Here is a 57,671-nt window from a genome sequence, read left to right as displayed (position 1 = left end):
GACGCGACCGCCCTCGTGCTGCTCCGCTCGACGGTGGCCGCCGCCGCGCTCGGCTTCTCGTTCTGGGGCACCGTCGGACAGTTCGTCTGGGGCGTGATCGTCGCGATCGCGATCGGCGCGGTGGTCGGCCTGCTCCTGCTGCGCCTGCGACGGTGGATCACCGATCCGGCGGCGAACACCGCGGTGAGCTTCATCGTCCCGTTCGTGGCGTATCTGCCGACGGAGCACCTGGGCGGATCGGGCCTCGTCGCAGCTGTCGCGGCGGGCATCGTGACCTCGCAGGGCGCAACCCGGTGGCTCACGCCCGAACAGCGCCTGTCCGATCAGGTGAACTGGCGGACGGTCGAGCTCCTCCTGGAGGGCGCCGTCTTCCTCATCATGGGGCTCGAACTGCGCGACATCGTCAGCACGAACGCGACCGATCACTTCGGCCTGGGCCGTCCCCTCGCCCTCGCGCTCGCGGCGATCGGCATCGTCCTCGCCGTGCGCACCCTGTACGTGAGCGGCCTCGTCGCCCTCCTCTCGCGGCGCGCCCGCAACCAGCAGCGCGAGCGGCTCGAGGCGATCAGTGAACGCATCGACGAGATCGAGGCGACCGGCACGCTGCGCGTGCGCGAGCACGAGGGCGGCGCCCGCGCCCAGCGCCGCGCGCGGCGCGCGACGATGGCCGACACCCCCCTCGATTCCGAGCGGCGCGAGCGGCGCATGGCGGGGTTCCGCCGACGGGTCGCGCGCGGCATGAACGACCTGGACTACTACCAGGCATCCCCCATCGGCTGGAAGCACGGCGCGATCATCGTGTGGGCCGGCATGCGCGGTGTCGTCACCCTCGCGGCCGCCCAGACGATCACCGTGGAAGACACCCCGCAGCGCGACCTGCTCGTGCTCATCGCCTTCCTCGTGGCACTCATCAGCCTGCTCGTCCAGGGGCTGACGCTTCCCGTCCTCATCCGGTGGCTGAAGATCCCGGCATCCGTCGACGACAGCGCCGCCGCCGCGGCCGAGCGGGCACGCCTGGAGGACGAGCTCCACGAGGCGGCGCGGGCACGGCTCGAGGCCGGCGACATCGCGAAGGCCGACGGCACTCCCTTCGATCCCGACCTGCTCCGCGCGATCGGCGAGCGGCTGACGGCGCCACCGCCCGAGAGTCGCGAGCTGACGATGGCCGACATGCGGACCCTCCGCATCCGGATGATCGAGGTGCAGCGGCAGAGGCTCGTCGAGCTGACGCGGACGGGGTCGTACTCGACCGAGGCGCTCCGCGAGGAGCTGGCGCAGCTGGACGCCGAGCAGATCAGCCTACAGCTGCGCAACGACGAGGAGTGAGAGGCCCCGATCGTCGAGATGCCCGCCGATCGTCCACAATGGACGTGAGCACGCGAGAGGGCGGAACGAGATGAGTGACCAGACGGATGCCGAGGGCCGCGCCCCGGCCGACTACGCCGAATCGGTTGCGTTGCCCGCCGTCACCGAGGCGGTTCCGGTCATCGTGTCGGGGACGGACTGGTGGGCCGCCCGCCCCGCGGGATCGCGCCTGGTCGGACTCGTCGTCGCGCGCGACGACCTGCCGTCTGTGATCGCGCAGCGCGACGCGCTTGCCGCGTTCGGCGTGCCGATCGAGGGGTTCCGCCACCCCGCACCCGAGACGGGTGAGAGCTGGTCCGAGCGCCTCACGCGCCTGTTCGGGCGCCTCGTGAGCGGAGACGTCGTGGTCGTCGCCGACAAGCACGCCCTCGGGCGCACGGTCGACGAAGAGACGCACGCGATCGCGGAGCTGCGCCGCCGCGGCGTCATCGTCAAGGTGCTCGGCACCCGCCCCTGACCCGCTCGAGTCTCGGGCCGGCCGCGCGGGCCGCAGGCCGGCCTCCGGTCAGGGCGTGCAGACCTTCGTCTCGGGCCCGATCCGCGCGTCGTCGCGCATGAGCGTCACCGCGATGCACGTCGTCCCGCTCGGGTCCACCGGAACCGTCACCGACTCGGTCATCACCCGCGCCGTGTCGGCCTGCTCGGCGAGCGTGTAGGTGTACCAGAGGTAGCCGTCCCCCTCGCGGGGGTCGGGGTTGGTCCAGGTGAAGACGACCTCGCCGCCCTGCACGGTGCCGGCCAGGTCGGAAACCGCCGGCACGATGTCGTCGAGGGGGTCTTGCGGGGCGACGGATGTCGTGGGCGCGGGCGTCTTCTCGGCATCCGGCCCGCCGAAGACACCGGAAACCGCCGTCGCGACGGCGGCGGCGACGGCGAGGATGGCGACGGTCGCGGCGATCCCGATCCACAGCCCGCGCCGTGAACGCCGCGGCGCAGGCTCTTCGCCCGGCCCGAGCGCGGGCGGGTACGGCGGGGCTGCGGCACCGGGCGCGGTCAGGGGCTGGGCGGCGGGGCCCGGCGTGTTCGGTGCGCTCGGCGCGATCGAGACGGGCGGACGGGCGACGGTGCGGTCGTCGGCCTCCGGAGTCGTGGCAGGCGATCCCACCGGAGAAGACGACGGCGGCGCGAACGTCGGCGGCACGACGACGGGGGGCACGTCGCGCGGGCGCGTGGGACCTGCCGCGGGAGCGGTCTGCGGGTCGATGCTGACGATGCCGCGCACGCGGGTCAGCTCGCCGTCGGCATCCTCGGGCTCTGCCCCCGCCGGCGCGTCGTCGAGGATGTCGATCGGGGTGACGGAGTGGGCCGCCTCGATCTGCACGCGCTGCAGGGCGCGCGCGAACGCGACCGCCGACTCGTACCGGTCGCCCGGGCGCTTGGCCATGGCGCGCTCGAGAGCGAGCTGCAGCGACGGCGGCACATCCGCCCGCCGCAGCGGCGGCACGGGCTGCGTCTCGATCCGCTCGATGAGGTCGGCGCCGCCGTTGCGCCCGCCCGGCTGCTCGAACGGCGAGTGGCCGGCGAGCAGGGTGTACACCGTCGCCCCGAGCGCGTAGACGTCGGTGCCGACGCCGGACGCGCCGTCGTCGCTGAACGCCTCGGGGGGCGACCACGGGATCGACATGCCGCCCGAGGCCTCGTCGACCCCGCCGCTGGTCGCGATGCCGAAGTCGGTGAGCGCGGGGCGGTTGTACTCCGTGACGAGGATGTTCGCCGGCTTGATGTCGCGGTGCAGGATGCCGGCGCGGTGCGCGGTCTCCACTGCCGCCGCGACCTGCACCCCGACGCGGAGCGCTTCGGCGACCGAGAACGCCTGCGCCCGGGAGCGGATCTGCAGGTTCGGCCGCGGGCAGTACTCCATGACGAGGTAGGGGCGCCCGTCGTCGGCGACACCCGCCTGATAGATCGTGACGATCGCGGGGTGCGTCGACAGCATCGCCATCGCGTTCGCCTCGGCGGCGAACCGGTCGGCGGCGCCGTCGCTCATGCGACCGTCGAGCATGACCTTGACGGCGACCCGCCGGCGTGGAAGCTGCTGCTCGTAGAGGTAGACGTCGGCGAAGCCGCCGGAGCCGAGCACCTCGACGAACGAGAATCCGGCCAGTGCCGGAGGCGGCGCGGGCGGGCGCTTCGAGCTCACGGAAGATCCTCGAAGGTGACCACGACGCCGTCGCCGAGGTCGAGGGCGTCGCCAGTGACGACGAGCGTCGGTTCGCCTGGATGCAGCCGCACGGGGTCGCCGCCGACCCGCAGCAGCACCGTGCCGTTGGTCGTGTCGAGGTCGGTCACGAGGACGTGCTCGCCTTCGGCGCGGATCTCAACATGGCTGCGCGAGATGTCCTGCCGCGGGCTCTCGACCGCGACGAGGAGGGGAAGCTCGGATGCCGACGTGCGGGTCGCCTTCGGGCGACGCCCGATCACGACGGTGCGTTCGAGCTCGATGACCGGGCCGGTGGAGAGCGTGATGCGCCCGCGCACGGGGCGGCGCGGGGGCACACCGTCGGTCGATTCGTACTGCTCGCGCTCGGCGGCGCGGAGCGCACGCGCCTCGGCCACCGAGACCGTCGCACCGTCGTGGTCGCCCTGGCTACTCAGGCTAGCCTGGGGAACCTTCTTCGCGCGCGGTCGCGCGATCGTGTCGGCCCACGCCGAATCGTCGTCGTCGGTCGCCGCCAGCGAGGCGGCACGCGCCGCGTCGGCGGGCGGTGTCGTCGGCACGGGCGGCACCGCGGCCTGCGCGGGTGACGCGGCGGGAATGCTCTCGGGGAGGGCCGGCGCGGGCGCTGTCGTGGGCTCCGCGACGGGAATCGATACGGGCTCCGGCTCCGGCTCAGGCTCCGGGTCCGGCGCGGAGGCCGCGACGGGCTCCGGCGCGGACCCGACGAGGTCGGCGCTGTCCGCGGCGACCGCGCCGGCGGTGAGCACCGCGACCGCCAGGTCGGCGAGGGCGACGCCCGACCGCAGCGGGACGGCGGCATCCTGCGCCGCGGCACCGGACCCTGCGGCATCCGAGGGCGAGAGGATGACGCGGCGGGCGTCGGTGACGAGTCGCTCCGTCCACGTCGCGGCGCCCTCGCCCGAGACCTCCTCGACCCCCGACGCGGACTCGACCGAGAGGGTGAGCGGCCCGCGCACGGCCACGCGGACGCCGCCCGGCTCCGCCACGGCGAGCGCGAACGGCGGGATCGCGGCGAGCGAGGTGCCGAACGCACTCGCGAGGGCGTCGAGCACGGCGGCGACGCCCTCTCCCAGGCGTCGCCACACGGCCTCCGCCGTGTGAGCGTCGACCGAGGAGGGAAAGACGGCGAAGGCCGCGCCGGCGGCGGCGATCCACGAGGCATCCTCACCGTACGCGGGGCGGTACTGGACGACCGCGCGCGCTCCGACAGGGGTGTCGGCGGCGGTAGGCGGCGTCTGCGGTGTGGTCATGAGGGGGCTCACAGGTGTCTCAAGCGGTGTTTCAGTGGTCTCGTCGAGGTCTCGACCGCGGGCGCGTGTCTTCGTCAGGCTCCGAGCGTCGAGAACCGGCCGGAGCCGTGTCGTAGAGGTCGGCGTCGCCCGCGACGGCGAGCGCATCGACGACGAGGGCGGTGACGTTGTCGCGCCCGCCGTGCAGGAGCGCCTCGTGGATCAGCCGCGCCGCGGCGGCCTGGGGGTCGGGCTCGTCCTGGAGGATGTCGCGCAGCTGCAGCGCGGTGAGCTCGCCGGAGAGACCGTCGGAGCACACGAGGATGCGGTCGCCCGGCTCGGCCGGCACCATCCAGTAGTCGGCGCGCCCGGCGCTGCCAGCGCCGATCGCCCGCGTGATCTCATTGCGGCGCGCGGCGCTTCCGGCCTCTTCGACCGACAGCACCCCGGCGTCGATGAGCTCCTGCACGACGGAGTGGTCAACGCTGATCTGCTCGAGCATCCCCCGCGCGAAACGGTAGGTGCGCGAATCGCCGACGTTGATCGCGAGCCAGTACCCCACACCCCCGACGTCGGCGATGACCACACCGGTCAGCGTGGTCCCCGCTGCGCGACTGTCGCTCGCGATCGCCTCGACCTGCTCACGGGCGCGACGCAGTGCCGCGCGCACCTGATCGATCGAGAGGCTCGGCGCACCGGCGAGGCGTGCGAACTCCGCGACGACGGCCGCGCTCGCACGGTCGCCGGCCTCATGACCGCCCATTCCGTCGGCCACGAGGAACAGCGGCGCGTCGGCGAGAAACGCGTCCTCGTTGATGCGGCGGCGGTGCCCCGTATGGGTCGCGGCGCCCACCCGCACGGTGATCGGCGCTTCGTTCACGGCGCAACCTCGATTCGGACGTGACGGTCGCCGAACTCGAGGACATCTCCCGGGTGCACGCGCACACGCTCGCCCGGAGGCACGGTCTGGCGCTGCGTGCCGCGCAGCACGACGACGCCGTTGGTCGAGTGGCGGTCGACGACCCACAGCGAGCGGTCGGCGTCGGGCGCCAGCTCGAAGTGCGTCTTCGATAGCGAGAGGGTCTCGTCGCGGACGGGTGTCACCAGCGCATCGCGTTCGGGCGCGGGATTGCGACCGAAGACGGTCCGGCCGTAGAGGCCCTGCTGGGAGCCGTCGTCCCACACCAGTCGTGCGAGCGCACGGTCGCCGCCCGAAGGCGTCTTCTCGCCGCCGACGATCACCGTGTCGTCGTTGCGGATGACGGTCTCATCGATCGGATCGTCGAACCCGCCGAAGCCACCGCCCATCCGACCGCCGAGTCCACCGCCGACGGCGGTCTGGGGGATCATCGGAGGCGCCGCCGCCGCGGTCGCGCGCTCGGGAGAAGTGACGCCCGGCACGAAGGAGATCAGCCCGCCCGGCGCCGCGCCGCGGGCGGGCACAGCGGGCGTGGGCACGGCGGGCGTGGGAAGGGCAGGCGCCCGACCGGCGGGCGCTGCGGCCGGAGCAGGGACATGCGGCAGCGCAGCCGAGGGCACCGGCGCCACAGCCGAGGGCACCGGCACCGCGGGCACGGGAAAGGCGGTGGCGGGGGATGCCGCGGCGAACGGCCCGGCGACGACGGGGCTCGCGACCGGCGGCGGCGCGGTCGCGGAGGCTCCGGCATCCTGCGCCTGCGTCGCACGTGTCGGCGCATCGGCCATCACCGCGCCCGCGACCTTGTCGTGCCAGCCGCGGCGCCAGGGCGAGGGGTCGAACAGCGGCGAGAAGTATCCGATGACGACCGCGCCTCCGAGCCCCCAGACGATCGCCCGGAGCAGAGCACGTCCGAAGCCGAGCGGGCGGTCGGTCGCGGCGCCGTCCTCCCACCGCAGGAGGCGCAGGCGCAACGCGCGCATGCCGAACGACCCCGCGCCGCCCTGCATCCACGTCTGGACGAGCAGCCAGGCCGCGAGGATGACGTCAGCGACGACGCCGGCCACGATCGGGGGGAAGCCGCCGCCCGTCGCGACGGAGATGCCGCCGAACACGACGACGGCGACGATGAGCACGGCGGTCGCGACGGCCCCGTCGATGACGACGGCGCCCACACGTCGACCGATGGTGGCCGGGCGGATCATGCGGCGCCGCCCTGGTCTGCGTCGCCGCCCCTGCCGCGGCGACCGGGCAGCACACGCGCGAACACGGCCGCGCCGGTCGGGAACGTGCCCTGCAGCGAGCGGACGCTCAGACGCGCGCGCAGTCGCTGCCACGTCGTCGCGCTGCCCTTCATTCCTCCGACGATATCGTCCACTTCGCGCCAGAACGCATCGACGTCCTCCGGGGACGGATCTCCCGGACCGTAGACCTCGAGATCGGCGCGCGTCGCGAGGGCCGTCACGCGGGGTTCGGTGAAGCGCTCCTCGACGACGAGCGCACTCTCCGAGCGGGTCGCGCCCCGCTCGACGGGCGCGCGCAGGTCGACCGCGGAGTCGACGAGCTCGTCCCATCCCCCCGAGATGCGGTCGGCGGTGCGCGCCGCCGACCTCCGGCGCGCGCGGCGGGCGCCCTTGACGGCGCCCATCACGAGGAAGGGTGCGGCCACGAGCAGCAGAACACCCAGGGTGATGCCGCCGTATAGCAGCACGACACCGATCCAGGCCGGGCCGGGCGGCTCGTCCTCCTTCTGCTCGCGGTCCTCCGCGATCGCCGGCGGAAGATCGGCCGGCTCCTGCGCGGGCGGCGGGGGCTGCAGCACCTGCGGCTTCGGGTTCGCGCGCGGCTTCGTCTGCTGGTCGTTGGGTTCGTTGTCCTCGTCGGGCGCGGGGTCGAACGGGACCCAGCCGTACCCCTGGAAGGCGATCTCGACCCAGGCGTGCAGGTTGTCGCCCGTCGCCTCGAAGGTCGCGCCGCCTTCGTCGTCTTTCCCCGGGTACCACCCCATGACGACGCGGGCGGGCATGCCGAGCTGCGTCGCCATCATCGCCATCGCTGCGGCGTACTGCTCGTCGTCGCCGATCATCTGTTCGCCGGCGAACAGTGCCGTGATGCGGCTCGCGCCGTGCCCCGAGAGCGACACCACGTCGTCGGCGAGACCGTGGCTGAAGAAGCCGTCGGTGTGCAGCCAGCTCTCCAGGGCGCGTGCCCGCTCGATCGGCGTCTCCGCGTCCTCGGCGGCACGCGAGGCGAGCTCGGTGACCTTCTCGGGGATGCCTGACTGCTTCGGCATCTTGATCGCCGCGAACGGCACGTCGGCGAGCGCGGTGTCGCTCGGTGCCGTCGGGATCACGGTCTCGATCGTGTACGCATCGCCGGACCGGAGGCCCGCGGGAACCACGGCCGTGCCGGTGGCGTCGTTGAAGTGGGCCGAGCGCGCGAGCTCCTGCGCACGGGCGCCCTCGAAGGTGAACTCGCGCGTCGCACCGACGTCGGGCAGCCACACGCCCTCCAGGGAGCGGATGTCGAACTCGACCGTCGCGGGCGTGCCCTTCGCCTCCGGCGACATGTTCGAGCGCACCGGCGTGAACGCGCTCGACGAACCCGCGCCGTCATCGGCGACGTTGTAGACGATGCCGTTGTAGGCATCCATCGCCGCGAGGCGGACGCGCGCGTCTTCGGGCAGGCCCGACACCGTGAAGAGCGTCTCGTCCGCGTCATCGCGGACGTAGCCACGGAAGCTCTGCAACGGGCTCGCGTACTGCGTGATGTCGAACGGCGGCACGACGAAGTCACGCAGGATGAAGCGTGCCGTGGGCGGCGTCGCGAAGGCCGCGGTGGCGACGCCGGCCCCCGCGGCGACCGCGAGCACGACGGCGCCGGAGACGAGGCGGCGCGTGCGCGAAGAGCGGAGGGCGGCGGCATCCGAACCGCCCGCGGATTCGACCCGGACGGCGGCTCGGTCTTCGTACCAGGCGTGGCGAAGCGCGAGCCAGACGATGGCGACGGCCGCGAACAGCAGACCCTCCACGAGCGGCGCGGCGGGCTGGGCGACGCCGAGGAGGATGCTCGCGACGAGGATCACCAGCGCGGGGACGAGAGCCCACGCGGCGCGGCGCGCGCGCATCGCGAGAGAGGCGGTCAGGACTCCGCCGACGAGGGTGAGGAGGAACGGCACGACGAGGTGACCGTCGGCCGGCGAGACGGGCGGCACGGTGGTGAGCAGCTGCTTCCACGAGGTGACGACCCCGACGACGAGCTCGCGGAGGGTGTCGAGTGTCGGGATGACGCCGAGGATCGTCGTGTGGGGCAGAGCGAGCGCGCCGCCGAAGACGAGGTAGGCGCCGACCGTCACCCCGGCGAGCGGGAGGATGCCCCAGCGCCGCCACGCGCCGACGAACGCGATCGCGAGCCCGAGCGCCAGACCGCCGAGCGCGGCGACGACGTACTGCGGGCTGTCGAAGGTGTTCGCGAAGCCGATGACCGTGACGAGCAGGAGGAGCGCCGCGGCGATGAGGTCGAGCGCGACGACGCGGCGCGCGGGGAGCGCGGACGCTCCGGTCGGCGTCGCGCCCTGACGGCCAGGGCTCAGAGGCGCAGCGCTCTGAGGGGCAGCGCTCTGGCGGGGCCGGCTCATGCGAGCACCTTCCGCACGGCGCGGGGCAGCTGGTCGAGGTCGCCCAGCGTGATGACGTCGGCGTCGCCGATGCGCTGCAGGGCGGGTGCGTCGACGCGGGTGTCGGCGACGACGGCGAGCGTGCGGACATCTGCCGGGAGGCGCGAGCACGCGAGACGCAGGTCAGAGGCATCCGTCTTCGACCCCGTGATGAGGACGATGACGGCCGCGTCGGGCGCGTGCGTCGCGATCGACCCGGCGAGCGCCACGACGCCGCCCTGGCGGGAGCGCGAATGGCCCAGCTGCGAGAGCTCGTCGAGGAACCGCCGCGGCGACAGCGAGCGGAGCGGGCCGCTCTGGGTGCGTGCATCGAGCACGCGCGAGTCGCGGAGGGCGCGCAGGCCCACGGAACCGGCGACCGAGATGGCGAGCTCGAACTCCTCGGGCGTGCGGTATTCGCCGGACGGCGTCGACAGGCCGACGACGAAGTGCGAGCGGCGGGTCTCTTCGTACTGGCGCACCATGAGGTCGCCGACGCGCGCGGTGGACTTCCAGTGGACGTGCCGCAGGTCATCGCCGGGCTGGTACTCGCGGAGCGCATGGAAGGACACGTCGTCGCGGGCGAGCTGCGTCGAGGGGAGCCCCTCGAGGTCGCGGACGTAGCCGAGCGAGAGCCCCTCGAGCGGGGTCGTGCGCGGGTGGACGTACAGGTCCACGGCCTGACGACGGTCGTGCGTGCGCTCGAACAGTCCGATCGGGTCGCCGCGGCGGACGCTCACCGGGCCGACTTCGAGCACCCCGCGTGCGGTCGTCGGGATCGCGAAGACCTCGTCGTGCGCGGCGCCGGGCTGCAGGCGCGGCACCTGGAAGACTCCGCGCCCCTGCCCGACCGGCAGCACGACCTCCGAGGGCAGCAGGGTGCGGGAGGTCGCGTTGGCGAGGGTCAGCCCGCCGACGGCCCGCTCGCCCACGACGACACGCGTACGGGTGAGATCGAGGTCGATGTCGTACGTCGTCCGTCCGAAGAGGAATCCGACGCTCAGAACGAGGATCACGGTGAGGATCACCGCCGCGACCATGAGCTCCGTCCACCCGAACGAGAGAGCGAGCCACCACAGGACGACCGCCGCGAGGAGAACGACCCGGCCGAGCGGGCGGATGACCGCGGCGACCTGTCCGGCGACACCGCCCGTGACCCGTGCCGCGCTCTCCGCGCGCTCGCGCCACCGCTCCGCGCGCGTCGCGGCGCGCGGCGAGATGAGGCCGGTGTCCTCGGCATCCGCCGCCTCTCCCTGGCGGCGCGAGGGAGCGAGCGTGTCGGGCGTGGTGGTCATCTCCGTCGGGCGCCGATCAGCTGGCGGCCCGCGCGAGCGGCGCCTCGACGGCGGCCAGCGCGCGCTGCACGACGGTCTCGGCGGTGGTGCCCGCGAACTCCGCCTCGGGATCGAGCACGAGGCGGTGCGCCCAGACCGGCACGGCGAGCGTCTTGATGTCGTCGGGGATGACGAAATGGCGCCCTTGCGCCGCGGCGTACACCTTCGCGACGCGGATCATCGAGATCGCACCGCGCACCGAGACGCCCAGGCGCGTGTCGTCCGACGCGCGCGTGGCCTCCACGATCTGCGCCGCATAGCGGGCGACGGCGGGGTCGACGTGGACGGACGCGGCGAGGTCGGCCATGTCGGCGACCGCGTGGGTCGTGATGACGGGTTCGAGGTTCGCCGACGGGTTGCGGTCGACGGCGCCGACGAGGATCCGCTCGGTGACGGCGAGCGTCGGGTAGCCGATCGAGATCTTCAGCATGAAGCGGTCGAGCTGCGCCTCGGGCAGTTTGTAGGTGCCCGACTGCTCGATGGGGTTCTGCGTCGCGATGACGAGGAACGGGCGCCCCACCTCGTGGGCTGTGCCGTCGACCGTGACACGCGACTCCTCCATGACCTCGAGAAGCGCCGACTGGGTCTTCGGCGAGGCGCGGTTGATCTCGTCGGCGAGGACGATCGAGGCGAACACCGGGCCGCGGTGGAACTCGAAGCGGTGGTTCTGCTGGTCGTAGATCGTGACGCCGGTGACGTCCGAGGGCAGCAGATCGGGCGTGAACTGGATGCGGGTCGAGGTGCCCTGCACGCTCGCCGCGAGCGCCTTGGCGAGGCTCGTCTTTCCCGTGCCCGGGGCGTCTTCGAGCAGCACATGGCCCTCGGCCAGCATCGCCGCCAGCACGAGCCCGACGACCTCGCGCTTGCCGAGGAGTGCGAGATCGACGTTGTCGACGAGGCGCGTGAAGGTCTCGCGGAACCACGCCGCCTGTTCCGGGGTCATGCTCATTCGTTCTCTCCTTGCCGTCGCGAGGTGTGCGGGGTCATCCCCATGGCCGCGTCTCGTATTTCTTGCCGTTGAGGACGACCCAGACGGGCTGCCCGGATCCGCCGAGGTAGCACTCAAGCCGCGTCGAGCCGTTCGCGGGGAAGTACACGGGGCCCTCCCAGCTGTTGAACTGACCACCGTCGACCATGCACTTGTAGGTGTACTCGCCCGCAGGGAAGTCCTGCGTCGTCACCTTGAAGTACGCACAGGAGGCGGAGGAGCAACCGGGCTGGCCTGCCGCGCTTCCACCCTTCGACACCCATGCCCGCGGTTCGGGCGGCGGCGGCTCGGCCTCGGTCTTCGCCGAATCGGAGGCCGTCGTCGTCTGCCCCGCGGCGGTCGTGCGCACCTCGAGGGTCGCGGTGAAGCTGTATCCGCGTGTTCCCGAGCGCGAGCCGCTCGCGCCCACCGTCTCCCAGCCTCCGCCGTCGATGCGGATCTGGGTGGTGATGTCGCGGCCGTTCCGGGCGGGCGAACCCCACGTGTAGGTGACACTGCGTCCGCTCGCGTTCACCTTCGCAGAGGGGTTGCCGATCGGCCCGTACGGCGAGACCTTGTTGGATGCCGCCGATGCGGCTCCCTCGTACGTCGACCCGTCGGCCGTCGAGACGGCGCGGACGCGGATCGAGTACGTGCCGTTGTTGCTCACGCCGCTTCCGATCCGCCCCGAGCCGTCGGTCCCGCCCGACGCCCAGTCGCCGCGCCAGCTGCCGCCCTCGACGGAGAACTGGTACTTCACCTCGCCGGCGTTCGCACCGTTGAGCGGCCCGGCCTTCCAGGCGACGTCGACCGTGTTGTTCCCCTCGGTCGCGGAGACTCCGGTCGGCGCCCCGGGCGGGGTGAACGCGCGGCGTGGTGCCGACGGCTCGCTCCACTGGCCCCAGCCCGCCTTGTTGGTGGCGCGCAGAGCGAACGTGTAGTCCGCCCCGGATGTCGGCAGGCTGATCGCCTGGCTCGTCTGCCCCGCCGCGGGCGTGACGGTGCGCACGACGGTCATCCCCTGGCGCACCTGCAGCTCGTACTGCGCGATCGCGTCGCCGTTGTCGGCCGGCGCCTTCCAGTCGACCTGGAGCTGCGCCTGCGAACCGACGGAGTCGATGCGCTTCGTGGTGGGGGCGGCGGGCTGCGCGGGGGGAGCTGCGGGCACCATCGAGGACGACCACGGGCTGAACTCGCTCGGCTCGGGGGCACGGTTGTGGGCGCGGACGCGCACTTGATACGACGTACCGTTCTGGAGGCCCTCCCAGCGCAGCGTGGTTCCGCTGACACCCGTCTTCTGCGCGATACCGGACGGCGGGGCGGGAGAGATCTCGAGCGTGTAGCTCTCGACCGGCGACCCCTCGGTGCGCGGAACGGTCCACGCGACCTCGAGCGCGCGATCGTCGAAGTCGAGGGTCGGCGGGGCGGGGGTCTCCGGACGGACGTCGGGGCGCGCCGTCTCCGACGGAGCGGAGGGCTCCGAGACACCGACCGCGTTCGTCGCGGTGACGGTGAAGTTGTACTCGACGTTGTTGGTCAGAGCGTCGAGCGTGCACGTGGTCGCGGCGCACGACTTCGTGTACCCGCGTGCGGCATCCGTCACCGTGTATGTCGTGATCGGCTTGCCGTTGTCGATCGGCGGCGTCCACGAGAGCACGACCGTGCGGCTCTGCACCGACGACACGGTGGGCTTGCCCGGGGCGTCGGGCCGGCCCTGCACGGTGATGCGCACGCGGCCCTCGACGACACGGTCGGCGTCTTCGGTCTTGTCGAGCACGCGGTAGCGGGCGACGACCGTGCCGACGAAGTCGCCGGGGGTCGTCACTTCGACCCGGTCGCCGACGACGCGGACCTCTCCGGCCCCCGACTCGCGCCCGGCGTCGAGGATCTTCAGGGGCGTGTCGGGGAACGGGTTGACGTCGTTGTCGAGCACCGGAACGCTGACGGTCTTGCCCTGGTCGGCCTCGGGGATGATGTCGTCGTTCGCGGTGGCGAGCGGGCGCGTGGAGGCGCTGACCGTCACCGTCACCTCGGCCTCGACCGGGTCGGACTCTCCATCGGTCGCGGTCACGATGATCGTCGCGACCGTGCCCTTGGGCGTCTTGGCCTCGGCGGAGACCTTCAGCTGCGTGCCGTCGACCGAGACCGACATGCCCTCGGGTGCGCGCCCGCGTGTGCCGAACTCGATCGTCGTCCCCGGGTCGGGATCGGTCGCGAGGCCCGCGAGATCGAGCGTCGCGGCGTCCTCGCCCGGGGCGACCGTCATCGACGCGCCGACGAGGGTCGGGGGCTGGTTGTCGGGCGGCAGCACGGTGATCGGGATCGTGAGGGTCGCCTTGCGGCCCGTGGCGTCGTCGGGACCCGTGCCATCGGTGACCTCGAAGGTCAGCGCATCGGCGCCGAAGTAGCGCTCCGCGGAGGTGTAGACGAGCGTCTTCTGGTCCTTGATGAGGCTCGCCCCGTCGGAGTGCGCAGCGAACACCTTCGCGGCCTCGGTGATGACGACGTCCTTCCCACCGGCGGCGCGCACGTACTGCGACAGCGGCAACTCGACCGTCTCCCCGCTCTTCACCTCGAGGGCCTTCGTCGAGATGAGCGTCGGCGGGAGCTCGGCGAGACTCGGCACGCGCAGGAACGCGGACGCGCTCTGGTCGTCGCGGTCGGTGATCGTGTAGGTGATGAGCTGCGGAGCGTCACCGACCGTGACGCGCACGGCGCCGTCTGCCGCGACCCGCGCGGTCCCGGCCCCCGTGCCGAGTGTCACCGTCAGCTCTCCGCGCGTCCCATCCGGGTCGTCGTCGTTGTCGAGCACCGCGGTGCGCGCCGTTCCGTCGTCCTCGACGTCCTCGGGTCGCACCCGATCGTCGCGCGCGACGGGCGCGAGCAGCGGCACCTCGTCGTCGACGGTGATCTGCACGCTCGTCGTGGCCTGCAGGCCGCGTGCGTCGCTGATCGTGTACTGCACCGACGTGTTCATCTCCTCGTCGGGTGCCGTGATCAGCAGGTACTCCCCCGCCGCCTCGGCGGCGAGTCCGGGCACGTCGGGCACGTCCACGGCATCCGGAGCGAAGCCGTACTCGTCGCCGTCGGGATCGGAGTCGTTGGCGAGCACGGGCAGGGCCACCTGCCGACCGGGGCGCATGACGACAGAGTCGCGCACGGCGTACGGCGCCTGGTTGACGGTCGCCGCGGGAGCGATGCCCACCTGGACCGTCGCGGTGCCCTCCCTCCCGAGGCGATCGCGGACGCGGTAGGCGAACGCATCGGTGCCGGTCGAGTCCTCGAAGGCCTGGTAGGTGAAGCCGTCGGCGTTCACCTTCGTGATCCGACCCTTCTTGGGGGCCTGGTCGACGCCGACGAGCTCGACCGAGTCGCCGTCCTCGTCGATCCCGTCGAGCGGCACCGGGATCTCGACGCTTGCACCGCTGAGCGTGCGCGAGGTGAGATCGCGCGGGCGCGGGGCGGCGTTGGCCTCGTCGTCACGCGGGAGGATCTGGATCGTGACGTACCCGGCATCCCGCTGTCCGGTCGAATCCTGCACCTCGTACGTGGCGTAGACGGTTCCCGGCTCGTCGCCCGCGCGGAACCGGACGACGTCCTCGGAGACGAATGCCTCGCCATCGGCGGGGTCGATGTACGGTTCGACGAGGTCGGACGAGAGCGTGAGCGTGTCGCCGTTCGGGTGGTAGTCGTTCTCCAGCACCGGGATCGTCACGACGTCTCCGACGCGGACGACCGCACGGTCGTCCTCGGCGACGGGCGGTCGCTGGCGGGCGGGGGCCGGCACGGGGATGACGACGATCTCGCCCGACGCCGACTGCGTCCCGTTCGAGATCGTGTACCCGACGCGCGACTGCGCACTGAGCTGGCCGAGGTCGGTGATGCGCACCGTCTCGTGTCCGAGGACGGATGCCGCGATGCCGCTGCCGGGATCGACCGTGACCGACTGGACGACGAGGATGCCGCCGCCGGGATCCGTGTCGTTGGAGAGCACGTTGACGAGGACGTCATCGCCGCTCGGCAGGAGCGCGACGTCACGCACCGCGACGGGGGGAAGGTCCTCGGCGGCCTCGGGAAGGACGTCCACGCGGACGATGCCGGGCACCGAGTTGGGGCCGGCCGACACGAGGTACGGGACGTAGTAGGTGTCCGCGACGTCGGCGGTGAAGGAGAAGGTCTTGTCGGTGTAGTCGGGGCTGATCGTGGTTCCCGGGACCTCGTCGACGCGGGTGAGGCGCAGCTGCTCGCTTCCCGAACTGGTGTCGTTCGTGAGCGGCGCGACCGTCACCGAGCGACCGACGCGGGTGACGACGTGGTCGGCATTCGTCAGCGGCACCGTCGTCCCGAGGGGCACGATGTCGTACCGGGCGACTCCCGCGCCGTCGTCGGTGCCGTCGGACACCGTGATCGGCACGTCCTTGCGACCCTGCACCCCGCCGATCGCGCGATAGGTGATCTGCCCGTCGGAGGTGTAATCCGCCTCGTCGCCGCCGTCGGGCGTGACGTTCAGCAGGAAGATGTCGTCGCCGTCCGGGTCGATCCAGTCGGGCAGCACGTTGTAGGACGCAGTGCCGCCCGTCTCGACGGTGATCGGCGTCTTCCGCTTCTGCACCGGCGGGGAGTTGACGTCGAAGTCGTGCACGGTGAGCGAGACGGATGCCGTGGCCTCGCCGCCCCGGCCGTCCTCCACGACGTAGTCGAACGTCGTGGAGCCCGAAGCGCCCTCCTCGGTCGTGATCTGGAGTGCCGCGCCGTTGTGGATCGGCTCGACCCGCCCGAAGGCGGGGTCCTTCGACACCGCCGCGACGAGGACGTCGCCGTCGGCATCCGTGTCGTTGTCGAGTATCGGAAGGACCGTCGTGCGGCCCGGGCGGATGCCGTACTCGTCGTCGACCGCGATCGGCGGCGTGTTCTGCTCGGTGCGCTCGGGGAGGGTCGTCTGCACCGTCTCTTCGGTGGTCTCCTCCTCCTCTTCGCCCTCGCCCTCGGGCGGTGTGATGTCCTGCCAGTTGTCGACGCGCTGGAGCGATTCCGAGGCGAGCCACGCGGCACCGCCGAAGACGTCGTTGAGCACGACGACGTCGCGATTGACCCGAAACTGCAGGACGGCCGTCGGGTCGATGCCCGGCACCTCCTGGACAAGGTCGTCGGCGGTGCCGGGGCAGTCGCGGACGAACCGACCCGTTCCCGACCACGCACCGTACGCGCAGCCCGCGACGAACACGGGCTCGGCGGGCGTGCCCTCGCCGCCCTCGGCCGAGATCGTGACGGGGTCGCCACCGCCGCGCGGCAGGCGGAGGAGCTCGGTGGGGGTCGCGACCGTCACGGTGTCGGTGTCGGGCGAGGGCTGCTGCAGCACGGCATCCGGACCGACCTCGGCCGTCGACCCGTCGCTGCCGAGAATCGTCCGGGTGTCCGCGTCGAGCACGTAGGCGGTGGCGCCCACGGCCGTGACCGAGAGATCGTGGTCCTTCGCGACGCCCTCCAGCTCGCGCGAGGAGGTCTCGGTCATCTCCGCATCGTCGCCGGGCGCGTAGCTGCGCAGCGTGCCGCTCTTCGCCGCGGCTGCCCAGACGACGCCGTCGGCGCCGACGGCGAGCGCGGCGTTCTTGCCGAGATCGGCGACGGGTTCGGTCCCCTCGGCGCCGAGGGAGGCGACCCCGCTGAAGGGCGCCGACCAGAGCGCGCCGGAGGGTTCGAGGACGGCGACCCTGTCGGCCCCGAGCGCGACGGCGGAACCGGGAGCGACGTCGGCCGTCTCGGAGAGGATCACGCGCGCGGGGTCGACGGCGGCGACGGATGCCGCAACCGGGTCGACGATCATGACCCGCGACCCGCTCTGCAGGATGTCGTAGTCGCTCGAGACGGCGCGGAGCCCCCCGTCGAGGACGCGCGAGGAGTGGTTGAAATGACCGACGAGCAGGCTCGACTGCTTCGAGACCCACACGCCGCCGTCGTGGAGATCGACTTCGGTCGTGGGCTTGCCGTCATAGGTGACGGCGAAGAAGCCGAGAGCAAGGGCGGCCGCCGTGACGACACCCGCCGAAGCGAGGGTCTTCGGGCGCGCGCGAAGCCACGCGAAGGAGGTCATCGTCGGCTCGGCTCCCCTCAGTGCTCGCGTCGCGCACCGCATCCACTCCATGCGGCTGTCCGTCTGAATCCACCCGTGCGATCCGGAACGCGCAACCCAGACAGGCTACCTGACGCCGCGGCGGCGATCTGCGCGTTGCGTGACCTCGTGACGCCGTTCTTCACCCGGCGCGGTGACAGCCGACGAGGTGATCGTCGACCATCCCCGCCGACTGCATGAGCGCATACATCGTGGTCGACCCGACGAAGCGGAACCCGCGCCGGCGCAGCTCCTTCGACAGGGCGTCGGATGCCGGAGTTGTCGCGGGCACGTCGGCGAAGGCGACCGGTCGCTGCGCCTCGGGGCGCGCGGGCGGGGCGAACGACCACATCAGAGCGTCGAGCTCACCGGCATCCATCGCGGTCACGAGCTGGGCGTTGCCGATCGTCGCGAGGATCTTCGCGCGGTTGCGGATGATGCCGGCATCCCCCATCAGCCGCTCGATGTCGTCGCCGCCGAACGCCGCGACCGCCTCGGGCTCGAACCCCGCGAACACCTCGCGGAAGCGAGGGCGCTTGCGAAGGATCGTGATCCAGCTGAGGCCTGCCTGGAATCCCTCGAGCGACATCTTCTCGAACAGAGCCCGGTCGCCGTGCAGGGGCCGGCCCCACTCTTCGTCGTGATAGCGGCGGTACTCCGGGTCGTCGCCGACCCATCCGCAGCGCGCGAGGCCGTCGGGTCCGGTGCGGAGGTCAGTCACCTGGTCAGGCTAGCCGCCTGCTCCGACACCGGCCGCTCGGCGACGATCGCCTCGACCGCCTGCGCGAGATCGGGGCACGCGAACTCGAAGCCCGCGTCGGTCAGGCGCTCGGGCGTGACCCACCGGCTCTTCAGGACGAGCTCGGGCTCGGTGCGCAGCGCCCACATGGCAGGCTCGAGCATCCACCGGAACGCCGGAAGGCCGATCGGGGCGCCGACCGCGCGGCGGAGGATGCCCATGAGCGTGCGGTTGTCGGAGGGCCGCGGACTCGCCACGTTGACCGGTCCGGCGATCTCGTCGTGCATGTCGAGGAAGCGAACCGCGCCGACGACGTCATCGAGGTGGATCCAGCTGAACCGCTGCCGGCCACGCGTGCGATGGCGCGGCGCGCGGCCATCGCCGGTCGGGTGGTCGCCGATGCCGCGATAGCGCCGGTGCTGTGGCCACCACCCGTCGTACTGCGGCCCGCCGAGGCCCAGGCGCGCGAGCCGCAGCAGCATGCCGGTCGCCGGGCCGTCACCGAGGACGATCGCCATGCGGAGCGCGACCCGCCGCGTGCCGGGCAGGTCGCCGGCGAAGAGCTCACGCTCCCAGCTGCGCGCGACGTCGACCGAGAAGCCGGTGCCGAGTTCGCCGGGCGTCGCGGCCCCGGTTCGGTCGGTCTGGGGGTGGTCGGACTGCGGGTGGTCGGTCTGGGGGTGGTCGGACTGCGGGTGGTCGGTCGCGTGCCGATAGATCGTGGCGGTCGACGCGTTCATCCAGACGCGCGGCGGGCGGGATGCCGCGGCGATCGCCTCCCGAAGGGCGCGCGTCGTCGCGACGCGCGAACGCAGGATCTCGTCGCGGTTGCGGTCGGTGTAGCGGCAGTTGACCGACTTCCCGGCGAGGTTGATCACGAGGTCTGCGCCGTCGACCAACCGGCCGATCGAAGCGGGGTCGTCCCACGTGGCGTCGGGGATGGGGGCGGCGGGGGTTCTGTGATGGGCTCGCCCGATCGTCCGGACGTCGGCGCCGTCGGCCCGGTACGCCGCGACGAGAGCGCTGCCGACGAATCCCGATGCGCCGGCGATGACGACGCGACGCGGAGTGGTACCTCGAATCGGCTCCATAGCAGCCCTCCTAGCAACCCTCCGGTATTTCTGAACATGTTCAGATTAGCGCGAGGGCGGGGTGCGGTGTTCGGTTCGCAGGAGATTCGGCATCCACGCCGGCGTGATCCCCGGAATCCCGGGGTCGCGAGCCAGCGCCCGCTCAAGAACTCCTGCGAACCGAACACGCGAACCCGGGAACGGCGAAGGGGCCGCGCAATCCGTGAACCCGAATCACGGTGCGCGGCCCCTGAGAAGGCGCCGGCGGCGCCCGCTCGAAGCCGTGAGGCAGGCGCGGCCTCGCGAGGCCTTCACCTGGGTAGTGTCCGGAATCGCCGATTCCGTACACCTGCCGGGGTGATCGTTACCGTTCCGTGATCTTCGGGGGCGCGGTGATCTCGATACACCGCGGCTGCGGCGCGGCACTCGATCAGCGAAGGCGCCGCGGCGCGGCGCGTTACTTCTTCTTGAGGGTCTTCTCCGAGACGGGCGCGTCGCCCGACGCGGCGAGCGCGGCGTAGTACGCACGGGCCTCGTCCTGCCGGGCCTGCTCGGCGCCGGAGGCGATGGGCGCGCGGACGTGCTCGGGCTCGAAGCCGTAGGCATCCACCAGATCCTGCGCGTGCGGACGCAGACGCAGGATGAGCCGGTCGATGTACTTCGAAACGGATGCCGCCCGCTGCGCGGAGAGGCGACCGTTGATGAGGTACCACGCCAGATGCTTCTCGATGAGGTGCATGCCGAACAGGTCGCGCAGCCACGTGAGCACCTGCTTGGTGCCCTCATCGGTGATGCGGTTCACGCCGTCGCTGAAGGCCTCCCACTGCAACAGTTCGCCGTGCGCGCGGGCGGCTTCGATGAGCTCAGCCTGGTTGGCGTTGAAGATCGCCGCAGCCTCCGCCTTCGACGCCTTCGCGGCGGGGCGCAGGCGCCCGGCGATGTCGGCGATCATCTGCTCGACGCGCCCCGCGAGCAGCTCGTGCTGCTGCTCGGCGCGCAGGCCCAGCTCGACCGAGCGAGCGGTGGAGCCGAAGTCGGCGACCGACTGGCCGAACTGCCGCAGCCCCGCCCCGTGGAAGATCTTGCCTGCCGTCTGCTTGGCGGCGAAGGAGGCGAGCTTCGCGGCATCCGCCCCCTTGAACTGCTTGGCGTAGTCGGCGAGCAGTCGCTTGCCGACGAGCTGCAGGAGGATCGTGTTGTCACCCTCGAAGGTGACGTAGACGTCGAGGTCCTGGTGGAGACCGACGAGACGGTTCTCGGCGATGAAGCCCGAGCCGCCGCACGCTTCGCGCGCCTCCTGGATCGTGCTGAGCGAGTTCCAGGTGGAGAGAGGCTTGAGGGCCGCCGCGAGAGTCTCGAGGTCTTCGCGCTCCTCGGGGGTGTCGGTGCGTCCCGAGAAGACGCCGTCGAACTTGCGCAGCAGCTCGTCGTTGGAGAAGAACTGCGCGTAATTCTCGGCCAGGCGCGGCAGGAGGCGCCGCTGGTGCTTGCCGTAGTCGAGGAGGACGACCTCGTCGCTGCCCGAACCGGAGTCGAACTGGCGGCGCTGGTTCGCGTAGGTGATCGCGATGTGGAGGGCGAGCGCGGTGCCGGTGGTCGCGGCACCGTCGAGCGAGACGCGGCCCTGCACGAGCGCGCCGAGCATCGTGAAGAAGCGGCGGCCGGGACTCGGGATGTCGGAGGTGTAGCTGCCGTCGGCGGCGACGTCGCCGTACCGGTTCAGCAGGTTGAAGCGCGGGATGCGCACGTGATCGAAGGCGAGGCGTCCGTTGTCGATGCCGTTGAGGCCGCCCTTGACGCCGTCGTCCTCACTCTGGACGCCGGGGAGCATGTTGCCCTCGTCGTCGCGGATCGGCACGAAGAAGCAGTGCACGCCGTAGTTGACGCCCCCGGTGATGAGCTGCGCGAACACCGTCGCCGCGCGACCGTGGAGCGCCGCGTTGCCGAGGTAGTCCTTCCACGCGCCGCGGAACGGGGTGTTGATGACGAACTCTTCCGTCTCGGGGTCGTACGTCGCGGTGGTGCCGATGGACGCCACGTCGGAGCCGTGGCCGATCTCGGTCATGGCGAAGGCGCCCGGCAGGCGGAGCTCGATGACGTCGCTCAGCCAGGCATCGTGGTGCTTCTCGGTGCCGAGCTGGTAGATGGCGGAGCCGAAGAGGCCCCACTGCACACCCGACTTGATCTGCAGGCTCGGGTCTGCGAGGACGAGCTCCATGAACCCGGCGAGGTTCGCGCCGTTGTTCTCGAGCCCGCCGTACTTCTTCGGGAACGCCCGACGCGACCCGTTGTTGTCGACGAGCAGGCGCAGCTGGCCGAGGACGCGCTCGCGGTGCTCGGCGACGGGCTGGCCGTCGATGCGCCAGAACGCGGGGTCCTTGATCATCTCGCGAGCCTCGCGGCGCGTCTCACCCCAGGTGCCGAGCAGCAGATCGGTGACCGCGGCGACGTCGATCCGGGGCTCGTGCGCCTCGGCGGCGGTGTGCGCCGCGGTGGGCGCGCCTCCCGACGGCGTCCGCTTGCTGGTGGCGGGCTTCTTGGGGTGGATGTTCTGGCGGACGGCGGCGTCGGTCATCGGCGGGCCTCTCTGTGAGTGGGCAGAGGAGATCAGGATCACGGTAGGAGGGCCACAACGCGACCGCAAGACGGTTGCGGGAGTGCGACAAACCGCGGCGGGCGATGATCGCGACGCGTTGTATGACACTCACACCCAGCATGCATGACACTCAGTCTCATCGACAGAGCAACAAGGGTGGATGCCGGCAGCCCCGTGCAGCGCCGGACGATGAGACCGCTCAGTTCGCCGCGACGACCGCGAGCACCGCCTCTCCGTAGGCCTCACGCTTCTTGGCACCGATGCCCGTGACGCCGTCGAGGTCGTCGAGCGTTCGCGGGCGCCGCTCGGCGAGCGCGCGCAGCGTCGCGTCACCGAAGACGATGTACGCGGGGACGCCCTGCTCCTTCGCCGCGCCGACGCGCCACGTACGGAGCGCTTCGAGCAGGTCGCGGTCGCCGTCGGCGACGGTGTCGGATGCCGCGGCCTTGCGCACCCGCGACCCCGAGCCGCCGCCCGATCGCCCGAGCACGTCGCGTCGAAGCGGGACCGCCGCCTCGCCGCGGAGCACTGCCGCGCCCTCGTCGCCGACGGCGAGCACGCCGTATTCGCCCTGGGCGACGATGATGCCGCGCGCGAGCAGCTGACGCACGACGCTCCGCCATTCCTGGTCGCTCAGGTCGGCGCCGAGGCCGTAGGTCGACAGGGTGTCGTGCCCCTGCTGCCGGATGCGCTCGGTCGAGGCGCCTCGCAGGATGTCGATGAGGTGCCCCGCGCCGAACGCCTGGTTGCGCTCGCGCTTCAGGCGGACGACCGTCGACAGGAGCTTCTGGGCGGGAACGAGTCCGTCCCACGTATCGGCGGGTTCGAGGCAGGTGTCGCAGTTGCCGCAGCGGCCGGATGCCTGCCCGAAGTACGCCAGCAGGTTCTGGCGGCGGCATTCGACGGTCTCGCACAGGGCGAGCATCGCGTCGAGGTGCTGCCCGAGGCGCTGCTTGTAGGCGCGCTCCCCCGGCGACTGGTCGATGAGGCGGCGCTGCTGCACGACGTCGCCGAGACCGTACGCCATCCACGCGACCGCGGGCTCACCGTCGCGGCCCGCACGGCCCGTCTCCTGGTAGTACCCCTCGACCGACTTGGGCAGGTCGATGTGCGCGACGAAGCGGACGTCGGGCTTGTCGATGCCCATGCCGAACGCGATCGTCGCGACCATGACGACGCCGTCTTCACGGAGGAACCGGCCCTGGTGGTGTGCGCGGAGTCCGGCATCCAGACCTGCGTGGTACGGCAGCGCGTCGACGCCCTGCGTGCGCAGGAACTCCGCGGTCTGCTCGACCGACTTCCGACTGAGGGCGTAGACGATGCCCGCCGACCCCTCGGGCTGCGAGCGGACGAACTGCAGCAGCTGACGGCGCGGGTCGACTTTCGGCACGATGCGGTACTGGATGTTCGGGCGGTCGAAGCTCGCGACGAAGTGCTGGGCTGCGTCCAGGTGCAGCCGCTCGGTGATCTCGCGGTGCGTCGCGCGGGTCGCGGTGGCGGTGAGCGCCATGCGCGGAACACCCGGGAACCGCTCGCCGAGGTCGCCGAGGGCGAGGTAGTCGGGGCGGAAGTCGTGCCCCCACTGGCTGACGCAATGGGCCTCGTCGATCGCGATGACGCTCAGCGTGCCGCGCTGGAGGAGCGCGGTCGTCGCGGCTCCGCTCAGGCGTTCGGGCGCGACGTAGAGGAGGTCGAGCTCGCCGGCGAGGTAGGCCTGCTCGACGCCCGCGCGCTCGGCGGGGCTCTGCGTGGAGTTGAGGTACGCGGCGCGCACGCCGTTGGCGATGAGGGCGTCGACCTGATCGTGCATGAGCGCGATGAGCGGGCTCACGACGAGACCGGTGCCGGGCCGGACGAGCGCGGGCACCTGGTAGGTGATCGACTTGCCGCCGCCGGTCGGCATGAGGACGACCGCGTCGCCCCCGCCGACGACCTGATCGACGATCGCCGCCTGGTCTCCGCGGAAGTCGTCGTACCCGAAGACCTCTTTCAGCACGGCCCGCGGGTCGGCTCCGGCATGGTCGCGGCGCTCGAGGGTGAGCACGGATGCCGGGACGGCCTGCGCGGCCGACACGGCCTGCGCCGCCGAGGCGTTCGTCGGGCGCGACGGTGTCGGATGCGCGCCCACGGGCCCCGAGTGCACAGAGCGGGCGAGGGCGCCCGCGTACCCGTCGAACTCGGGCGGTGGCGCCTCGCCGTCGTCGGGAGGCACGAGCGCGTCGACATCCCAGGGGACGTCACCGTACGGGTCGTCGTACTCCACGTCTCGCCCGTCTGCTCCGCTCACCACACCAGGCTAACCGGGGCCTCGGACACACGCGTCAGCACCAGCGCTCCGCGAGCCCCTGGATGACCGCGAGGTTCCGGTTGGTCGCGACCCCGAGCAGCTTCGCGGCATTCAGCGGGTCGACCCGGCCGTCCTGGTATCCCGGCAGGAGGAGGGCGTGCACGGCGCGGCCGCGCACCACCATGCGCCCCGCGTCGGTCGTCGTCGCCTCCACCCGGCGCGCGGTGTCGGCATCCAGCTCCTCCTTCATGAGGTAGATGTAGTGGCGCGCGAGCCCGGGGTTCTCGGCGCTCAGCGCGGCGGCGTCCTCGGCCAGCGCCCGGAACTCCGTCGTCGAGAAGACGATCGTCGGCACCTCGAACCCGCGGTCGCGCGCGAAGGCGTCTTCCAGCGTCGTCTCGATGCGGGCCCGCGAGCGCATGCGCGAGTCGAGGCGCACGTTGCTGGTGTTCAGGTGTGTCCGGACGTTCTCGAACCCGGCATCCGTCGCCGCGCGGACGATGTCGCCCTTCGGGAACACGCGCGTCGCGCCGAGGTTGACGGCACGGAGGAAAGCGAGATAGGTCGTCACCGGTGCAGTGTCGCACGAGACGCCGACACCGACCGCGGCTCGTCAGAGACGCAGCACCTCGGTCACCCGCACGATCGCCGCGCCGGCCTCGACCGAGGCGGCGAGGTCGACCTCCGCCCGCACGCGCCAGTCGTGGTCGCCCGCGGGGTCGTCGATCGTCTGCTCGACGCGCCAGAGGCCGGATGCCGCGGCATCCGCCTCATCGATCTCGACGAGCCGCGGCGAGCGCGCCGGCCCACCGGTGAGGATCTCGTCGTGCTCGTCGTAGTAGGCGTCGAGCGCCGCCGGCCAGTCGACGTCCGGGTCGAGGGCGACGAGGGCATCGTCGTCTTGCAGGGCCGCGAGCTGCACGCGGCGGAAGAGCTCGTTGCGCACGAGCACCGTGAACGCGCGCCGGTTCGTCAGGATCGACGGCGGCGCCGGCGGGACGACGGGCGCATCGTCCTCGGGGAGGCGCGCTGCGGCATCCACGAGGGATGACCACTCGTCGACGAGGCTTGAGTCCACCTGGCGCACGAGCTCGCCGAGCCACTCGATGATGTCCATCAGCTCGTCGGTGCGGGCCTCGGCAGGCACCGTCTGTCGGATCGCGCGATACGCGTCGGAGAGGTAGCGGAGCACGAGCCCTTCGCTGCGCTGCAACTGGTAGAAGGAGACGTACTCGGCGAACGACATCGCGCGCTCGAACATGTCGCGGACGACCGACTTCGGGCTCAGCGCGAAGTCGCGCACCCACGGCTGGCTCGACGCGAACACCTCGTACGACTGGTCGAGCAGCTCCGCCAGCGGCTTCGGATAGGTGACCTCCTCGAGCAGCGCCATGCGCTCGTCGTACTCGATGCCGTCGCGCTTCATCGCGGCGACCGCCTCGCCGCGCGCCTTGTACTCCTGCTGGGAGAGGATCGCCCGCGGGTCGTCGAGGGTCGCCTCGATGACGCTGACGACGTCGAGCGCGTAGTGGCCGGTGCCGGTTCCATTGCCGGCGCCGCGGTGTTCATAACTCCGGAAATCCGGCATCGAAACCGGCTCGAGCCCTGTTTCCGCTGCCCCCGGTGCCGAAACTCCGGAGTGATGAACGTCGTCGTCCGGAGAGAGCAGCTCGATCGCCGCGAGCGCGAACGGCGAGAGCGGCTGGTTGAGCGCGAAGTTCGGCTGCAGATCGACGGTCAGCCGAATCCGCGAGGGGTCGCGACGCGCCGCGTCCTCACCCTCGGCGTCGGCGTGTCGCGACCCCTCGCGCACGACCTCGACGATCCCGGCATCGACGAGGGTCCGGAAGATCGCGATCGCCCGGCGCGCGAGTGCGTAGCGCCGCCCGCGGGGCTCGTGGTTGTCGAAGACGAGGGAGCGGACGTTCTCGAAGACGTCGCCGCCGCGACCGATGACGTTGATGAGCATCGCGGCGGTGAGCTGCATCTGCGGCACGAGGGGTTCGGGCGGCGCCGCGATGAGGCGCTCGTACGAGCCCTCGCCCCAGTTCACGACGCCCGTCGGCGCCTTCTTGCGGACGATCTTCTTGCGCTTGGCGGGGTCGTCTCCGGCCTTCGCGAGTGCGACCGCGTTCTCGATCTCCCACTCCGGCGCCATCACGACGACGTTGCCGTACGGGTCGTAGCCCGCCCGCCCCGCGCGCCCGGCGACCTGGTGGAATTCGCGCGCGGAGAGCTGACGCATCTTCGTGCCGTCGTACTTGGAAAGGGCAGTGATGACGACCGTCCGGATCGGCACGTTGATCCCGACGCCGAGCGTGTCGGTGCCGCAGATGACGCGGAGGAGCCCGCGCTGCGCGAGCGTCTCGACGAGGCGCCGGTACCGCGGCAGCATGCCCGCGTGGTGGACGCCGATCCCCGACCGGACGAGGCGCGAGAGCGTCTGCCCGAACCCGGTCGTGAAGCGGAACCCGCCGATCGCCTCCGCGATCTCGTCGCGCTGCGCGCGGGTCGTGAGATTCATGGATGCCAGGGCCTGCGCCCGCTCGAGCGCCGCCGCCTGCGAGAAGTGGACGATGTAGACCGGCACCTCGCGCTCGTCGACGAGCATCGTGAGCACCTCGTGCACGGGGCGGCGCTCGTAGGAGAAGTGGAGCGGCACGGGGCGCTCGACGCCGGTGATCAGGGCGACGGATCGACCGGTGCGCTGCTCGAGGTCTTCCGCGATCGCGGTGACGTCGCCGAGCGTCGCCGACATGAGCAGGAACTGCGCCCGCGGCAGGAGCAGCAACGGAACCTGCCAGGCCCAGCCCCGCTCGGGGTCGCCGTAGTAGTGGAACTCGTCCATGACGACCTGGTCCACCGCGGCATCCGCCCCCTGCCGCAGCGCGATGTTGGCGAGAATCTCCGCCGTGCAGCACACGATCGGCGCATCGGGGTTCACCGACGAGTCGCCCGTGACCATGCCGACGTTCTCGGCCCCGAAGATCTCGACGAGAGCGAAGAACTTCTCGCTGACGAGTGCCTTGATCGGCGCCGTGTAGTACGAGCGCCCGCCGCGGGAGAGGCACGCCGCGTGGGCGGCGATCGCGACGAGGGACTTGCCGGTGCCGGTCGGTGTCGAGAGGATGACGTGCGCGCCGGAGACGAGCTCCATGACGGCTTCGTCCTGCGCGGGGTAGAGGGTGAGGCCCCGTCCGTCGGCCCACGTGACGAATCCGTCGTATGCGGCATCCGCCGTCGCGCCGGGCGGCACGAGCTCGAGAAGTCGGGTCGCGTCGCTCACCCCTCGAGTCTGCCGCACGTGAGGGCGAGGGCATCTCGGCGCGCTCGCGTGGCTCGCGAGTCACCGGCGCTTTTGCGAATCACCGCTCGATTCGCGTGCATCCAGCGGTGATTCGCGAATCGCGCGGTGACTCGCGACCAGAGACGGCGGGGCGGGTCAGGGCCGCGCGAGCTTCGCCGTGACCACGCGCGCGGCGGCCTCGTCGACGCGCGCCGCGAAGGCGGGGTCGTTCTGCGCCTTGGCGAGCACGGCGTCGTACATCGCGGCGTACACGGTCGGGTCGGCCGAGACCAGCACCAGGTCGACCCCCGCCGTGACGGCGAGCACGGCCCGATCTCCGGGCGCCCACGCCTGAGCGGCGGCCGCCGCCGAGAGGTCGTCGCTCATGATCACCCCGTCGAAGCCCACGTCCGATCGGACGAGCGAGACCACCCGCGGCGAGAACACGGCCGGCGCGGAGGCATCGATGTTGTCGTAGATCGCCGTCGACACCATGACCGCCGACGCCCCTGCCGCGGTCAGTGGACGGTAGACGCCGACGTCGGGTCCGTCGGCGGCGACCGTCGCGTCGTGCACGTTCGCCGTCGTGTCGGTGTTCGCCGTGACGTGTCCGAGCCCCGGGAAGTGCTTGAACACGGGCAGGATGCCGGAGGCCCGCATGCCGGCAGCGAACGCCCCGGCCCCTGCCTCGACGGTCGGCGCGTCGTAGCCGTACTGGCGCCCGAGCGCGCCGATCGGCGGGTTGGAGAAGCGGGCGTCGTGGCTCGTGACGATATCGGCGACCGGCGCGAGGTTCATGTCGACGCCGGCTGCGGCGAGCTCCGCACCCCACTGCGTCGCCTGCGCCTGCAGCTGGTCGGCGGGGAGGTCCGCCTGCCGGATCGCGTACGGCATGTCACTGAATCCCGGACCGCGGAGGACTTGGACCTCGCCGCCCTCCTGGTCGGTCGCAACCCACAGCCGCACCCCTCCGGTCGGGCCCGATCCGTCGGGAGCGTTACCCCGAGCGGTGGATGCCGGAGCGAGCGCGGTGAACTGCCCGACGAGCGCGGCGACGGCATCCGCGCCCGCCGTGGTCCGTCCGTGCAGGAAGATGCTCCCCGCATGGCGGTCGGTGATCGCGGTGATCGTCGCGGGTGAGGCCGACTGCACGTCGGTGCCGACCATGAAGAGTTGGCCGACTTTCTGCTCGAGGCTGAGCGCCGCGGTGGGGTCGACGTCCGCGATGGGCGAAGGCGTCGGAGCGGGGGCGACGCTCGAACGGCTGGGCTCGGCGGTCGGAGACGGCGCGACCGACGGGACGCACCCCGCCACGACCGTGACGAGCGCAAGGACGGTCACGGCAACCAGTCCACGGAGCGGGCCCATACCGTTCATCCTCGTGCGTCGGTCCGGTCGGGGAAAGACCTCCTCCTCACCGCCGAGCTGACACCTTCGGAACGTGACGCTCCGCCGGTCGGGTCAATGGCCGACGACTCCCTGCAGATCCTGCACGACCGGTCCCGCGCTACCCGAACGAGGGGCGGATCGTCTCCGCCATCGTGTCGATATTCGCCGGCGTCACCTTCCACCGGCGCGCGTCCTTGTCCTCGAACGTCACCTCGTACGCACCCTTGTCCCGATCGAACTGCACCAGAATCGAACGCGGCAACTCCTCGCCCGGACCATACTTCTCCGCAAGATACGCCTCCACAGCCGGCAGAACCGCCGATACCCGGGATGCCACGGCCGACGTCTCTCCGCCGGGAGAGTAAGAGTAGCCATGCGTGCTGTAGAACCCGGCGTCGCCGAAATCCAGGACCATCGCGAACGACTGCCAATCGTCCGCGGCGCCGTCCATGTTCTCGATCAAGGCACGGATCACGTCGACGATGGCATCACTCATCAGTCCCCCGTCGCACGAGCCGCTTCAGTGCTCGATCAGACCCTGCAGATCGACCGCAACCTGGATCGACGCGATCGTATCCCGCTTGTGGAGATTCTCCACCTTCTCCGCACCACCCAGCGACAGAAGGGGAACGTAGACGAACGACTCGTCGAATGCGAGCGGGCCGTGCGCCTCCACCGCCTTCGGGAACATGTCCCACTTGAATGCGTCAGATAGCCGCTCGACGCCGTCCAGCCGAATCAGTGTGAAGAAGGACCGCATCGACCCCAACCCACGCGCGGAGCCGTAACGATAGAAGATGCCGACAACACCATTCAGGCTCGGTTCCCAGCAGATCAGATCGCCCAACCCGGTCGTCATGATCGGGATCGAAACCCCATCACCCTGCGTCTTCCCGATGCAATCACCGACCTCGGCCTCGTACAGCTTCGGGTCGATGATTCGGAGAAACCCCTCCGCGAACGTCCCGTAGCCGTAGGTCTCCCACACCTCCACCAGCTCCGCCGGCACACGCCCCCGATACTCTTCGATGATCTCCGCCGGCACCGGCGCATGCGGAACAAAGTCCAGAATCTCCACCATAACCCTCAACCTACCGGAAGGCGACGTTGAGGTAGACCTTACTAAAGTCTGCGCCCGGGTTCGCGTTGATGAAGTCGATCACGGCGCGGTCGATATCCCCTACTCGCGATCGCCACTGAGACCCGAGCGAGGAGTTGATGCGTGTGTCACCCACCCCAGAGATGTCGGTTTGGTTACCGCCCGCGATACCGTCCAGTCGATGAGTGGCAGCCTGCGACTGCAGCCAAGTGCGGGCGGCTTGCCTGGCGTCAGAAGCGGACATGCCTCCCTCACGAAGCTCGGCGTACTTGTTGTCGAGCGCGATGTCACGCTGGACCGCCTGCTCACGCAGGGAGCCCGCCGTTCGACCATGTTCGAGGAACTCGATGCGGTTCTTCAACCACTCCGAAACGGGCGTGTTCTGCAGCGTGTCCATCTGCTCGTCATACTGCCGCTTGTATTCGTCAGAGTTGTGCTTCGGGTTCCGTTTGAACTGCTTGAGGTTGACGTCGACCGAGGGATCGTACTGATCGCGATCCCTCACCCGGCGGATGACGGTGTCGAAGTGTCCGTCGAGATTGTCGGCGAGCCGCGGGAGCTTGTCTTTCGCATGGATGCCGGCCTTCAATGCGGCCTCGCGGAGCTCCCTGATAATCGGCTTGAGCGCGCTCATCCGTCACCCCCGAAATCGAGCGCGGAGAACTCGGTGAAGAACGTCGAGGTCACCGTCTGAATGTCCGCACCGTGCAGCTTCATCTTCGAGCGGGCGTCTTCGAGCGCCTGGAGATCGGCGTAGAACTCGTCGGAGTCGCCGACGTTCGCCTCCACCAGCGGCGCATCGAGGATGGCGTCGACGATCGCGGGCAGTCGCTCCGCAAGCGGTTCGATCGCCAGTGGCGCGACCTGCCCGATGAGCTGCTCGACGACGATGTCGACCGCCGCATTGAGCAGCTTCTTCTTGATCAGGAGCATCGGGCCCGCCCCCAGCGCGGTGACGGGGTTCGTGAGCATCGCCACGAGCGTCACGAGCGTCGAGGTGACGTCGACGATGACCTTCACCTTGAGCGCCGTGATGGCTTCGGCCGCGACATCCATCGCGCCCGCGGCCGGGGGCATGAGGTCGACGAGCTGCTGCAGGTTCTGCGACCGGTTCGCGTTCCACGCGCCGAGCGTGGCCGGGCCGGCCTGCCCGCGCATGGCCGCGGCGACATCACCGTTCATCTGTCGGTCGATCGCCTGGATCACATCTCCGAGGTCCGACCCCAGGTTCCGCACCAGCGTGGCGCCCTTGCGGACCTCATCCTCGTCCACGTCGGGCCATTCGAAACCGAGCTTCTCCATCACCCAGACGAGTTCGTTGGGGAGCATCATGCCCATGCGCCTACCTCCTCCCGCACGAGCCTAAGTGCCGCGACGACGATCCGTCGAGGCTTGCGCACCGCCTCGCCGCCGCGATCAGCAGCATCGCGCGCCGGGGTTGCGGTCCTGATCGTCCATGCGGTCACGCCAGAACTGGCGCTCCGAGACCGGGGTCTCCCCGGGATGGTGCCGCCGCTGATGGGCGACGTACGTCGCGTACGCGGTGTCGCCCATCAGCGACGTCATGTACCAGTGGATGCCGCGCACCGCCCTCCCACCGGCGCGCCACACCTGCGCGAGCGCGGTGGCCGCGGCATCCCTCAACGTCATCTCCGTCATATCGCACTCACTGTCTGCGACGCGTCCTCATCAATGCCCGCGGCGGGCGGTGGCCGCCCGCTCCTCGGCGAGGATCGGCTCCCATTCCTTCTCGAGCTCGCGTTCGTCCTTCGTCGCGATGAACCCCGCGGGGGCGTAGCGGCGCGAGGCGACGGCCGGGTCTTCGGTGTTCTCACCGCCGCCGTGACGGATCGCCTGCACCGTCACGACGATCGCGACGAGGATCACGACGATCGCGAGGGTCACGAAGATGATCGACAGGGTGCCCTGCACCGCCGTATTGCGGATGACCGCGTCGACGACTTCCGGTGTGCCGAGGCTGCCGTCGCCGGCCGCCTTCGCGGCGCGGTACTTGGCGTTGTTGGCCCAGTATCCGATCTGCGGCACGGGCGAGAAGATCTTGTACATGGATGCCGTGATCGTCACGACGGCCGTGAACACCATCGGCAGCGCGATGATCCAGAGCCACTTCACGTACTTCGGGCCGCGCTTGGCGACGATCGCCATGACGACCGACAGGGCGATCGCGGCGAGCAGCTGATTCGCGATGCCGAACAGCGGGAAGAACGTGTTGATGCCGCCGAGCGGATCGGTGACGCCGAGGATCAGGATGTAGCCCCAGCCCGCGACCATGATGGCTGTGCAGATCCAGACACCGGGACGCCACGAGACGTCGCGGAACTTGGGGATCCAGGCGCCGATCGAGTCCTGCAGCATGAAGCGGGCGACGCGGGTTCCGGCATCCACCGCCGTGAGGATGAACAGGGCCTCGAACATGATCGCGAAGTGGTACCAGAACGCCATGAGCGCCTGGCCGCCGAGCGCCTGCTGCATGATGTGCGCGAGACCGAGGGCGAGCGTCGGAGCGCCGCCGGTACGCGAGACGATCGATTCCTCGCCGACCGCCTCGGCCGTGCTCGTCAGCATCTCCGGGGTCAGGTGGACACCCGTGAGGCCGAGAGAGTTGACGAAGGCCACGGCTCCTTCGACGGTGCCGCCCGTGAGTGCCGCGGGAGAGTTCATCGCGAAGTAGATGCCCTGGTCGATCGACAGGGCCGCGACGAGCGCCATGATCGCGACGAACGACTCCATGAGCATGCCGCCGTAGCCGATGAAGCGGGTCTGCTTCTCCTTCTCGACGAGCTTCGGGGTCGTCCCCGAGGAGATCAGCGCGTGGAACCCGGACAGGGCGCCGCAGGCGATCGTCACGAACAGGAACGGGAAGAGGGGCCCTGCGAACACCGGCCCGAGGCCCGTCTCGCCGAACACGGTCACCGCCGGCACCGTGATCTCGGGGCGCACCACGACGATCGCGAGGGCGAGCATGACGATGACGCCGATCTTCATGAAGGTCGACAGGTAGTCGCGCGGGGCGAGCAGCAGCCAGACCGGCAGGATCGCGGCGATAAACCCGTAGATGATGATGCCCCACGCGATCGTCGTCTTGTCGAGGTGGAAGAGCGCGTAGCCCCATTCGGTCGAGGCGACCCAGCCGCCGCCGATGATCGCCGCCATGAGCAGCACGAACCCGATGATCGACACCTCGGTCACCTTGCCGGGGCGCAGGTACCGGAGGTACACGCCCATGAACAGGGCGATGGGGATCGTCATCGAGACGGAGAACACGCCCCACGGGCTCTCGCCGAGGGCGTTGACGACGACGAGCGCGAGGATCGCGACGATGATCAGCATGATCAGCAGCGAGGCGATGATCGCCGCCGTGCCGCCGATCTTGCCGAGCTCCTGGCGGGCCATCTGCCCGATCGTGCGGCCACCGCGGCGCATCGAGAAGAAGAGGACCGTGTAGTCCTGCACCGCGCCGGCGAGGACGACGCCGACGATGATCCAGATGGTGCCGGGGAGATAGCCCATCTGCGCCGCCAGGACCGGACCGACGAGCGGACCGGCGCCGGCGATCGCGGCGAAGTGGTGGCCGTAGAGCACGCGGCGGTCGGTCGGCACGTAGTCCTTGCCGTCGGAGCGGACCTCAGCGGGGGTCGCCCGGCGGTCGTCGGGCCGGGTGATGTAGCGCTCGATGACCTTCGAGTAGAAGCGGTACCCGATCAGATAGGTGCAGACGGCGGCGAACACGAACCAGATCGCGTTCACCGTCTCGCCGCGGACGATCGCGAGCATCGTCCAGGCGACGCCGCCGAGCAGCGCGATCGCCACCCAGAGGACGATTCTCGGCCACGTCCAGCGGCTCTCCTCGGCCTCCTGCTCGGGGGTGAGGGAGGTCGGCGGAAGACTCGGATCGGGGACGATCTCGGGGTCGTCGTAGTCGGAGGCGGAGCGGGGCCGGGACGGCGATGTCGACATGGGGGGTCTCCTCACGGGCGCGTCGTTGCGACGCGTACACCGTAGCAAGCGTGCGCAGGCCGCGCGATGCGGCGACCGCACCGCTGGCGGAACACCGGGGCACCCGCCTACGTTGGAACCCGTACCGCTCGCCCCCGATGTATTCGCCCGACGCAGAGGAGCCGTCATGACCGATTCACCCCCCGTCATCCGCAACGACGAGGCCGGCCAGTACCAGCTCGTCCTCGACGACGGAATGGTCGCCGGGTTCACGGAGTTCGTCCACGACGGCCCGGGCCGCCTCATCTTTCCGCACACCGAGATCGACCCCGCCTTCGGGGGGCGCGGTTACGGGACGGCCCTCGTGTCGGCGGCGATGGCCGACGTCGCGGCGCGTGGCGAAACCGTCATCCCCGTGTGCCCGTTCGTCGTGAAGTACCTCAAGGAGCACGAGGTGCCCGGGCTGAAGATCGAGTGGAAGGACCGCTACGTCACCATCGCCGACGAGGCATCCACTGCGGGGAAGAACACCGCGGAGAAGAACCCCTCCGACGAGGGCGTCGGCAGCTGAACGCATGACCCGCCTGGATGCCGGTCCCGAGCTCACCGAGGCGCCGCCGCTGTGCGACGGACCCCGCGCGCTCCTCCTCGAGTCGCGCGAGGTGCCGCTCGGCGGCGTCCGGGCGATGGAGGCGCATCGGAGCCTCCGGGCGATGGAGGTGCATCGGAGCCTCCGGGCGATGGAGGTGCATCGGAGCCTCCCGCAGCGGGAGCTTCCGATGGTCGGCGCCTGGTGCTTCCTCGACCGGTTCGGGCCGCAGGAGGTGCGCATGCGCGTCGAACCGCACCCGCACATCGGCCTGCAGACCGTGACCTGGCCGCTCGTCGGTGAGGTGCGCCACCGCGACACCCTCGGCAGTGACGTCGTCGTGCGGCGCGGCGTGCTCAACCTCATGACGAGCGGCGCGGGCATCGCGCACTCGGAATACTCGGTCGGCGAGGGGCCCGTCCCGCTCGACATGCTGCAGCTCTGGGTCGCGTTGCCCGAGTCGCGACGACACGGACCGCAGGCCTTCGAGCGTCACGAAGACCTGCCCGTGATCGACCTCGACGACGGCGCGACGGCGACCGTCGTCGTCGGCTCGTTCGCGGGCACCGCCTCGCCCGCGACGATGTACACGCCGATCGCGGGCGTCGAGCTGCACCTTCCCGCCGGGGCGGCCGTCACGCTCCCGCTGGTCCCGGAATGGGAGTACGCGCTCGTCGGCGTCTCGGGAGAGCCGGTCGTGGATGCCGGTGAGGAAGGCGCCGCCGGGATCGCGTTGCCCGACCAGGGGCTGCTGTACCTCGGCATCCATCGCGACGGCATCGCGGTGCGCGCCGAGCGCGACACGACCCTGTTCCTGCTCGGCGGCGAGCCGTTCGAGGCGGACATCGTCATGTGGTGGAACTTCGTCGGTCGCCGCCACGAGGAGATCGTCGAGGCGCGGGATGCCTGGGAGTCGGGCTCCGACCGATACGGGCACGTCGTCGGGCACGGCGACGAGCGGATTCCCGCGCCGCCCCTACCCGGTGTGCGGCTGACCGAGCGGCGCCGGCGGGTCTGAAGGTCGGTCCGTTGCGGCGTTTCGACGCGCAGCGCTCGCTCAACGACCGGGGCGTGTCGCCGGCTCCCCTCGGCGCGCGCTCAGAGACCGGGCTGTGAGTCGAGCGCGACGTCGTCGAGGGTGAGGGCGTCGACGGGGTCGAGGGCCGCACGCGCACGACGACGGGCGTCGGACGCGGCCGCCGTGTAGACGGCGCTGTTCTCGGGGTCGGCGGCGGCGAGCGCGGCCAGACACTTCTGCAGCCGCAGCTGCACCTCGACGATGCCCGAGCCGTCGCGCGCGATCGGTCGGAAGGCGTCGGTGACGAGATCTCGCAGTTCGGGCGCCCGCACGTGGACGTGCGGAAAGTCGACCTCTCCCGACGGCTCCGTCGTCGCGGTGAGCGTGAAGACGCGTTGCAGGGCGGCGATCACATCGATCGCCGTTCCCGGGTCGTTCGTGGCGGGCGACAGCGCGCGACTGGCGATCTCGCTGAGGGCGATGACGCCGAGCCGGGGGTCCTGGTCGAAGTCGCGGTGATGCTCGATCAGGAAGGCGCGGCGCACGACGTCTCCGAGGGAGCCCGCGTCGCGGGCATCCGTCGTCTCTTCAGCGGGAACGACGTGGGCGAGCGGATGGAGCGCGTCGGCCACCGAGCCCGGCATGGCGGCGACGTAGACCTCGGCGCCCGCGCGCTGAGCGGCCCGATCGATCGCCGCAAGATCGATGTGGGCGATGTAGCCCGTCTCGTCGGCCCACACCGTCTCCGCGTCGCGCGGCGCCTCGCGGTAGGGACGCGCTCCCAGGGTGGGCGCGGCGGCGAAGGCCGAGATCGTCTCGGACGCGGCATCCTCCACCCGATCGATGACGTCCGTCATCCGGCCGAACCCGGCGAGGTGCCCGATCCACCGCAGGAGCGTCACGACGATGATCGCGACGACGATGAGCGTTCCGAAGAAGAGGATCGTGCGGCCCTCCTCGCCGTAGTACCCCGTCGAGAGGGCGATGATCCCGACCAGCGCGAACACGAAGGCGCCGAGGAACGTCGCGAGCGCGTTCTGCGATGTCGGATCGGCGATGAGGAGGCGAGTCGCGCGCGGGGTCGCCGACGTCGCGGCGGACGAGTAGGCCGTGACCATCGCCGTCACCGAAAAGGTCGTCGCCGTGAGCATCGCCGTAGCGATGATCTGGAGGATCGAGCCGACCGAGTCCTGCCCGAGATCGATCGCGAGATCGAACGGCACGAGCTGGCCGACGACGCCCGCCACCAGCGCGAACACCACCGCCGCGAGGGCGAACACGGCGGCGCGCACCCACACCTGCCGGGAGAAGCGCACGAGAGCCGACAGGAGCGCTCCGCGGGCGGGGTTCGACATCCGTCCACGATAGCTCGGAGCCGCGCCCCGCCTGCATACGCACGGCCCGTGCGCCCGGCTCGTGTCGCTGCGCGGACGGTACGCTGGAATCGTGGCCCGCACCCCGATCCTCTCGACGCGCGTGCTGCTCGTATGCGCCGCGATCGGCGTCGCGACCGGCATCGTCGGCGGTGTCGCCGGAGTGCTCACACCGGTCGTCCTCGCGGGCGCACCGTTCCTGTACGGCCTCGTGCTGGGGGCACACGTGCTGCCCGGGATCATCGCGCAGGAGGTGCTGCGCCTCCCCTTCGTGGCGCTTCTCGCGCACGTCATGGCCGCCCTGGTCTCAAGCGCCTTCAATCCGGCCTGGGCGGGGCGATTCCTCGGGACCGCCCTGCTGTTCGGCGCGATCCAGGAGGGCGTCGCGGCCCTGACCCGCTACCGCGCGTGGGGAGCCTGGCGCTTCTTCGTGTCGGCCGTCATCATCGGCGCGATCGTCGCGGTCGTCGTCTACGCGGTCGTCGATCTCGGCACGCTGCCGATCTGGGCGCAGGTGGCCTATCTCGCTCTCTCGGTGCTCGGCCCCGTCGTCTGGACGGCGGTCGGACTCGGCATCGGCACGTCGCTCCGGCGCGCGGGCGTCGCCAGCCGCAGCGTGCGCCGCTGAGCCCGGCCGCGCCGGCTGATGGCGCCATTGCCCGACACGGGGCGTTCGGTTCGCAGGACTTCCTCGACCGCCGACGCGGTGGGCCCCGGCATTTCGGGCCTGGTGCCCCGCCCACGACCGAATCTCCTGCGAACCGAACGGGGTGACGGCCGGACCCGACGTGTTACGCGAGGTTAGGGTCGGCTAAGTTAGGAGATGCTACCTTCGCGGCATCCCGCCGCCGAGACCTCGCCGCACCGCCGCCCGCCGCGTTCGCGGCCCGCGCCCTCGATCGTCTGGACCTCCCGTGACCTCAGCCGCCTCCACGCGCACCGCGGCCTCCGCCGACGGCGCGGCGGCGCCGCTGCTCTCGGTACGGAGCCTCGCGATCCGGCACGAGAGCGCCGCCGTCGCGACCCCCGCCGGCGCGAGCTTCGAGGTCGCACGCGGCGAGGTCGTGCTGCTCCTCGGTCCGAGCGGCGCCGGCAAGTCGACCCTCGCACTCGCGCTCAACGGGCTGATCCCCCAGGCGGTGCCGGCGAGCGTCGAGGGGGTCGTCCGCGTCGACGGACTCGACACCCAGACGACACCGGTCTCGCGCCTCAGCACGCATGTCGGCATGGTCTTCCAAGACCCCGACGCGCAGCTCGTCACCGGCACGCTGCTCGACGAGGTCGCCTTCGGCCCCGAGAACCTGCGGGTGCCGGTCGACATCGTCCTCGCGCGCGCCGAAGACGCACTCCGCCGTGTCGGCCTTTGGGAGCGCCGCGCCGAGAACCCCGACCGCCTGAGCGGCGGCGGACGTCAGCGCCTCGCGATCGCATGCGCCCTCGCGATGGGCTCACCCCTCCTCGTACTTGACGAGCCGACGGCGAACCTCGACCCGCAGGGCATCGAAGAGGTCTACGCCGCCCTCGGCGATCTGGTCGCCGCCGGCGACCGGTCGATCGTCCTGATCGAGCACAACCTCGACGCCGCCGTCGCGATCACCGACCGGGTCGTCGTCCTCGATCACGAGGGCCGCACCTACGCGGACGGCACGGTCGACGAGGTCCTCCGCGCTCGCGCCGACGAGCTGCACGCGATGGGGGTCTGGCTCCCCGTCGCGACCCTCGCGGCGCTGCGACTGCGCGCGGCCGGCTGGAGCATCGACCCGTTGCCGGTGGATGCCGACGAGCTCCGCGTCGCCGTAGCCACGGCATCCTCGCCCGCGCCTGCCCTCGAATCCCGCACGCCGTCTCCCGTCTCCGCCGCCTCCGGCAACGCGACGACCATCGCCGACGCGACCACGATGGACACCGCGCCGCTGATCCGTGCCCGGAATCTCCGCACGCAGCGCGGCAGGACCGAGATCCTGCACGGCGTCGACCTCGACGTGCGCCCCGGCGAGTTCGTCGCGATCGTCGGCGCGAACGGCGCCGGCAAGACGACGCTCCTCCAGTCGCTCGCCGGGGTGGTGCGCGTTCCGCGCGGTCAGGTCTCCGTCGACGGCGCCGACATCTCGCGGGTCGACCTCCGGAAGCTCTCGCGCCGCGTCGGCTTCGTCTTCCAGAACCCCGAGCACCAGTTCATCGCGCACACCGTCTTCGACGAGCTCGCGCACGGACTGCGACTGCAGAAGCTCCCCGACGACGAGGTCACCGCGCGCACGACCGAGGTGCTCCGCCGCTTCGGCCTCGAAGACAAAGCCGACGTCCATCCGTTCCTCCTCTCCGGCGGGCAGAAGCGGCGTCTCTCGGTCGGTACGGCGCTCGTCGCCGGTGCGCCCGTGCTGGCGCTCGACGAACCGACCTTCGGGCAGGACCGCGCGCGGGCCGACGAGCTGCTGACGCTGCTGCAGGACCTCAACCGCGAGGGCACGACGATCCTCGTCGTCACGCACGACATGCAACTGGTCACCGAGTACGCGCAGCGAACGATCGTCGTCGGCGACGGCCGGATCATGGCGGATGCCGCGACGCCCGACATCTTCGCCGATGCCGCCCTGCTCGAGCGCGCCGGCCTCCGCCGCCCGCCGCTCGCTCGCGCGTTCGCGGGCCTGACGAGGCATCCTTCGCTCGCCGGTGTCACGCGCCTCGCCGACCTGCCGCGGGCCGCCGAAGCGCCCGCCGCGACGGGGGACGGGGCATGAGCGCCGTCGCCATCGACCCGTACGCGACCGCGGCGCCCTCGGGCCGGTACCTCTACCGGCTCGGGCCGATCGCGAAGTTCGCCGCGCCCCTCCCCGCGATGATCCTGCTCGTCTTCGTCCGCGACCTCGCGACGCCGCTCGCCTTCCTCGCGCTCGCGTATCTGGTGCTCCTCACCGGCGCGCGCCTGACGGGGCGCCTCGCGCTGCTGCTCGGCGTCGCGATCCCCGCCGCGGCGATCGTGCTGGGCCTGGGCATGGCGGTGTGGACGGATGCCTCCCGCGTCGACACGTCGGTGACCGTCCTGCAGATCGGGGGCTGGCACCTCTACGGCGGGGCGCTGATGATCGGCATGGCGACGGGCGTGCGGCTCGCGGCGATCATCGCGCTCGCCTTCATCGCGGGGCTCACGACGGCCGGCCCCGACCTCGTCCGCGCCGCCGTGCAGCAGCTGCGGGTGCCGTACCGGATCGGCTACACGGCCCTCGCGGCATTCCGCTTCGTGCCGCGGTTCGGGTACGAGCTCGAGGTCATCCGGCAGGCGCACCGGGTGCGCGGAGCGCACGTCGGGCGCGGCCCCTTCAGCTCTCTCGCGCGCTGGTGGGGGTACATCGTGCCGCTGCTGGCGGGGGCGATCCGGCATGCCGAGCGGGTCGCGCTGGCGATGGATGCCCGGGCCTTCGGCGCCTACCCCGACCGCACCGAACGCCACCTCGTGCCGTGGCGGAGGCGCGACACCGTGTTCGTCGTCGTCTTCTGGCTCGTGAGTGCCGGCATCCTCACCTTCTTCTTCCCCTGGACACTCTGATGACGTGCCCGCCCGCCGATCCCCGGCCCGGGGAAACCTCCCGCCGAAAGGACACCGCATGGCCCGCGCCTCCGCGCTCGTGAAGCCCGCATCGCAAGAGCTCCTGCGCCTCGAGGTCCTGCGCACCGAACGCCTGGGCGCGCACTGGATCCGTGTCACCCTCGGCGGTGGCGACATCGCGCAGTTCGTGCCGATGGGGTACGACCAGTGGTTCCGCCTGTTCCTGCCGCGCCGAAACCACGACGGCGGCGACGGCGGTGACGATGGGCTCGAGCGGATCCCCGCGAAGGCGAACAAGATCTTCGGGTACGTGAAGTATCTGCGGATCCCCGACGGGGTGCGGCCCGTCATGCGCAACTACACCGTGCGGGCGTTCCGGGCCGCGGGCGCGTCGGGAGGGCCCGAGATCGACGTCGACTTCGTGCTGCACGGGTCGGGTGCGACCGCCGGCCCCGCGTCGCGCTGGGCGGAGGCGGCGACGACGGGCGAGTCGGTCGTCATCATCGACGAGGGCCTCGGGTTCAACCCGGCGCGCGGTGTCGACGACCTGCTGCTCGTGGCTGATGAGACGGGTGCGCCCGCGGTGGCAGGTGTCTGCGCTTCGCTGCCACGTTCCGCGACGGGCGTCGCGATCATCGAGGCGCCCTCGTCCGACGATGTACTGCCCTTCGAGGCGCCCGAGGGCGTCGAGGTGCGCTGGCTCGTGCGCCCCGAGGGCGTCAAGCCCGGCACCCTCGCCCTCGCCGAACTGCAGACCCTCCCGGCGCCGGCGCCCGCAACCCACGCGTTTATCGTCGGCGAGCAGGCGCTGCCGACATCGGCGCGCCGCCACCTCGTCTCGCAGGGGCTCGACAAGAGCCAGATCAGCTTCGTCGGGTACTGGCGCGTGGGCGCCTCCTCACCGACGCCGAAATCCGAACAGAACCGCGCGGAACACAACCACACGGAAGGAACCCTCTGATGGGCAAAGCCACCACCGCCTACCTGCTCACCTGCGCCGCGATCGGCGTCGCCACGGGACTGCTCATCATCCCGATGACCGCGCTGTCGACGCTCACCTACGCGACGTTCCCCCCGCTCGGCGCCCTGACGGCCGGCGCGTGGGTCATCGGATTCGTCATCGCCATGCGTCTCATCGAGAAGCCCGGCGCGGCTGTGCTGACGGGCCTCATCTCGGGACTCGTCGCGGCGCCGTTCTCGGCGAGCGGGCCCGCGATCGTCGTCACGAACGTCATGTTCGCCGCGTTCATCGAGTTGCCGTTCCTCGTGACGCTCTACCGCAAGTGGGGCCGCGGGCTGTACTACGTCGGTGCGCTGAGCGCTTTCGTGCTCTACGCGCTGTGGACCGTGACCTCTGCGAACATGACCGCGTTCCCCTGGTGGGTCGTCGTCCTCTACGTCGTCGGTCTGCTCGCGTCGGCGGCGGTCGCCACGTGGCTCGGGCTGGTGATCGCCGACCGGCTCCGCGCTGCCGGGGTCGCGCGCCTCGCGCGCCGGCGGGCGGCGGCCGCGGATCCGGCGCCGGTCGCCCCCGTCGCCGAGGGCTGATGCCCGGGGGAAGGAGTCTCGGCATCCCACTGCCCCTGTCACCAACGGCAAGGCTTCGACGCCGACACGCCGTCGCGCGCACGTCGAGTGCGGCGTGTCGCGCACGGGGCCTTGCCGTTGCGTCCGCCCCGATCCCGCTCGGAGGTCGGCGTCAGGATGCCGGACACGCGAACGGCCGGGAGGGCGAAGCCTCCCGGCCGTTTCGGTGTCGACGTCGCCGACGGGTCAGATGAGCGTCAGCGCTTGCCGGCGATCTGACGCGAGACGATGTCGCGCATGATCTCGTTGGTGCCGCCGTAGATCCGGTGCACACGGGCATCCAGGAAAGCACGGGCGATCGGGTACTCGGTGATGTAGCCGTAGCCACCGTGCAGCTGCACGCCGATGTCGAGGATCTCCCACTCGCGCTCGGTCGCCCAGAACTTGTACATCGCGGCATCCTCGGCCGAGAGCTTCTTGTCCTTGTACGCGAGCAGCGCGCGGTCGGTGTAGGCCCACAGCGCCTCGACGTCGGCGGCGATCGACGCGAGCTGGAAGCGCGTGTTCTGGAAATCGATGATCCGCTCGCCGAAGGCCTCGCGGTCCTTCGTGTAGGCGACGGTCCACTCGAGGGCAGCCTGCGAGGCGGCCGCGGCGGCGACGCCGATCGACATGCGCTCGAGGGGGAGATTCATCATGAGCTGGATGAAGCCGCGGCCCTCTTCGCCCGAGATGAGGTTCTCTTCGGGGACGAACACGTCGGTGAACGAGAGCTCGGCGGTGTCGTGGCCCTGGAAGCCCATCTTGTGGAGCTTCTTGCCGTGGTCGAAGCCCTCCATGCCGTTCTCGACGATGAGGATCGAGAACGCGTCGGGACGGTTGCCCTCGCCCGTCTTGACGAACGTCACGACGATGTCGGCGGTCTTGCCCGAGGAGATGAAGGTCTTCGCGCCGTTGACGATGTAGCCGCCGTCGACCTTCTTCGCGGTGGTCTTGATGCCGCGCAGGTCCGAGCCGGCGCCCGGCTCGGTCATCGCGAGCGCGCCGAGGACCTCGCCGGTCGCCATGCGCGGCAGCCACTTCTCCTTCTGCGCCTGCGTGCCCATGTGGACGATGTACGGGATCGCGAGGTCGTCCTGGATGCCGAAGGCGCCCGCGAGCGAGCCCGCGCCGGCGCGGATGACCTCTTCGTTGACGATCGCGCGGAAGCGGTAGTCCTGCAGCATGCCCGCGCCCCCGAACTCCTCGGGGACGCTCAGGCCGATGATGCCCGACTCGCCCGCGGCGAGCATGGTCGCGCGGTCGACCTCGCCGTCGGCATCCCACTTCTCGCGGGCCTCGTTGGTCACATACCGCTTGACGAACTCCTTGACGACGTCGCGGAACGCCTCGTGGTCTTCGTCGTAGATGTCGCGCTCCATGGTGCGCCTTCCTCTCGTCGTCGAGTTCTCGAAGATTGCGGGAGTGCATCCACCGGATCGTGAGATTCCATCCCAGAGGTAATGGTACTGGGTTTCACGACGGCGTGTGATGGACGTCTTGCGACGCTATCGCATATCTGTTCTAATGTCGATATGCGGTGGCGGGGACAGAGTATCGGAGAGAAGGATGCCTCCGCGCTGCCCGGACTCGAAACGCTCGAGGGCCTGGTGCGCTCGGTGACGACACCGGAGTTCCAGGGAGTGACGTTCCACGAGGTCCACGCGAAGTCGGCACTCAACCACGTGCCGGCGATGTCGGCGATGCCGTTCGACTGGACCGTCAATCCCTATCGTGGATGCACTCATGCATGTTCGTATTGCTTTGCTCGCAATACGCACACCTATCTCGACCTCGACGCGGGGCGCGACTTCGACAGCCAGGTCGTCGTCAAGGTGAACGTCGCCGACGTCCTGCGACGCGAGCTCGCAAAGCCCACGTGGGCCCGCGAGCCGGTCGCGCTCGGCACCAACACCGACCCCTACCAGCGCGCGGAGGGCCGCTACCGGCTGATGCCGGAGATCATCGGCGCCCTTGCCGAAAGCCGGACGCCGCTGTCGATCCTGACGAAGGGGACGCTCCTGCGACGAGATCTCCCGCTGCTGGCGGATGCCGCGACACGTGTGCCGATCTCCCTCGCGATGTCGATCGCCGTCTTCGATGACGCGCTGCAGGCCGCGATCGAACCGGGGACGCCCAGCGCGGCCGCGCGGCTCGCGACAGTGCGCGCGGCGACGGATGCCGGATTCCGGGTGTCGGTCTTCCTCATGCCCCTCCTCCCCCACATCACCGACTCGGCGCCGGCCATCGACGACGCGTTGGCGCGGATCCGCGCCGCGGGGGCGACGCGCGTCGTGTTCGGCGCGCTGCACCTGCGCCCTGGTGCCAAGGAGTGGTTCTGGCAGTGGCTCGAGCGCGATCACCCCGAACTGGTGCCGGCGTACCGGGGGCTGTACCCCGGGGCATCCGCCTACGCGCCGGAGGGATACCGGAAGATGCTCGCCGCGCGCGTGCGTCCGCTGCTGCGACGGCACGGACTCGGCGGCGGCGCGGAAGAGGAGGTGGAGAATCGGCCCCCGCGGGCAGGCCCCGTACGGACGACGGCGCGCGGGGCGCGAGCAGCGCCCACGCCCCGCGGCGAGGCGCTCGCTGCGACGCGGCTGTTTTGAGCGGGGCGGTTGCGCTCAGAAGGTGTTGGTCGCCTGCGTCGCCGAGACGAGGTAGTCGCGGGCATGCTCCTCAGTCATGCTGCCAGTCACGATGTACCAGTTCGACTTCGCGTCGAAGGCGTACCCGGTCGTGCCGCCCATGCCCTCCTCGACGTTCGTGTAGAAGTTGTACGCACCGACGGCGGTCATCTCGTACTCCGAGGCGTCGAGGGCGGCGATGAGCGCGTCACGTGCACCCTGGTCGGAGAAGTCGGCGAGCGTGAACGTCATCCCACTATCGGAGTTCGGCACGCCCCACCCGCAATCGAGGATCTCCACGGCGCTCGCGGCGGCCTCCTTGGCGGCAGGTCCGATGACCTTCTCCGCGAGGGGCTTCGGGTCGTACTGCACCTGTTGCCAGGCGGGGCTGCCCTCGAGATCCTGGATCGTCGACAGGGGGATCTTCTGCTCGCAGGCGGCCGCGGTCTCGGCGTCGGGCTGCGGGGGGCCGTCGAGCGTCTGCGTCGGCGTGGGCGTCGGTGTGGCGGTCGGTGAAGACGACGGGGTCGACATCGGAGACGACGGCGAGGCGGTCGGCGCGGGATCGGGGCTGCATGCGACGCAGGCGACGATAAGGGCACCGGCTGCGGCCGCGATGACGGGCGTTCTCAGGGTGAGCTGTCGCATGCGCATCGAGGCTAGGGGCGCCAAGACCCCACGCCCACCCCCTGGCGGAACGGTGAGACAGCCGCCTACGATGACGCCTGATCCGACCGAGCATGACCCCCACACCGACCGAGAAGGGGCCGATCATGGGCGACGACGAGAAGCGCACCTATCCGACGGGCGTCCCGTGCTGGGTGCAGCTCGACACGCCCGACACGGCCGGCGCGGCGGCGTTCTACGCGGGCCTGTTCGGCTGGACGTACGCGAGCGCGATCCCGACGGAGCCCGCCGCGTATCTGTTCGCGCGGCTCGACGGCGCGGATGCCCCGGGCCCACGCGCCGACGTCGCGGCGCTCGCCCTCTCCGCCCGGTCCGAGCCGGGCGCCGAGGCGCCGCACGGGTGGGTCTCGTTCATCGCGACCGACGACATCGAGCAGACGTGCGCCGACATCGAGGCGGCGGGCGGCACGCTCATCGAGCTGCCGGATGCCGGGAGCCCCTTCGGCCGGGGCGCGCGTTGCGCCGACCCCCTCGGCGCCGTGTTCGGACTCTGGGAGGCCCGCGCCCATCCCGGCGCGCAGGTCGTCAACGCACCCGGCGCGTGGAACTTCAGCGACCTCGTCACCCCGGACATCCCCGCCTCGATGGGGTTCTACTCCACCGTCTGGGGCTGGGAGTACGACCCCGGCCTCGCCGCGGGAAGGATCCGACTGCCCGGCTACGGCGCGCACCTGGCGTCGACGGTGGATCCCGGCATCCACGAGCGGCAGAGCTTCGCGCCCGAGGGCTTCGCCGACGCGGTCGCGGAGATCTTCGAGAGCACGGACGACGAACCCGCCCCCGGGTGGTGGGTGCGGTTCGCCGTCGCGGACCGCGACGAGTCCGCGCTCGTCGCCGAGCGCCTCGGCGGCGAGATCGTCTCGCGCACCGACACCGAATGGACGCTCGAGGCGGTACTCCGCGACCCGCAGGGGAACGCCTTCATCGTGAGTCAGCTCGCCCCGCGGTCCTGAGTCGGCTCACTCCGCGGCCCGTGAACGCCGTCGCCCCGCGCTCCGGCCGCAGAGGTCGACGAACGCGGGGCGAGCGGCGGATGCCGGAGGTCAGGCGGTCGGGTCGACCTGCACACCGGCGAGTTCGAGCAGCAGCTCGTCGCCCGGGCGGGCGTCCTCGAACGGCGCGTCGATCTCGGCGCGGTCGAGCATCTCGGTCATGCGCCGGCGGCGCTGACGAGTGATGAGGGTCACGACGGTGCCGCTGCGGCCCGCACGCCCTGTGCGACCGGAGCGGTGCAGGTACGTCTTGTACTCGTCGGGAGCGTCGGCCTGGACGACCAGGTCGATGTCGTCGACGTGGATGCCGCGGGCGGCGACATCCGTCGCGACGAGCACGTTCACACGCCCCGACGTCAGCTTCTCGAGGTTGCGCGTGCGCTTGGCCTGGTTGAGGTCGCCGTGGAGGGCCACCGCGCGGATGCCGGCGTCGTCGAACTGCTCGGCGAGCATCTCGGCGTACGCACGCGTGCGGGCGAAGACGAGGGTCCGCCCCTCGCGGTCGACGAGCTCCGTGAGGATCTCGGCCTTGTCACGGTGGTCGATGACGAGCACGCGGTGGTCGATCGTCCCCGAATCCTGATCTTCACCGGCGACCTCGTAGACGGCCGGGTCGACGAGGAACTCGTCGACGAGCGCCGCGACCTCGCGGTCGAGGGTGGCCGAGAAGAGCAGCTTCTGGGCATCCTGCGGCACGAGGCGGAGGAGACGCTGCATCGGTTCGAGGAAGCCGAGCTCCGACATGTGGTCGGCCTCGTCGAGCACGACGATGCGGATCTCCGACAGGTCGAGCTTGCCCTGCTCCTGGAGGTCTTCGATGCGGCCGGGCGTGCCGATGACGATGTCGACGCCCTTCTTGAGCGCACCGACCTGACGCGCCTGCGGCACTCCGCCGTAGACCTGCGTCGTGAAGAGGCCGACGCTCCGCGCGATCGGCTGGATCGTGCGGTCGATCTGCAGCGCGAGCTCGCGCGTCGGCGCGAGGATCAGAGCCTTGGGGCTGCGCCCGAACTCGCGGCGCTTGCCGGCCTGACCCCGGAGGATCGACTCGACGAGCGGAGCGCCGAAGGCGATCGTCTTGCCCGAGCCAGTGCGGCCGCGCCCGAGCACATCGGCGCCGGCGAGGATCGGTCCGATCGTCGCAGCCTGGATCGGGAAGGGGGATGCCGCGCCGAGCTCACCGAGCGTCCGCACGATGTTGTCACCGAGGCCGAGCGACGAGAACGTCGCATCCGCGACCTCGACGGCCTCGACGGCCTGCGCCTGCAGCTTCTCGTGGACGGTGTCGGCGTGCTCCTCGTAGGCGCGGCGCTTCTCCTCGGCCTTCGCGTCGGCGTGCCAGTCGGACCGGTTGCCGCCGTAGGTCGGACGGTCGCCGCGGGCGGGACGGTCGTCACGGCGGGGGCGGCCGTCGAAGGAGCGAGCGGGGCGGTCGTCGAACTTCCGGGCGGGACGGTCGTCGAACTTCCGCGCCGGGCGGTCGTCGTAGTTCCGGGCGGGACGGTCGTCGCGGCGGGGGCGGCCGTCGTAGGAGCGAGCCGGGCGCTGTTCATAACTCCGGAAATCCCGGCCCTGAGCGCCCCGAGCACCCCCGTCACGGCCGCCGCGCGCCGAATCTCCGGAGTTGCGAACCGGACGATCGTCGTAGGAGCGCACCGGACGGTCGTCGTACTTCCGCGCGGGGCGGTCATCGTACGAACGGGCCGGACGGTCGTCGCGGCGGGGACGGTCGTCGCGGCTCGTGCGGTCGCCGTGGGCCTGGGTGCGGATGCCCCGGGCCTCATCGCGGCCCGCGCGCTCCTGGGCGCTCCAGCGCTGCTTCTTCGCGGGGGTCTGCTCGTCGGTCGCGTCGGGACGGTATCCGCGGTGGCTGGGGCTCCTCGAGCCGGGCTTTCCGGCGGACGACTGTCCCGGGCGACGCTTCGCATCCTGGTACGACGTCTTCTTCGCGCCGTAGCGCGGCTCGAAGCTCTGGGCGCGGCCGCCGGCCGGCTTCTTGTTCTTGGGCATGGTGGTGTCCTTCTGGGTTTCTCGTGCGAGAACAGCGCCCACCCGTCGCCCTCCGATGAGGTGGGGCGCGTGCGGACAACCCGGACGATCGTCGGCCGGGGGCCATTCACAGTGATGGTTCATGCGCGCCGAACGGCGCTCACCATCGGCCCCGTGGACTACACACAGCACTCACTGCCCGAGCCGCGCTCGCGCGCGGTGTCCAGAGCCGACCTGCCCAGTCTACTGGGGATGCCTGGGCACTCACCCTGAGCCGGGTCCCGAGAGGGCGATTCGCGCAACCGCGACACGCAGTTTTGGGCATCCTGCAACATGCACGCAACAATGAACGCGCACAATGGTCAGATGACAACCACCGACCTGCATCCGATCACGGTCGCGATCGAACGCCGGATCGACCCGTCGCGCACCGTCGAGGCAACCAGCTGGATGCAGGCCGGCACCGATCTCGCCGCGCACTTCCCTGGCTTCCTCGGGTCGGGGTGGGTGCGCACGGGCGAAGACAGCGACCACTGGTACATGCTGTATCGCTTCCGCGATCTCGAGACGCTCGAAGCCTGGGAGACCTCCGGCCAGCGCACCTGGTGGCTCGACTCGGGCCGTGCGTTCGCGCGCGAGGTGCGGGTCGAGCGCCGGACGGGCATCGAGGGGTGGTTCGACGCGCCGTTCGCGACGAGCGTCGAGTCGCCCGCGGCGTCCGCGCACGCTTCCGACATCCCCGCGACCGGCCCCGTCCAGGAACCCCTCCTGCCCGCTCCCCCGCCGTGGAAGCAGGCCGTCGCCATCTGGCTGGGCTTTTTCCCGGTGAACCTCGTCGGCACGTGGCTGCTGCTGTTCGTTCCGACGTTCGCCGCGTGGCCTCTGCCCCTCCGCGTCGCCGTCAGCACCCTGATCTTCACCCCGATCATGGTGTTCTGGGTGCTCCCCTGGATCACCACCATGCTCCGCCCCTGGCTCCTGCGCCCCCGGCGACGCTGAGCCCCGCACGCGCCCACGCGTCACAGAATCGGAGATGGTGAACAGATTCGGATGCCTTGGGCATCCGCGTCCGAATCCGTGACGCATCTCCGAATCTGCGACGGGTGCGGGAATCTGCGACGGGCGCGGGCGCGCGGGCGAGGCGCGGGTCAGTCCGCGGGGCGGGCCCGGCGGCGGGCCCGGCGGGGGTGCAGCTGGGCGGTGGATGCCGAGGTCACAGCACCCTCCGAGGTCGCGTCGCCGTCCGAGGTCGCGCCGTGGTCGCCCGCGTCGTCGGCATCCGAGCCCGCCGCCGCACCATCACCCTCGCGGGCCGCCCGCCGCGCGGCGCGGCGCTCGCTCGCGCCCTCCACGAGGTTGTAGAGCGTCGGCAGCACGAGGAGCGTCAGGAACGTCGACGAGATGAGGCCGCCGATCACGACGATCGCGAGGGGCTGCGAGATGAACCCGCCGTGGCCCGTGATTCCGAGGGCCATCGGGGTGAGGGCGAAGATCGTCGCGAGCGCCGTCATGAGGATCGGGCGCAGACGCCTCGCGCTACCGGCCATCGTCGCGTCGTGGGTCGACAGACCCTTCTCGCGATACTGGTTGACGAGGTCGACGAGGACGATCGCGTTCGTCACGACGATGCCGATCAGCATCAGCACACCGATGAGCGACGCGACGCCGAGCGGCACCCCGGTCGCGATCTGCAGCAGGATCGCGCCCGTCGCGGCGAACGGCACCGAGACGAGCAGCAGCAGCGGCTGGCGGAGCGACTTGAAGGTCGCGACCATGACGATGTAGACGATGAGGATCGCCGCGAGCATCGCGAGGCCGAGCTGGCTGAAGGCATCCTGCTGCTGCGTCAGCACGCCGCCGATCTCGGCGTCGGCTCCGGTCGGCAGCTCGACGTCGTCGAGCGCGGTGCGGACCGTCGCCGAGGCGGCGTTCAGGTCGTCGGTCGTCGGGGTGACGGTGACGGTCGACGTGCGCTGACCGCGCTGCGTCGTGATCGAGGTCGGGCCCTGGCTCTCCTCGACCGTGGCGATCTCCGACAACGGCAGCGGGCCGGTCGCCGTCGGGATCTCGAGCGCCTTCAGCGCGTCGATCGTGTCGGGCACCGACTCGGCCTGCAGGTACACGGTGACGGCACGCCCGTCGAGTTCGACCGTGCCGACCTGGCGCGGCTGCATCGTGTTCGACACGAGCGCGCCGACGGCGACCTCCGAGAGACCGAGCGCCGAGGCCTTGTCACGATCGACGGTGACGGCGACGTAGGGCAGGGATGCCGAGAGGTTCGACGTCACCTGGCCGATGCCGTCCTTGCCGTCGAGCGAGGCGGCCACGGCATCGGTCGCGGTCTGCAGGGCGTCCGCGTCGGGGGCGGTGACGTCGACCTCGATGTCGCTCGATCCGAACCCGCCCTGGCCCGCGGCGACCGTGATGGTGCCGACGTCGTCGAGCGCTTCGACGGCATCCTGCACGTCCTGGCGCACCTGCTCCTGGTCGGCAGACGCATCGGTCGTGATCGAGTAGGTGACGCCCGACGACCCGCCGGAGAACGCGTCGCGCACCGCGGACCCGCTCGACCCGATCGAGGTCTGCACCGTCGTGATGCCGTCGACCCCGAGGATCGCCTCTTCGACGCGCTGCGCCGCGGCATCCTCTGCGTCGAGGCTCGCCGCGGGGGCGAGTTCCTGCGTGACGGTGAACGTGTTCTGGCCGCTGTCGCCGAGGAAGTTCGTCTTCATGAACGGCGCGGCCGCGAGCGTGCCGGCGAGGACCAGCACGGCGATGAGGAGCGTCGTCCACGAGTGCGTGAGCGTCCAGCCGAGCACCGGCAGATAGCCGCGCTGCAGACGCGTGGGCGGGGCGGCCGGATCCTCCGGGTCGATGGGGTTGCCGTCGGCATCCTTCGGGGCCTTGCCGGGCTTGAGGAACCAGTACGCGAGCACCGGCACGATCGTCAGCGACACGAACAGCGAGGCGAGCATCGCGATCGTGACGGTGAGGGCGAAGGGTCGGAAGAGCTCGCCGGTCACGTCGCCGACGAACGCGATCGGCAGGAACACGGCGACGGTCGTGATGGTGGATGCCGTGATCGCCGCGGCGACCTCGCGCACCGCGAGGCGGATCGAGGCCCCCTTGTCGGCGCCTTCGACGTAGTGCCGGTTGATGTTCTCGATCACGACGATGGAGTCGTCGACGACGCGCCCGATCGCGATGGTGAGAGCGCCGAGGGTCAGGATGTTCAGCGAGTAGCCGAACGTCTGGATGCCGACGAAGGTGATGAGCACGCTCGTCGGGATCGAGATCGCCGCGACGAGCGTCGAGCGCACCGACAGCAGGAACAGGAAGATCACGATCACCGCGAAGACGAGTCCGAGCAGACCCTCCTGGGCGAGCGCCTCGATCGACTGCTCGATGAACGGCGCCTGGTCGAAGACGACGGTGAACTCGGCGTTCGTCCCGATGGCATCCTGCAGATCGGGCAGGAGCGCCGTGACCGCGCGCGAGACGTCGACGGTGTTCGCGGCGGGGAGCTTCGTGATCGAGATCGTGAGGGCCGGCTCGCCGTTCACCCGCGAGATCGAGGTGACCGGGTCCTGCGCGAGCGCGACGGTCGACACGTCCGCGATCGTGACGGGGCCGCCGGCGACCTGCTCGGGCGTCGAAGGCACGAGCGGAAGCTGCGAGATCTCGTCGACGGTCGTGAGCTTCGCGCCCGACTGCACGGTGAGCGTCTGATCGCCCTCGGTGACCGACCCCCCGGGGAACAGGGTGCCGTTCTGGTCCAGCGCGTCGGTGATGGCGCTCTGCGTGAACCCGGCGGCGGCGAGCTTCGCGGGGTCGGGGGTGATGGTGACGCGCTGCCCGCGCCCGCCGACGATCGTGGCAGAGCCCACGCCGTCGACGTCTTCGAGATCGGGGATGACGCTCGTCTCGAGCTGCGACTGGATCGTCTCCTCGTCGTCGTAGCCGGTGACGGCGAGCGCGATGACGGGAAGGTCGTCGATCGAGAACGACACGACGTTCGGCTCCACGCCGTCGGGGAGCGTCGACTTGATGCGGTTCACCGCCTGCAGGATCTTCTGCTCGGCGGTCGCGAGGTCAGTGCCGTAGGTGAAGGATGCCTGGATGATCGACGCGTTGGTCGTGGAGGTCGCGGTCGTCGACTCGAGCCCCGGGATGCCCTGGATCGCGGTCTCGATCGGGGTCGACACGTCGTTGTTGACGACGTCGGGCGAGGCGCCCGGGTAGGTCGTGAGCACCGACAGCTGCGGGAACTCGATCGAGGGGATGAGCTCCTGCTTGAGGTTCGTGAGCGCCAGCCCGCCGAAGATCGCCGCGACGATCGTGATGAGCGCGATGAGCGCGCGGTTCTTCAGGCTCAGGACGGCGAGATTCGACACGGGAGACCTTTGCTGTGAGCGCGGTGCGATGGTGCGGTGCGGCGGACGGCCTTCGATACAGGAATGTATCGAAGGCTATTCTCGCATGCGCGAGAAGCGGTGCCGCGCGCTCAGCGCGGGAAGAGTCCGCCGATCAGCAGGCCGAGCGCCGCGGCGATCAGGCACGCCCCGAGCGTGCCGAGGAGATTGGTCCACGCCCAGTCGCGCCGCCCGCGCCGCGCGAGGAGCACGGACTCCACCGATACGGCGCTGAACGTCGTGAAGCCGCCGAGCAGGCCGGTGCCGAGGACCGCGAGCCACACCCCCGTGAACTGCGGAATGCCGGTGAAAAGGCCCAGCAGGAACGACCCGATGACGTTCACGATGAGGATGCCGAGGGGGAAGGCATCCTTCCGGCCGCGCGTGACGAGGCCGTCGACGATGTAGCGGGCTCCCGCGCCGAGGCCTCCGCCGAGAACGAGCGCGCCGATCTCGAGGGGCGTCACTCGGCATCCTCCGGGGCGGGCGTGTCGGCGGGCGGGACCTCGCCGCTCCCCCGCCGGAGTCCCCACTGTAGACCGAGCGCCGCGGCGAGCGCCCCGCCGAAGACGGAGAGTGCCATGAGGAGGAGCCCCGCGAGCGGGTTGGCGCTGCCGAGGGTGACCGCGTGCACGGCGAACGCGCTGTAGGTCGTGAAGCCCCCGAGCACCCCGGTGCCGAAGAACGCGCGCAGGTGCGCATGCCTCTCCCCCAGGCGACCGACGACGACGCCGAGCAGGAGCGACCCGACGATGTTGATCGCCATCGTCACGGCGGGCACCACGAGCGGGTGGGCGCCCTGGGTATACGCGCCCTGGGTATACGCGCCCTGGGTATACGCGCCCTGAGGGATCGGGAGGATGAGCGCCGCCCGCGCCGCGACCCCCAGCGCGCCGCCCGCGACGACGAGCGCGAGGATCGTCGGCGAGAACCAGGCGGCGCGGGTCATGACCGCACCCTAGCGGCGCGGCGGGCGATCGCCGCGGCACCCGCCGGGCGGGTTTCCCACGTGCGGGGCGGGCGCGCGGCGCCGGGCGCGTGAGGTGCCGGCATCCGTCGGTATGGGCACGGGATGCCGACAGAATCCGGCACCTCGATCGCGCCGCGCCCCGCGCGCGTCACCCGAGGATGAGGGTGCGGATCGCCGACTCGGGCGACACCGTCGTATCGAGCACGATGCCCCTCTTGTAGCGGGCGAAGACCCGCGGGTCGATGTACGAGCTCCGCGCCACCGACGGCGTGTTGCCGAGCGCCGCGGCGGCCGCCTTCACGGCGAGCACCTCGGCGCGCTTGCGGTCGGTCTTCGTCGTCACGGGGCCGATGCGGGCGAGCGCGTCGGCGGCGAGGATCGTGCCGCGGAGGGTGCGGAAGTCCTTCGCGGTGAAGACGCCGCCGGTCATCGCTCGGACGTACGCGTTGACGTCCTTCGGTGTCAGCGAGACCCGCCGGCGCCCCCGGACGTAGGCGAGCAGCGGCGCCGCGGGGCGGCCCGCGACGAGAAGCTCGATCACCATCGCGAGCTCGGCGTCGTCGATGTCGAGTTCCTGCCTCTTGCCGCTCTTGCCGAGGAAGCGCAGGCTCGTCACCGAGGCCGCCACGGCGGCATCCCGCCGGCGCAGCGTCGTGAGGCCGCGACTACCGTGCTTCGCGAGGTACTTCGCACTCCCGACACGGGGTGCCGCCTGGTCGAGCAGCCGGAACGCGGTGGCGAGCACCCGCTCGCGGTCGAGGTCGGTGCGCCGCAGCGACACCGTCACGCGACCGCGCGCACGCGGCAGCGCCTCGGCGAGCTGCAGGGCGCGCGCGTACTTGCCCTTGTCCCGTCCCGCCGACCAGTCGGGGTGGTACATGTACTGCAGGCGCCCGCCCTCGTCGATGCCCGTCGCCTGGATGTGCCCGTTCGGGGCGGCGCTGATCCAGACGTCGGTCCACGCGGGCGGGATGACGAGGGCGACCGCCCGTTCGCGGTCGGCCGCGGGCAGGGCGGCACCCTCGGCGTCGGTGTAGCGGAAGGTGTCACCCGAGCGGGTGCGGCGGAAGCCGGGGTCGGTGCCGGGATGGACCTTCTTGAGGCGCGGCATCAGTCCTCGCGCAGCATCTCGATGAGCTGCGCCTTGCGCTTTCCCGAATAGCCGGTGATGCCGAGTTCCTTCGCCCGGGCGCGGAGTTCGGCCACCGTCCAGTCCTGGTACGACCCCGATGCCCCGCCCCGTCTGCCGACGGCGCTGCGTCCGTCGCGCGCGGCGGCGTTCGAGATGCGGGCGGCCTTCTGCTTCGAGGCGCCCTCCTTGCGGAGCTCTTCGTAGAGCTCCGGGTCCTTGAGGCTCGACGGGGTCTGATTCTGGGGCATACACCGGCCCTATCGCAGATCATCGTCACGGTGCAAGGGGGTCAGCCGATTCTCAGGCAGCAGGTAGGTTCGGGATGTCACAACGCCCGTGACGACATGGGACAAGCTCCCATGAGTCCCCCGCGGAAGGAGCACCCCCATGAACCTCGCACTCCTGATCATCATCATCGTCGCGATCGTCATCGCGATCGTCAGCGGCCTGAACGCCTCGCTGCAGTGGTTGCTGTGGGTCGCGATCATCGTCGGCGTCATCGCGCTGATCGCGTTCCTCTTGCGCGTCGTCCGCGGCAACAAGTAACGCCGCGCGACCGTACGACAGAGGCGGCACCCCCTGGCTTCGGGGGTGCCGCCTCTTCTCGTGTACGGGCGTTTCGAATCGCCGCTGCGCGACTCGCTCAGAGCTGCGCGTCGGCGTACGCGGCGAGCGCGTCGCGGACGAACGCCGCCCCCGCCTCGCCGCCGTAATTCGCCGCGAATCGCGGGTCGGCGACATACATCTCGCCCAGACCCCGCACGTAGCCCGCGACGTCGCCGCCCGAAGTCGCGGCGGGCGTGCCCGGTACGCTCCGGAGCCACGCGACGTGCCGACCGGCGAGCGCCTGCGCCTCATCGCCCGCGGCGGGGATGCCGCGCGTTGCGGCATCCTGCCATGCGGCGTTCAACGCCGCTGTCTGGGCGGCGAAATCGCCCTTCAGCGCCTCGTCGAGGCCCGTCCACCACCGGTCGGACTCGGCGTAGGCCGCCTCGCCCCACCGCTCGATGACCTCGTCCTTGTGCTGGGTGTGATCGAACCCGTCGAACATGTCCTTCGCCATGGGTTCCTCTCCTTTCTTCAGTGTGGTGATGGTCGACTCGACCGACGCGATCTGGCGCGTCAGTCGGTCCTGCTCGCTGCGCAGCCACGCGAGGTGCTGCGTCAGCGCGTCTTCGGTGGCCGTCGGCCGCGCGAGGATCTCGCCGATCTGCGGGATCGACAGCCCGAGCTCTCGCAGCAGCAGAATGCGCTGCAGGCGCACGAGCGCGGCACTGTCGTAGCGGCGGTAGCCGTTCGCGCCGATGCGCGTGGGGGCGAGCAGCCCCACGTCGTCGTAGTGACGCAGAGTGCGGCTCGTCGTACCCGCGATCTTCGCGACCTCTTGGATCGACCATTCGTTCATGTCATCCACGGTAAAGGTTGACGCCGCGTCAAGGTCAAGCCGCGATCTGCGCAGCGCGAGGGAGGATCTTGACAAACTCGCGATATATCGTGTTATGGTCGCTCCATCGCGATATATCTCGATTCGCGAACCTGACACAAGGAGAGAATCATGACCCGCGAGAAGTGGCTCATCAAGCCGGGCGAGACCCGGGTGATCGACCTCGACGACATCCGCAAGCTCAAGGCCGGACTCATCGGCGGCCAGATCGACATCGTCGGGCACGACGAGCCGGGCGTCCGCATCGAAGTGCACAGCGTGACCATCCAGGACCTGCGCATCGAGGCATCCGACGACACCGTCGAGATCGATCACCCCCAGCTGCGGTGGGACAACTTCCTGCAGGTGTTCCGGAACTTCGGCTCGGGCGGGCCCAAGGCTGAGATTTCGGTCGCGGTCCCCCGCGGCATCGCGCTGACCCTCGGCGTCGTGTCGGCGAGCGCTCTCGTCTCGGGCCTCGTCTCGGGCGCGCGCCTCAACACGGTCTCGGGCGACATCATCGTCGACGGGATGCAGGGCGACGTGACGGCGAATGCCGTTTCAGGTGACGTGCAGATCCGAGGACTCGACGGCACCCTGAGCGCCAACTCGGTCTCCGGTGCGGTCGCTGCGATCGGCGCCGTGCGGAAGGCATCCGTCGACACCGTCTCGGGCGACATCATGGTCGACTCGGCGGGCCGCGTCGACGCCATCGGTCTCAACACCGTCTCGGGAGAGAGCACGGTGCGCCTCGACGAAGACCTCCCGGCCAACTACGTCCTGCGCTCGGTCAGCGGACGCCTGCTCGTCGACGGCGTGACGCGGTCTGGTTCGGGTCCCTCGAACTGGGTCGCCTCGGTGGGTGAGCTGAGCGGCAGTTTCGTCGACCTGCGCGCGAACTCGGTGTCGGGAGCGATCACGGTGCTCCGCCGCAGCGCCGCCGTGCCGTCGGGTGCGTCCGACGAGGCGGTGGATGCCGCGGCATCCGCACCGGCCGTCGATCCGGCGCCGGCGGAGAGCGTGTCGGCCGAGCCCGGGCCAGGAGTCGAGTCCGCCCAGCCCTGGCAGACACAGCCCGAGCAGAGCGAGACCGACCCGACCGACCCCGCACGGGAGGCGTGAGCATGGCTCCCGTCTTCTCCCACGGCGACCTGCGGCTCTACCTGCTGAGC

Annotated in this window: 45 protein-coding genes and 1 pseudogene (2 of these 46 cut by a window edge); 15 read left to right on the top strand and 31 right to left on the bottom strand. The window is 70.9% G+C overall.

Annotated elements, in window-relative coordinates; all coding sequences use genetic code 11:
- Both AC3ENQ_RS08825 and AC3ENQ_RS08820 read left to right on the top strand, forming a co-directional pair.
- Nucleotides 1-1,326 carry the 3' portion of a cation:proton antiporter gene (locus tag AC3ENQ_RS08825; protein ID WP_431803724.1) on the top strand. 450 nt of this gene lie to the left of the window's left edge, so only the last 1,326 of its 1,776 coding nucleotides appear in the window; its start codon lies off the left edge, out of view; its stop codon occupies nt 1,324-1,326.
- Between the two features lie 70 nt (nt 1,327-1,396).
- Complete coding sequence (locus AC3ENQ_RS08820) at nt 1,397-1,822, top strand: recombinase family protein (protein ID WP_431803722.1); 426 nt, start codon at nt 1,397-1,399, stop codon at nt 1,820-1,822.
- Nucleotides 1,823-1,870: 48 nt separating this feature from the next.
- Here the strand turns inward: AC3ENQ_RS08820 and AC3ENQ_RS08815 are convergent, their stop codons facing one another.
- The 21 genes from AC3ENQ_RS08815 to AC3ENQ_RS08715 form a co-directional block, all read right to left on the bottom strand.
- Nucleotides 1,871-3,505, bottom strand: a complete 1,635-nt coding sequence (locus tag AC3ENQ_RS08815) for a serine/threonine-protein kinase (protein ID WP_431803720.1) — start codon at nt 3,503-3,505, stop codon at nt 1,871-1,873.
- Complete coding sequence (locus tag AC3ENQ_RS08810; RefSeq protein WP_431803719.1) at nt 3,502-4,794, bottom strand: FHA domain-containing protein; 1,293 nt, start codon at nt 4,792-4,794, stop codon at nt 3,502-3,504. Before AC3ENQ_RS08810 ends, AC3ENQ_RS08815 begins: the two co-directional genes overlap by 4 nt.
- A gap of 31 nt (nt 4,795-4,825) precedes the next feature.
- Nucleotides 4,826-5,653: a PP2C family protein-serine/threonine phosphatase gene (locus tag AC3ENQ_RS08805; RefSeq protein WP_431803717.1), complete on the bottom strand. Its 828-nt coding sequence runs from the start codon at nt 5,651-5,653 to the stop codon at nt 4,826-4,828.
- Nucleotides 5,650-6,894: an RDD family protein gene (locus AC3ENQ_RS08800; protein ID WP_431803715.1), complete on the bottom strand. Its 1,245-nt coding sequence runs from the start codon at nt 6,892-6,894 to the stop codon at nt 5,650-5,652. The genes AC3ENQ_RS08805 and AC3ENQ_RS08800 overlap by 4 nt, the downstream gene beginning before the upstream one ends.
- Nucleotides 6,891-9,326, bottom strand: a complete 2,436-nt coding sequence (locus AC3ENQ_RS08795; RefSeq protein WP_431803713.1) for a transglutaminase-like domain-containing protein — start codon at nt 9,324-9,326, stop codon at nt 6,891-6,893. Before AC3ENQ_RS08795 ends, AC3ENQ_RS08800 begins: the two co-directional genes overlap by 4 nt.
- Complete coding sequence (locus tag AC3ENQ_RS08790) at nt 9,323-10,639, bottom strand: DUF58 domain-containing protein (protein ID WP_431803711.1); 1,317 nt, start codon at nt 10,637-10,639, stop codon at nt 9,323-9,325. The genes AC3ENQ_RS08795 and AC3ENQ_RS08790 overlap by 4 nt, the downstream gene beginning before the upstream one ends.
- A gap of 16 nt (nt 10,640-10,655) precedes the next feature.
- Nucleotides 10,656-11,627, bottom strand: coding sequence for an AAA family ATPase (locus AC3ENQ_RS08785; RefSeq protein WP_431803709.1), 972 nt, complete (start codon nt 11,625-11,627; stop codon nt 10,656-10,658).
- Between the two features lie 34 nt (nt 11,628-11,661).
- Nucleotides 11,662-17,736, bottom strand: coding sequence for an Ig-like domain-containing protein (locus tag AC3ENQ_RS08780; protein WP_431803708.1), 6,075 nt, complete (start codon nt 17,734-17,736; stop codon nt 11,662-11,664).
- Nucleotides 17,737-17,896: 160 nt separating this feature from the next.
- A complete protein-coding gene (locus AC3ENQ_RS08775) occupies nt 17,897-18,475 on the bottom strand; it encodes a DNA-3-methyladenine glycosylase I (RefSeq protein ID WP_431803706.1) in 579 nt (192 codons plus the stop codon).
- On the bottom strand, nt 18,472-19,584 hold the full coding sequence (locus AC3ENQ_RS08770) for an epimerase (protein WP_431803704.1): 1,113 nt from the start codon (nt 19,582-19,584) through the stop codon (nt 18,472-18,474). Before AC3ENQ_RS08770 ends, AC3ENQ_RS08775 begins: the two co-directional genes overlap by 4 nt.
- A 436-nt stretch (nt 19,585-20,020) precedes the next feature.
- The gene (locus tag AC3ENQ_RS08765) at nt 20,021-22,138 is read right to left on the bottom strand and encodes an acyl-CoA dehydrogenase family protein (protein ID WP_431803702.1); all 2,118 of its coding nucleotides are present in this window, start codon (nt 22,136-22,138) and stop codon (nt 20,021-20,023) included.
- A gap of 220 nt (nt 22,139-22,358) precedes the next feature.
- Nucleotides 22,359-24,446 carry a DNA helicase RecQ gene (gene recQ, locus AC3ENQ_RS08760; RefSeq protein WP_431803700.1) on the bottom strand — a complete coding sequence of 696 codons (2,088 nt, stop codon included), beginning with the start codon at nt 24,444-24,446 and terminating at the stop codon, nt 22,359-22,361.
- A 34-nt stretch (nt 24,447-24,480) separates the two neighbouring features.
- Nucleotides 24,481-25,017, bottom strand: coding sequence for a DUF1697 domain-containing protein (locus tag AC3ENQ_RS08755; RefSeq protein WP_431803698.1), 537 nt, complete (start codon nt 25,015-25,017; stop codon nt 24,481-24,483).
- 42 nt (nt 25,018-25,059) lie between these two features.
- Nucleotides 25,060-27,732, bottom strand: coding sequence for a DEAD/DEAH box helicase (locus tag AC3ENQ_RS08750; RefSeq protein ID WP_431803696.1), 2,673 nt, complete (start codon nt 27,730-27,732; stop codon nt 25,060-25,062).
- A gap of 156 nt (nt 27,733-27,888) precedes the next feature.
- A complete protein-coding gene (locus AC3ENQ_RS08745; protein WP_431803694.1) occupies nt 27,889-29,100 on the bottom strand; it encodes a glycoside hydrolase family 3 N-terminal domain-containing protein in 1,212 nt (403 codons plus the stop codon).
- Nucleotides 29,101-29,239: 139 nt separating this feature from the next.
- Nucleotides 29,240-29,617 carry a hypothetical protein gene (locus tag AC3ENQ_RS08740; protein ID WP_431803692.1) on the bottom strand — a complete coding sequence of 126 codons (378 nt, stop codon included), beginning with the start codon at nt 29,615-29,617 and terminating at the stop codon, nt 29,240-29,242.
- A gap of 24 nt (nt 29,618-29,641) precedes the next feature.
- A complete protein-coding gene (locus AC3ENQ_RS08735; protein ID WP_431803690.1) occupies nt 29,642-30,202 on the bottom strand; it encodes a T6SS immunity protein Tdi1 domain-containing protein in 561 nt (186 codons plus the stop codon).
- Nucleotides 30,203-30,212: 10 nt separating this feature from the next.
- Nucleotides 30,213-30,854, bottom strand: a complete 642-nt coding sequence (locus AC3ENQ_RS08730; RefSeq protein WP_431803688.1) for a polymorphic toxin type 15 domain-containing protein — start codon at nt 30,852-30,854, stop codon at nt 30,213-30,215.
- A complete protein-coding gene (locus AC3ENQ_RS08725) occupies nt 30,851-31,552 on the bottom strand; it encodes a WXG100-like domain-containing protein (RefSeq protein WP_431803686.1) in 702 nt (233 codons plus the stop codon). Before AC3ENQ_RS08725 ends, AC3ENQ_RS08730 begins: the two co-directional genes overlap by 4 nt.
- Nucleotides 31,553-31,636: 84 nt before the next feature.
- Entirely contained in the window at nt 31,637-31,879 is a 243-nt protein-coding gene (locus AC3ENQ_RS08720) for a YbdD/YjiX family protein (RefSeq protein ID WP_431803684.1), read from the bottom strand.
- A gap of 30 nt (nt 31,880-31,909) precedes the next feature.
- Nucleotides 31,910-34,198 carry a carbon starvation CstA family protein gene (locus AC3ENQ_RS08715; protein WP_431803682.1) on the bottom strand — a complete coding sequence of 763 codons (2,289 nt, stop codon included), beginning with the start codon at nt 34,196-34,198 and terminating at the stop codon, nt 31,910-31,912.
- Nucleotides 34,199-34,364: 166 nt separating this feature from the next.
- Between AC3ENQ_RS08715 and AC3ENQ_RS08710 the strand changes: the two genes are divergently transcribed.
- Nucleotides 34,365-34,748 (top strand): GNAT family N-acetyltransferase, encoded by a 384-nt coding sequence (locus tag AC3ENQ_RS08710; protein WP_431803680.1) that lies wholly within the window; start codon nt 34,365-34,367, stop codon nt 34,746-34,748.
- 4 nt (nt 34,749-34,752) lie between these two features.
- Nucleotides 34,753-35,784, top strand: a complete 1,032-nt coding sequence (locus tag AC3ENQ_RS08705; protein ID WP_431803678.1) for a pirin family protein — start codon at nt 34,753-34,755, stop codon at nt 35,782-35,784.
- A gap of 80 nt (nt 35,785-35,864) precedes the next feature.
- Here the strand turns inward: AC3ENQ_RS08705 and AC3ENQ_RS08700 are convergent, their stop codons facing one another.
- Entirely contained in the window at nt 35,865-37,139 is a 1,275-nt protein-coding gene (locus AC3ENQ_RS08700; RefSeq protein WP_431803676.1) for a DUF2254 domain-containing protein, read from the bottom strand.
- A 91-nt stretch (nt 37,140-37,230) separates the two neighbouring features.
- Here AC3ENQ_RS08700 and AC3ENQ_RS08695 point away from each other — a divergent pair, with 91 nt between their 5' ends.
- The 5 genes from AC3ENQ_RS08695 (at nt 37,231) to AC3ENQ_RS08675 (ending at nt 42,249) form a co-directional block, all read left to right on the top strand.
- On the top strand, nt 37,231-37,785 hold the full coding sequence (locus tag AC3ENQ_RS08695) for an ECF transporter S component (protein ID WP_431803674.1): 555 nt from the start codon (nt 37,231-37,233) through the stop codon (nt 37,783-37,785).
- 286 nt (nt 37,786-38,071) lie between these two features.
- Nucleotides 38,072-39,895, top strand: coding sequence for an ABC transporter ATP-binding protein (locus AC3ENQ_RS08690; RefSeq protein ID WP_431803672.1), 1,824 nt, complete (start codon nt 38,072-38,074; stop codon nt 39,893-39,895).
- Nucleotides 39,892-40,701, top strand: coding sequence for an energy-coupling factor transporter transmembrane component T family protein (locus tag AC3ENQ_RS08685; RefSeq protein ID WP_431803670.1), 810 nt, complete (start codon nt 39,892-39,894; stop codon nt 40,699-40,701). Before AC3ENQ_RS08690 ends, AC3ENQ_RS08685 begins: the two co-directional genes overlap by 4 nt.
- 58 nt (nt 40,702-40,759) lie before the next feature.
- On the top strand, nt 40,760-41,662 hold the full coding sequence (locus AC3ENQ_RS08680; protein ID WP_431803669.1) for a siderophore-interacting protein: 903 nt from the start codon (nt 40,760-40,762) through the stop codon (nt 41,660-41,662).
- The gene (locus AC3ENQ_RS08675; protein WP_431803667.1) at nt 41,662-42,249 is read left to right on the top strand and encodes an ECF transporter S component; all 588 of its coding nucleotides are present in this window, start codon (nt 41,662-41,664) and stop codon (nt 42,247-42,249) included. Before AC3ENQ_RS08680 ends, AC3ENQ_RS08675 begins: the two co-directional genes overlap by 1 nt.
- 236 nt (nt 42,250-42,485) lie before the next feature.
- Here the strand turns inward: AC3ENQ_RS08675 and AC3ENQ_RS08670 are convergent, their stop codons facing one another.
- Nucleotides 42,486-43,649 carry an acyl-CoA dehydrogenase family protein gene (locus tag AC3ENQ_RS08670; RefSeq protein ID WP_431803665.1) on the bottom strand — a complete coding sequence of 388 codons (1,164 nt, stop codon included), beginning with the start codon at nt 43,647-43,649 and terminating at the stop codon, nt 42,486-42,488.
- Between the two features lie 153 nt (nt 43,650-43,802).
- On the opposite strand from AC3ENQ_RS08670, the gene AC3ENQ_RS08665 reads away from it, so the two are divergent.
- The gene (locus AC3ENQ_RS08665) at nt 43,803-44,876 is read left to right on the top strand and encodes an Rv2578c family radical SAM protein (protein WP_431803663.1); all 1,074 of its coding nucleotides are present in this window, start codon (nt 43,803-43,805) and stop codon (nt 44,874-44,876) included.
- 15 nt (nt 44,877-44,891) lie between these two features.
- Here AC3ENQ_RS08665 and AC3ENQ_RS08660 read toward each other — a convergent pair whose 3' ends face one another.
- A complete protein-coding gene (locus tag AC3ENQ_RS08660) occupies nt 44,892-45,542 on the bottom strand; it encodes a hypothetical protein (RefSeq protein ID WP_431803660.1) in 651 nt (216 codons plus the stop codon).
- Between the two features lie 92 nt (nt 45,543-45,634).
- Between AC3ENQ_RS08660 and AC3ENQ_RS08655 the strand changes: the two genes are divergently transcribed.
- On the top strand, nt 45,635-46,534 hold the full coding sequence (locus tag AC3ENQ_RS08655) for a VOC family protein (protein ID WP_431803658.1): 900 nt from the start codon (nt 45,635-45,637) through the stop codon (nt 46,532-46,534).
- Nucleotides 46,535-46,624: 90 nt separating this feature from the next.
- Here AC3ENQ_RS08655 and AC3ENQ_RS08650 read toward each other — a convergent pair whose 3' ends face one another.
- A complete protein-coding gene (locus AC3ENQ_RS08650) occupies nt 46,625-48,583 on the bottom strand; it encodes a DEAD/DEAH box helicase (protein ID WP_431803656.1) in 1,959 nt (652 codons plus the stop codon).
- A gap of 345 nt (nt 48,584-48,928) precedes the next feature.
- Here AC3ENQ_RS08650 and AC3ENQ_RS08645 point away from each other — a divergent pair, with 345 nt between their 5' ends.
- Nucleotides 48,929-49,561, top strand: coding sequence for an antibiotic biosynthesis monooxygenase (locus tag AC3ENQ_RS08645; RefSeq protein ID WP_431803654.1), 633 nt, complete (start codon nt 48,929-48,931; stop codon nt 49,559-49,561).
- 149 nt (nt 49,562-49,710) lie between these two features.
- Here the strand turns inward: AC3ENQ_RS08645 and AC3ENQ_RS08640 are convergent, their stop codons facing one another.
- From AC3ENQ_RS08640 to AC3ENQ_RS08620, 5 genes are all read right to left on the bottom strand, one after another.
- Nucleotides 49,711-52,956 carry an efflux RND transporter permease subunit gene (locus tag AC3ENQ_RS08640; RefSeq protein ID WP_431803652.1) on the bottom strand — a complete coding sequence of 1,082 codons (3,246 nt, stop codon included), beginning with the start codon at nt 52,954-52,956 and terminating at the stop codon, nt 49,711-49,713.
- 110 nt (nt 52,957-53,066) lie between these two features.
- Nucleotides 53,067-53,441, bottom strand: a complete 375-nt coding sequence (gene crcB / locus AC3ENQ_RS08635) for a fluoride efflux transporter CrcB (RefSeq protein WP_431803650.1) — start codon at nt 53,439-53,441, stop codon at nt 53,067-53,069.
- The gene (locus AC3ENQ_RS08630) at nt 53,438-53,923 is read right to left on the bottom strand and encodes a fluoride efflux transporter FluC (protein ID WP_431803648.1); all 486 of its coding nucleotides are present in this window, start codon (nt 53,921-53,923) and stop codon (nt 53,438-53,440) included. Before AC3ENQ_RS08630 ends, crcB begins: the two co-directional genes overlap by 4 nt.
- Before the next feature lie 169 nt (nt 53,924-54,092).
- Complete coding sequence (locus AC3ENQ_RS08625) at nt 54,093-55,055, bottom strand: DNA topoisomerase IB (RefSeq protein ID WP_431803646.1); 963 nt, start codon at nt 55,053-55,055, stop codon at nt 54,093-54,095.
- Nucleotides 55,055-55,324 (bottom strand): DUF7218 family protein, encoded by a 270-nt coding sequence (locus tag AC3ENQ_RS08620; protein ID WP_431803642.1) that lies wholly within the window; start codon nt 55,322-55,324, stop codon nt 55,055-55,057. The genes AC3ENQ_RS08625 and AC3ENQ_RS08620 overlap by 1 nt, the downstream gene beginning before the upstream one ends.
- 139 nt (nt 55,325-55,463) lie before the next feature.
- Here AC3ENQ_RS08620 and AC3ENQ_RS08615 point away from each other — a divergent pair, with 139 nt between their 5' ends.
- Complete coding sequence (locus AC3ENQ_RS08615; RefSeq protein WP_431803640.1) at nt 55,464-55,622, top strand: hypothetical protein; 159 nt, start codon at nt 55,464-55,466, stop codon at nt 55,620-55,622.
- A gap of 97 nt (nt 55,623-55,719) precedes the next feature.
- Here the strand turns inward: AC3ENQ_RS08615 and AC3ENQ_RS08610 are convergent, their stop codons facing one another.
- Nucleotides 55,720-56,481 (bottom strand): MerR family transcriptional regulator, encoded by a 762-nt coding sequence (locus tag AC3ENQ_RS08610; RefSeq protein WP_431803638.1) that lies wholly within the window; start codon nt 56,479-56,481, stop codon nt 55,720-55,722.
- 150 nt (nt 56,482-56,631) lie between these two features.
- Here AC3ENQ_RS08610 and AC3ENQ_RS08605 point away from each other — a divergent pair.
- Nucleotides 56,632-57,468, top strand: a pseudogene (locus AC3ENQ_RS08605) (DUF4097 family beta strand repeat-containing protein); the annotation flags it as partial.
- A gap of 155 nt (nt 57,469-57,623) precedes the next feature.
- Nucleotides 57,624-57,671, top strand: the 5' end (the start) of a protein-coding gene (locus AC3ENQ_RS08600) for a PadR family transcriptional regulator (RefSeq protein ID WP_431803636.1). The gene runs 576 nt beyond the window's last position; the window shows 48 of its 624 coding nt (coding positions 1-48); the start codon lies at nt 57,624-57,626; its stop codon lies beyond the right edge, outside the window.

It is taken from the genome of Microbacterium sp. bgisy203, assembly GCF_057706945.1.
Note: the sequence above shows the minus strand (reverse complement) of the source record. Positions and strands in the feature narration are given on the sequence as shown.

Excerpts from the sequence above, each read along its gene's own strand:
- AC3ENQ_RS08735 (WP_431803690.1), bottom strand. The coding sequence starts at position 30,202 with ATGGTGGAGATTCTGGACTTTGTTCCGCATGCGCCGGTGCCGGCGGAG.
- AC3ENQ_RS08780 (WP_431803708.1), bottom strand. The coding sequence starts at position 17,736 with ATGACCTCCTTCGCGTGGCTTCGCGCGCGCCCGAAGACCCTCGCTTCG.
- AC3ENQ_RS08810 (WP_431803719.1), bottom strand. The coding sequence starts at position 4,794 with ATGACCACACCGCAGACGCCGCCTACCGCCGCCGACACCCCTGTCGGA.
- AC3ENQ_RS08800 (WP_431803715.1), bottom strand. The coding sequence starts at position 6,894 with ATGATCCGCCCGGCCACCATCGGTCGACGTGTGGGCGCCGTCGTCATC.
- AC3ENQ_RS08685 (WP_431803670.1), top strand. The coding sequence starts at position 39,892 with ATGAGCGCCGTCGCCATCGACCCGTACGCGACCGCGGCGCCCTCGGGC.
- AC3ENQ_RS08710 (WP_431803680.1), top strand. The coding sequence starts at position 34,365 with ATGACCGATTCACCCCCCGTCATCCGCAACGACGAGGCCGGCCAGTAC.
- AC3ENQ_RS08725 (WP_431803686.1), bottom strand. The coding sequence starts at position 31,552 with ATGATGCTCCCCAACGAACTCGTCTGGGTGATGGAGAAGCTCGGTTTC.
- AC3ENQ_RS08665 (WP_431803663.1), top strand. The coding sequence starts at position 43,803 with ATGCGGTGGCGGGGACAGAGTATCGGAGAGAAGGATGCCTCCGCGCTG.
- AC3ENQ_RS08770 (WP_431803704.1), bottom strand. The coding sequence starts at position 19,584 with ATGGAGCCGATTCGAGGTACCACTCCGCGTCGCGTCGTCATCGCCGGC.
- AC3ENQ_RS08610 (WP_431803638.1), bottom strand. The coding sequence starts at position 56,481 with ATGAACGAATGGTCGATCCAAGAGGTCGCGAAGATCGCGGGTACGACG.
- AC3ENQ_RS08625 (WP_431803646.1), bottom strand. The coding sequence starts at position 55,055 with ATGCCGCGCCTCAAGAAGGTCCATCCCGGCACCGACCCCGGCTTCCGC.
- AC3ENQ_RS08615 (WP_431803640.1), top strand. The coding sequence starts at position 55,464 with ATGAACCTCGCACTCCTGATCATCATCATCGTCGCGATCGTCATCGCG.
- AC3ENQ_RS08745 (WP_431803694.1), bottom strand. The coding sequence starts at position 29,100 with ATGGGCCCGCTCCGTGGACTGGTTGCCGTGACCGTCCTTGCGCTCGTC.
- AC3ENQ_RS08630 (WP_431803648.1), bottom strand. The coding sequence starts at position 53,923 with ATGACCCGCGCCGCCTGGTTCTCGCCGACGATCCTCGCGCTCGTCGTC.
- AC3ENQ_RS08740 (WP_431803692.1), bottom strand. The coding sequence starts at position 29,617 with ATGAGTGATGCCATCGTCGACGTGATCCGTGCCTTGATCGAGAACATG.
- AC3ENQ_RS08715 (WP_431803682.1), bottom strand. The coding sequence starts at position 34,198 with ATGTCGACATCGCCGTCCCGGCCCCGCTCCGCCTCCGACTACGACGAC.
- AC3ENQ_RS08790 (WP_431803711.1), bottom strand. The coding sequence starts at position 10,639 with ATGACCACCACGCCCGACACGCTCGCTCCCTCGCGCCGCCAGGGAGAG.
- AC3ENQ_RS08620 (WP_431803642.1), bottom strand. The coding sequence starts at position 55,324 with ATGCCCCAGAATCAGACCCCGTCGAGCCTCAAGGACCCGGAGCTCTAC.
- AC3ENQ_RS08700 (WP_431803676.1), bottom strand. The coding sequence starts at position 37,139 with ATGTCGAACCCCGCCCGCGGAGCGCTCCTGTCGGCTCTCGTGCGCTTC.
- AC3ENQ_RS08670 (WP_431803665.1), bottom strand. The coding sequence starts at position 43,649 with ATGGAGCGCGACATCTACGACGAAGACCACGAGGCGTTCCGCGACGTC.
- AC3ENQ_RS08705 (WP_431803678.1), top strand. The coding sequence starts at position 34,753 with ATGACCCGCCTGGATGCCGGTCCCGAGCTCACCGAGGCGCCGCCGCTG.
- AC3ENQ_RS08765 (WP_431803702.1), bottom strand. The coding sequence starts at position 22,138 with ATGACCGACGCCGCCGTCCGCCAGAACATCCACCCCAAGAAGCCCGCC.
- AC3ENQ_RS08680 (WP_431803669.1), top strand. The coding sequence starts at position 40,760 with ATGGCCCGCGCCTCCGCGCTCGTGAAGCCCGCATCGCAAGAGCTCCTG.
- AC3ENQ_RS08650 (WP_431803656.1), bottom strand. The coding sequence starts at position 48,583 with ATGCCCAAGAACAAGAAGCCGGCCGGCGGCCGCGCCCAGAGCTTCGAG.
- AC3ENQ_RS08645 (WP_431803654.1), top strand. The coding sequence starts at position 48,929 with ATGACAACCACCGACCTGCATCCGATCACGGTCGCGATCGAACGCCGG.
- AC3ENQ_RS08720 (WP_431803684.1), bottom strand. The coding sequence starts at position 31,879 with ATGACGGAGATGACGTTGAGGGATGCCGCGGCCACCGCGCTCGCGCAG.
- AC3ENQ_RS08730 (WP_431803688.1), bottom strand. The coding sequence starts at position 30,854 with ATGAGCGCGCTCAAGCCGATTATCAGGGAGCTCCGCGAGGCCGCATTG.
- AC3ENQ_RS08785 (WP_431803709.1), bottom strand. The coding sequence starts at position 11,627 with ATGAGCATGACCCCGGAACAGGCGGCGTGGTTCCGCGAGACCTTCACG.
- AC3ENQ_RS08660 (WP_431803660.1), bottom strand. The coding sequence starts at position 45,542 with ATGCGACAGCTCACCCTGAGAACGCCCGTCATCGCGGCCGCAGCCGGT.
- AC3ENQ_RS08655 (WP_431803658.1), top strand. The coding sequence starts at position 45,635 with ATGACCCCCACACCGACCGAGAAGGGGCCGATCATGGGCGACGACGAG.
- AC3ENQ_RS08675 (WP_431803667.1), top strand. The coding sequence starts at position 41,662 with ATGGGCAAAGCCACCACCGCCTACCTGCTCACCTGCGCCGCGATCGGC.
- AC3ENQ_RS08820 (WP_431803722.1), top strand. The coding sequence starts at position 1,397 with ATGAGTGACCAGACGGATGCCGAGGGCCGCGCCCCGGCCGACTACGCC.
- AC3ENQ_RS08795 (WP_431803713.1), bottom strand. The coding sequence starts at position 9,326 with ATGAGCCGGCCCCGCCAGAGCGCTGCCCCTCAGAGCGCTGCGCCTCTG.